The sequence below is a fragment of the Streptomyces sp. WAC03905 genome (assembly GCF_057371075.1).
In genome coordinates this window covers 2,224,945-2,282,615 of record NZ_JBXYDZ010000003.1, presented here as the reverse complement: position 1 = coordinate 2,282,615, position 57,671 = coordinate 2,224,945, and the positions used below count along the sequence as shown (strand labels likewise).

Here is a 57,671-nt window from a genome sequence, read left to right as displayed (position 1 = left end):
TAGCCGGCGGGGCCGAGGTTCGCGTCCACGGCCTTCTGCCAGGAGCCGTCCTCAACCATCTTCTTGAGCGCGGCGTTGACCTTGGTCTGGAGCTCCTTGTCGCCCTTCTTCAGACCGATGCCGTAGGGCTCGTCGCTGAGCTTCAGGCCGGCGAGCTTGAACTTGCCCTTGTTCTTCTCCTGCGCGGCGTAGCCGGCCAGGATGGAACCGTCCGTGGTCACGGCGTCGACGGCCTTGTTCTCCAGGCCCGTCAGGCACTCGGAGTAGCCCGGGTACTCCTGCAGGTCGGCGTCGGGGGCCAGCTTGGTCTTGACGTTCTGCGCGGAGGTGGAACCGGTGACCGAGCAGAGCTTCTTCTTGTTGAGGTCCTCGGCCTTGGTGATCGAGGTGTCGTCGGCGCGGACCAGCAGGTCCTGGTGCGCCAGGAAGTACGGGCCGGCGAAGTCGACCCGCGCCTTGCGCTTGTCATTGATCGTGTAGGTGGCGACGACCAGCTTGACGTCACCGTTCGAGATCAGGTTCTCGCGCTCAGCGCTGACGGCCTGCTTGAACTCGATCTGGTCGGGCTGGTAGCCGAGCTCCTTGGCGACGTAGGTCGCCACGTCGACGTCGAAGCCCGTGAACTTGCCGTCCGGAGTCTTCAGGCCCAGACCGGGCTGGTCGTACTTGATGCCGATGACGATCTTGTCCTTCTTGGCGCCACCGGACGCGCCGCCATCACTCGCCTTGTCGGCGCCGCCGCCACACGCGGTCGCGGTCAGGGACAGGGCGACGGCGACGGCCGCGGCCGCAGCAGCCTTGGAGATCTTCATGGTGAACTTCCCTCGGATGAGACGTTGTTGGACGACGAGCGACGACGCGTGCGCCGGGCCGCCAGGGGATCACTACCAGACGGCAGCCGTCAGTGGTGCAGGATCTTCGACAGGAAGTCCTTCGCCCGATCACTGCGCGGGTTGCTGAAGAACTGCTCGGGGGTGGCCTCTTCGACGATCTTTCCGTCGGCCATGAAGACGACCCGGTTCGCCGCGGAGCGGGCGAAGCCCATCTCGTGCGTGACGACGACCATGGTCATGCCCTCGGCGGCGAGCTGCTGCATGACCTCCAGCACCTCGTTGATCATCTCCGGGTCGAGCGCCGAGGTGGGCTCGTCGAAGAGCATCACCTTCGGCTCCATCGCCAGCGCCCGGGCGATCGCCACGCGCTGCTGCTGGCCGCCGGAGAGCTGGGCCGGGTACTTGTCGGCCTGCGACGCGACGCCGACCCGCTCCAGCAGCGACAGCGCCTTCGCGTGGGCCGCCGCCTGGTCGGTCTTGCGGACCTTGAGCTGGCCCAGCATGACGTTCTGCAGCACCGTCTTGTGCGCGAAGAGGTTGAACGACTGGAACACCATGCCGACGTCGGCGCGCAGACGGGCGAGCTCCTTGCCCTCGGAGGGCAGCTCCTTGCCGTCGAGCGTGATGGTGCCCGAGTCGATGGTCTCCAGGCGGTTGATGGTCCGGCACAGCGTGGACTTGCCCGATCCCGAAGGACCGATCACCACGACTACCTCACCGCGGGCAATGCTCAGATCGATGTCCTGAAGCACGTGCAGCGCGCCGAAGTGCTTGTTGACGTTGCTCAGCACGACCAGGTCGTCCGCGGCACCGGCCGCGTCCTGAACGTCCTTGGTCACTGATACTCCGCTCATCGGCTTCTAGCTCCGTCCTCCTCGGTTGGGAGGACAGTAGTGACGTCCCGCGCACAACGTCATCACATCTGAGGGAGAATTGAGCATAACGATCCGGCCTCTTCCGGATACGCTCCGTGCGCGGCACCGGCGTGGTCGATCATGTACGCGTACCGGGTGCATAACGGTAGGCGCGCCGCGGCGGAACCCCTCTTGACGTGGGACTCCGCATGGGCGTGGATGCAGGGTGGCCTTTTCCGCGGCCGCACGCGCGGCACCGACCGACCGCGCGCGAGCCGTACGGACCGCACGAGCCGTGACAGCGGCCCGGGCGCGGGCCGCACGCGGAACCCGAGAGAGACGAAGGAGAGGGGGACGACATGAGACTGCTGCTCGTCGAGGACGACGATCACGTCGCCGCCGCCCTGTCCGCGATCCTCGCCCGCCACGGCTTCCAGGTCACCCACGCCCGCAACGGCGAAGAGGCCCTCCAGGCCCTCCTGCCCGCCGGCGCCCCGCCCTTCGGCGTGGTCCTGCTCGACCTCGGCCTGCCCGACCAGGACGGCTACGAGGTGTGCGGCCGGATCCGCAAGCGCACCGCCACGCCCGTCATCATGGTCACCGCGCGGGCCGACGTGCGCTCCCGCATCCACGGCCTGAACATGGGCGCCGACGACTACGTCGTCAAGCCCTACGACACCGGCGAGCTCCTCGCCCGCATCCACGCCGTCGCCCGGCGCACCGGAGCCTCCGAGGAGACCGTGACCACCGGTACCGGCACCGGCGCGCCCGCCACCGTCCGGCTCGGCCCCGTCAGCATCGAGCTGCCCACCCGCCGGGTCAGCGTGGACGGCACCGACGTACCCCTCACCCGCAAGGAGTTCGACCTGCTGGCCCTGCTCGCGCAGCGGCCCGGCGTCGTCTTCCGGCGTGAACAGATCATCAGCGAGGTGTGGCGCACCAGCTGGGAGGGGACCGGCCGCACCCTGGAGGTCCACGTCGCCTCGCTGCGCTCCAAGCTGCGCATGCCCGCGCTCATCGAGACCGTCCGCGGGGTGGGCTACCGGCTCGTCACCCCGGCCGCCCCCTAGGGACCTCCTGCCGTGCGCGCCCGCCTGCTCCCCCTGCTCGTCATCCTGATGGCCGGCACCCTGCTCGCCCTCGGCTTCCCGCTCGCCGTGAGCCTGGCCGCCGGACAGCAGCAGCGGGTGGTCGTCGACCGCATCGACGACAGCGCCCGCTTCGCGGCACTCGCCCAGTTCGTCATCGACGCCCGGGGCTCGGGCTCCACCGGAGCCGACGAGCGCGAGCAGACCCTCCAGCACGAACTCGGCCGCTACCACGAGCTGTACGGCATCCGCGTCGGGATCTTCAACCGCGACGACAACGCCATGGTCCGCTCCCCGGGCTGGTGGCGGCTCCCGGAATCCGGTGAGGGCCGCAAGGCCTTCAGCGAGGCGCTCGCCGGACGCCGCAGCCACGACCCGCCCCAGGTGTGGCCCTGGCAGACCAACGGCAAGCTGCTCGTCGTCTCCCCGGTCGTCCTCGACGGCGACGTGGTCGCCGTCGTCGCCACCGAATCGCCGACCGACCTCATGCGGGGCCGCATCCTGAAGGGCTGGCTGCTCATCGCCGGCGGTCTCACCGCCGCCATGCTGGTCGCCTTCGGCGCCGCCCTGCGGCTCACCAGCTGGGTGCTGAAGCCCGTACGGACCCTGGACACCGCCGCCCACGGCATCGCCACCGGCCGGATGAACTCCCGCGTCGCGGCCGCCAGCGGCCCGCCGGAACTCCAGCGCCTGGCGCACTCGTTCAACGAGATGGCCGACAACGTCGAAGAGGCACTGGAGCAGCAGCGGGCCTTCGTCGCCGACGCCTCGCACCAACTGCGCAACCCGCTCGCGGCCCTCCTGCTGCGCATCGAGCTGCTGGCCCTCGAACTGCCCGAGGGCAACGAGGAGATCGCCTCCGTGCGCACCGAGGGCAAGCGCCTGACGCAGGTGCTCGACGACCTCCTGGACCTGGCGCTGGCCGAGCACGCCTCCGCCGAGATCAGCCTCACCGACATCGGCGCCCTGGCCGCGGAACGGGTCGCCGCATGGCGGCCGTACGCCGACGAGAAGGGCGTACGGCTCACCGGGACGGGCCGGACCGCCGTCACCGGCTGGGCAGACCCCATCGCCCTGTCCAGCGCACTCGACGCCGTGATCGACAACGCCCTCAAGTTCACTCCCGCGGGTGAGGAGGTCGAGGTGACGGTCTCGGCCGAGGGCCGCTCGGTCCGCGTGGTCGTCGCCGACCGCGGCCCCGGCCTCACCGAGGAGGAGCTGCTGCGCGTCGGCGACCGCTTCTGGCGCAGCGGCCGCCACCAGAACGTCAAGGGATCCGGCCTCGGTCTGTCGATCTCCCGCACCCTGCTCGCCGGGGGCGGCGGCACCCTCTCCTACGCGACGAACACGCCGCACGGACTGAGGGTGACGGTGACCGTCCCGCGCACGAGCCCCGAGGGTCCCTGACGCAGGCCCGGCCGGAGTGTTCCTACGGCTCCCAGCACAGGGTCGTGCGCGCGGGCGCGGACGCGGCGTACAGCTCGTCCACGGCCCGCACCTCGAAGACCGCCGACCGCTCCCGGCCCGCCCGCGGGACCTCCGGCAGGTAGAGGGCGGTGCCGCAGGTGCCGCCGAGGAAGCGCCGGTCGCCGCCGGGCAGCACCCGGTGCACCTCGTAGTGGCGCGGCCGCCCACCCGGTCCGGCCGCCGCCGCCCGCCACGACAGGCGGAGCCGTGCGCGGGCGTCCTCGCGGGCCGCGGCGTCCACGGTCGGCGCGGTGGGCGGGGCGGGGCGGCGAGGGCGGGCGCCGTCGTGCACCGACAGCGCGCCGAGCCGCCACGCCGTCGGGGTGCCCCCGGGTGCGGTGAGCCGTACGGCGAGGCCGTACGCGGTCCTGCCCGCCAGCGGCGCCAGCGCGACCCGCGCCGTGCGCCAGCCGGCGGCTCCGCCCCTCGCGTCGCCCGTCCCGTCGGCGGCCCCGTCGGCGGTCGGCAGCCAGGCGTACGGGACCGGCTCCCCCGGGGCGGAGGGCTCCCCGGTGGCCACGCCGACCTCGACCGTCACCGCACCCGGACCGGTGGCGTGCACCAGCTCCACGACGCTCCCGCGGGTCAGCGGCAGCCGCGTGGCGTGCAGCCCGACGGCGACCGGGGCCGTCAGGACGCCCGAGACCAGCAGGCTGGAACCGCCGCGCCAGGCGTCCGCGAAGTCCAGGGTGACGGACGGGCGCGTTCCGGTGGTGTCCACCACCCAGCGCCGGCCCGGCAGCCGGTCCTGGAGCCCGAGGTGGTTCCACGGAGCGTCCGAGACGACCTCGCCGTTCTCGTACCAGCGCAGCCCGTGTCCGGTGTTGAAGGAGCAGCCGAAGGGCAGTCCGGAGACGGTCGACCGGTCGGCGACGACCGTGGCGGGCGCCCGCCACGTCCCCTCGGGCGCGGGCCGGGCCGGGTCCAGGGACTCGCCCGTCCAGAACCGGTCGTCGGCGTGGTGGAAGGCCCCGGGTGAGCGGTCGGTGAGGTGGTTGCGGGTCCAATCGGGCCGGTAGAAGCCGTAGCTGACGACGTGGCCGCCGGTCCGCGGGACGATCGCGTCCCAGCGGACGTCCGCGTCCCAGCCCCGGGACTCCGTGTCCACGGCCGCCCACAGCTCGTGGCGGGAGCGGCCCAGCCGGTCGGCGAGCGCGCCCGAGGCGGCCAGCGTCTGCGGGGTCCAGCGGAAGTCGACGAACACCGTGTCGGCGACCTTCCCGGCCCGGTCCTCGTAGAACTCCTGGTTGAGGGGGTTCAGCGCGCCCTGCCAGCCGACCCGGCCGGTGCTGTTCATGGCGTCGTACCAGGTGATCCGCAGCCCGTGCGGCTCGCCCGCCGCCCGCAGGGCGCGAAGGAATTCCCGCATGCGGGTGGCGAGGGCGCTGTCGCCGCCGTCGGTCTCGGCGTTGACGAACCAGCCGTCGAAGCCGTACGTCCGGGCCACCCGCACGAGTTGCCGGGCGATCGGGAAGCGGCCGAGGGCGTCGCGCCGCACCAGGTCGCGCGTCCACTGCAGGTCGCCGCCGTACGCCACGGGGGGCAGGAACACGTTGCCGAGGACCCGCACCCCGTTGCGGTGGGCGGCGTCGACCACGGGCGCGTTGGGGGCCAGGACGATCCCCTCGCCGGCGGAGCCGCCCCAGAAGACCAGTTCGTCGAGGTACGCCCAGTGCGTGAGGGCGTAGTAGTCGGCGGTGGGGGAGCCCTGAGAAGGGTTCCCCGCGGTCGGGGCGAAGGAGACGAGGGAGGCGACACGGGCCTCGCCGGCGCGGGCCGTCCTGTTGACCGGGACGGGGGTGAACCGCTCCGCGAGCGGCACGGTCGCGGTGTTGTGGGCCAGGTCGGGCTCGTCCTCGGGCCTCCACCGGCTGAGCGAACGCCACACGATCCCGGGGCCGGGGGTGCCCGCCGGGAGGGAGTCCGGGAACCAGTACGAGGCGTACGGGGCCGGGTCGGCCGGGGCCGCCGCGGGAACCGCCGGCTCCGCTGCGGCCGCGGCCCGCGCGCGCCCCGCCACGCCCAGCAGCGCGGCGGCGCCGGCCCCGGCGGCCAGCACTCTGCGCCGGGTCGGGCGCGGCGGAGCCGGCCGTAACGGGGCGGGCGGCGTGCGGCGCTCGACGCCGTGGTCGGTCTCGGACATGCGGGGCTCCTCATGAGTGGTCGGACCGCGTGGGCGGGGTCGGATGCGGGGCCGGATGCGGGCGCGGTGTCGGTGCGGCGGGCCGGGACGGGCCGGGACCGGGTCGGATCACAGGACGTCGCGGACGTGCAGCACCTCGGTGATGCCGCGCGCCGCCAGATGGGCCCGGTCCTCGGCGTGCTCCGCCCGCACCACCGCGGGGCGCACCCCCCGGGCCGTCAGCACCGTCCAGGCGTCGAAGAACGTGCCGCCGGGGGCGCACACGGAACGGCGAGGGGCCCGCTCCGCCCCGCCCGCGGCCACGAGGAGCGCGGTGGAGCGCGGAGCGGGACGGTGCTCGCGGCCGCGCCACTGCGCGGCGATCCGGGCGAGGGCGGCGCCGGCCGGCTTGGTCCGGCCGTCGTTGGTGAGCAGGCCGAGGCCGTACTCCAGCTCCGGGAAGTCGGCGAGGCCCCGGGACACGTCGTGCGAGCACCACCAGGTCACGCCCCACAGGTCCGGGCAGTCCAGCGCGTTGACGACGGTGGCCTCGGTGAACCGGGCGGCCTGGTCCGGTCCGATCAGCGGCGCCGGGGCACCCGCCTCCTGGAGCCACACCGGCCGGTGCGGGTCCAGGGCCCAGGCCTTGGAGAGCTCGATCAGGTACGCGGCGTGGTGCTCGGTCGCCGTACCGCACGCCCCGTGGCGCTGCGCGGTGCCGTCGAACACCCAGGAGTGCACGGCGGTGACCGCGCCCAGCCGGGCGGCCTGGGCGGGCGTGAAGGGGTGGTCGTCCCGGTACCAGACGGCGTCGTACTCGGCGTGCAGGTGGAGCCGGCCGGGCGCCCCCCGCTCGCAGGCGGCGAGCATCCGCTCCAGCCAGCGGGCCGCCTGGGCCGGGGTGATGCGGTCGGGATCGGGGTGCGGGGCGCCGGAGAACTGGTTGATCTCGTTGCCGACGGTCATGCCGAGGAAGTTCGGCCGGTCGGCGAGGGCCGTGGCCAGCGTGCGCAGGTACTCCTCCTGGCCGGCGACCACGTCGGGGTCGGTGAAGAGGTTGCGGCGGTGCCAGGTCCGGATCCACGCGGGCAGGAAGTCGAAACTCGACACGTGTCCCTGCAGTCCGTCCACGTGGACGTCGAGCCCCCGCTCGGCGGCCGCGTCCGCGAGCGCGACGAGCTGCTCGACGGCGCGCGGCCGGATCAGCGCGCGGTTCGGCTGGAAGACCGGCCACAGCGGGAAGACGCGGACGTGGTCCAGCCCGAGCGCGGCGATCGCGTCGAGATCGGTCCGGACCTCGTCGAGGTCGAAGTCCAGCCAGTGGTGGAACCAGCCCTGGGCCGGCGTGTAGTTGGCACCGAAGCGGAGCGCGTCATTCTGCACGTGGCGTCCTGGGGTTCTGGAGTCCGCACGAATTCACCGGGCGCGCCACAAAATGCCGTTGTCGGTGCGCAAAGTCAACAGGGCCTCGTAGTGGTCCACTTATGCGCTTCAGCCCGGTCGCGCCAAGGGCTCTGTCGTGAAACGCCCTTACGACTAATGCGGTTTAGTGATGGCGTGGCGCCGGTGGCCGTGCGGACGGGGACGGGGAATTCCCGGTCCGTGCCCGGCGGGCGGCGGCGGTTGACGGGTCGTCCGCGGCAGCCGGGTCGCGTACGGTCCGGCACGTGCCGTCGTCGTCGTCCGCACGCGGTCGTCCGCAGCCGTCCGCGGTCGTCCGCACGCGTCCGCACGTAGTCCTTCCGCACCCGTAGCCGAATGAGGCAGCATGGCCCGCAGACCCACGATCAAGGACATCGCCCGCCGGGCAGGGGTGTCGGCGAGCGCCGTGTCCTTCGCCCTGAACGACCGGCCGGGCGTCTCGCAGGACACCCGGGCCCGGATCCGCCGCGTCGCGGAGGAACTCGGCTGGCAGGCCAACAGCGCCGCCCGCGCCCTCTCCGGCGAACGGTCCGGAGCCGTCGGGCTGGTCCTGGCCCGGCCCGCGCACACCCTCGGCGTCGAGTCCTTCTTCCTGCAACTCGTCTCCGGCATCCAGGAGGTCCTCTCGGCCGCCCGGACCGCGCTGCTGTTCCAGGTCGTCGAGGACGTGGACGCCGAATGCGCGGTCTACCGCCGCTGGTGGGCGGAGCGGCGGGTCGACGGCGTGCTCGTCGTCGACCCGCGCAACGGGGACCCGCGCCCGGCGCTCCTCGCGGAGCTGGGCCTGCCCGCGGTCACCGTCGGCGAGCCCGGCCCCCCGGCCGGTCCGGCGCCTTCGGCCGGCCGCGCGCCTTCGGCCGGCCGCGCGCCTTCGGCCGGTCCCGTGTCGCCGGGCGGTTCCGGAGCCCCGCCCGTGTCCTCGGTCCGGGCCGACGACGCCGGTGCGATGGCGCAGGTCCTGGAACACCTCCACGGGCTGGGCCACCGCCGGATCGTCCACATCGCGGGGCTGCCCGGCCTCGCCCACACCGTCCGCCGGATGGAGTCCCTGCGGGCCGAGGCCGAGCGGCGCGGCCTCGGCCCGGACGACGTGCGCTCGGTGGTCACCGACTACTCGGACGCGGAGGGCGCCGCCGCCACCCGCCGGGTCCTCGCCGAGCCGCGGCCCCCGACCGCGCTCGTCTACGACAACGACGTGATGGCCGTCGCCGGCCGTGCGGTCGCCGCAGAGCTGGGCATCCCCGTGCCGCACAGGCTGTCGATCGTGGCCTGGGACGACTCCGCGCTGTGCCGGGTCACCCACCCGCGGCTCACCGCCCTCGTCCGCGACACGGCGGGCTTCGGGCGACTGGCCGCCGAGGAACTGCTGTCCGTGCTCGCCGGCGGGCCGGCCGGGGTACGGGAGAGCGAGCGGCCGCGGCTGGAGCCTCGCGAGAGCACGGCCCCGGCCCCCGCGCATACTGATTCCTGAACCCTCCCTGGAGCCGCCACCGTGATCACCCCCACCAGCCCGTCGCCCACACCGCGCGCAGCCGCAGCGGCCACCGGACCGACGGTGGCGATCGACATCGGCGGCACGAAGATCGCCGGGGCGCTGGTGCACCCCGACGGCACGATGTCGGCCACCACCCGCCGGGCGACCCCGCGCGCGGCGGACGCCGAGGGCGTCATGGCGGCGGTCGCCGAGGTCGTGGCCGAGCTGGCCGCGTCACCGCTGTGGGCCTCCGCGGTCCGCTGCGGCATCGGCAGTGCCGGTCCCGTGGACACCTCCCGGGGCACGGTGAGCCCGGTCAACATCGGGGCGTGGCGGGAGTTCCCCGTCCAGGAGCGGGTCGCGGCGGAACTCGCGGCGCGCGGAGCCGCAGTGCCGACGGTCCTGGCCGGCGACGGCGTGGCGATGACCGCGGCCGAGCACTGGCTCGGCGCGGCCCGCGGGCACGCCAACGCCCTGTGCATGGTGGTCTCCACGGGCGTCGGCGGGGGCCTGATCCTCAACAACCGGCTGCACCCCGGGCCCACCGGCAACGCGGGCCACATCGGCCATATCAGCGTGGCCTTCGACGGCGAGCCGTGCGCCTGCGGCAGCCGCGGCTGCGTCGAATCGATCGCCTCCGGCACGGCGATCGCCCGCTGGGCCCGCGACCAGGGCTGGAAGCCGTCGGCCGGCACCGACGGGGGCGCCGCGCCCGATGCCTCGGCGGCGGGCGTGGCCGCGGCCGCCGCCGAGGGCGATCCCATCGCCCTGGCCGCCTTCGACCGCGCCGGGCGGGCCCTCGCCGCCGCCATCGCCGCCTGCGCCACGCTCGTGGAAACGGACATCGCGGTCATCGGGGGTGGCGTTGCCGCAGCGGGAGACACCCTCTTCGGCCCGATCCGCTCCCACCTCGCCCAGTACGCCGCGCTCTCCTTCGTCCAGGGGCTGCGCGTGGTGCCGGCGACGCTGGGCACCCACGCGGGCCTGATCGGCGCGGCCGCGGCGGCGACCATGCTGCTGCCGCCCTCCGCCCCCTCGCCCGCGGGATGAGCGTCAGGGAGGCATGGGCGGTCGGGGCCCGGGCGGTAGGGCGTGGGCGTCAGGGCTTGACGGACCGGTAGTAGCGGCCGGCACCCTCGTGGAGCTCCAGCGGGTCGGTGTAAATGGCCGTCCGCAGGTCCACCAGCTGCGCCGCGTGCACCGCGCGCCCGACCCGGTCGCGGCTCCCGATCACGGTCCGGGTCAGCCGCTCGGTCAGCTCGGGGTCGGTCTTGGCCGTGGTCACCAGCAGGTTCGGCACGGCCAGGGTGGTGACCGCACTGGTGTTGCGCGCCCGGCTGTAGGCGTCCTGGGGCATGACGGCCGTCCGGTAGTACCGCGCGGGGCTGCCGCTGCCCTGGAGCTGTTCCACCAGGTCGCCGAGCTGCACGAGCCGGATGTCGAAACGCTCCGACAGCTCCTTCACCGCGTTCGTCGGAAGGCCGCCCGACCAGAAGAACGCGTCGATCCGGCCCGCCTCCAGCTCCGTCGGCATGGTGTCGATGCCGATGGACACCGGCGTGATGTCCAGGACGGGGTCGATGCCCGCCGCGGTGAGCAGCCGCTCCGTGACGAGCCGCACCCCGGAGCCGGGCTGGCCGATCGCCACCCGCTTGCCCCGCAGGTCCCGCGCCGACTGCACGGGGGAACCGGCGGGCACCACCAGCTGCACGTAGTCGTCGTAGAGGCGCGCGCACCCGCGCAGGAGGTCCGCGCCGGGCTTCCCGTCGAGCTGGTACTTGGCGACGGCGTCCGCCGTCGCCACGGTGAAGTCCGCCTCGCCGGTGGCCAGCCGCTTCAGGTTCTCCTGCGAGCCCTCGCTGGTCACCAGCGTGACGTCCACCCCGGGCATGTCCTGCCCGAGCGCCTGCTGCAGGAGCTGTCCGTACCGGTGGTAGACACCGGTCCGCGCCCCCGTGCTGAAGGTCAGCTCGCCCTCCGGCTCCGACGGCCCGAAGGGCTTCAGCCACCACGTGAGGACGCCGAGGACGGCGAGTACGGCCACCAGGACCCGCAGGGCATGGCGCCTGCTGATCCGGGGCGGTACGAGAGGCATGGGCGCGATCCTGCCACCCGGCCGCCGTCCTGTCACGGCGCGGGCCCGCCCCCACCCCGCACGAGCGTCCCCTCCGCGTCCCTGACCTGCTGCTCGACCGGTTCGTCCGGCTCCCGCCCCGGGCCCGGCCGCACAGCGACCGGAGGGCTCTCGTCCACCGCCTACCCTTGTTGCATGACCAGCAGCGACCGGAGCCAGGCAGTGGACGAGAAGCGAAGCTACGAGGTGCGCACCTACGGGTGCCAGATGAACGTGCACGACTCGGAGCGGCTCTCCGGTCTGCTGGAGGACGCCGGATACGTCCGGGCGCCCGAGGGCTCCGACGGCGACGCCGACGTCGTGGTCTTCAACACCTGCGCGGTCCGTGAGAACGCCGACAACAAGCTCTACGGCAACCTCGGCCGGCTCGCCCCGATGAAGACGAAGCGCCCCGGCATGCAGATCGCCGTCGGTGGCTGCCTCGCCCAGAAGGACCGCGACACGATCGTCACGAAGGCGCCGTGGGTCGACGTCGTCTTCGGCACGCACAACATCGGCAAGCTCCCCGTGCTGCTGGAGCGCGCCCGCATCCAGAACGAGGCGCAGGTCGAGATCGCCGAGTCGCTGGAGGCCTTCCCCTCCACGCTCCCGACCCGCCGCGAGTCCGCCTACGCCGCCTGGGTCTCGATCTCCGTCGGCTGCAACAACACCTGCACCTTCTGCATCGTGCCCGCGCTGCGCGGCAAGGAGGAGGACCGCCGGCCCGGCGACATCCTCGCCGAGGTGGAGGCCCTGGTCGCCGAGGGCGTCTCGGAGATCACCCTGCTCGGCCAGAACGTGAACGCCTACGGTTCCGACCTCGGCGACCGCGAGGCCTTCAGCAAGCTGCTGCGCGCCTGCGGCGGGATCGAGGGCCTGGAGCGGGTCCGCTTCACCTCCCCGCACCCGCGCGACTTCACCGACGACGTGATCGCGGCCATGGCCGAGACCCCGAACGTGATGCCGCAGCTGCACATGCCGCTGCAGTCCGGCTCGGACCCGATCCTGAAGGCGATGCGCCGCTCGTACCGCCAGGAGCGCTTCCTCGGCATCATCGAGAAGGTGCGCGCGGCGATCCCGCACGCCGCGATCTCCACCGACATCATCGTGGGCTTCCCCGGCGAGACGGAGGAGGACTTCCAGCAGACGATGCACGTGGTGCGCGAGGCGCGCTTCGCGAACGCCTTCACCTTCCAGTACTCCAAGCGGCCCGGCACGCCCGCCGCCGACATGGAGGGGCAGGTCCCCAAGGAGGTCGTGCAGGAACGCTACATGCGCCTGGTCGCCCTCCAGGAGGAGATCTCCTGGGAGGAGAACAAGAAGCAGGTCGGCCGCACGCTGGAGGTCATGGTCGCCGAGGGCGAGGGCCGCAAGGACGGCGCCACGCACCGCCTGTCCGGCCGCGCCCCCGACAACCGCCTGGTCCACTTCACCAAGCCGGAGCAGGACGTGCGCCCCGGTGACGTGGTCACCGTGGACATCACCTACGCCGCCCCGCACCACCTGCTGGCCGAGGGCCCGACCGTGACCGTGCGCCGCACCCGCGCCGGCGACGCCTGGGAGAAGCGCAACGCCGCCCCGGCCCAGCCCGCGGGCGTCATGCTCGGCATCCCGACGCTGGGCGTCCCGGCGCCCCTGCCGGCCGCCGCCTCCGGCTGCTCGGTGCCCGCCTCCTCCTGAGGCTCCGGCGGGACGGTCCGGCTAGGCTGCGGATCATGCTCGTAGCCGCTGCCGTCTGTCCCGCCCCGCCGCTGCTCGTGCCGGAGGTCGCCGCGGGCGCCGCCGCCGAACTCGGCGACGCCCGCACCGCCTGCTCCGACGCCCTCGCGGTGCTCGCCGCCTCTAGGCCCGACCTGCTGGTCGTGGTCGGGTCCGCGGAGGAGGGCGGCGGGTACGACCAGGGCACCCCTGGCGGCTTCGCCGGGTTCGGCGTGGACCTGACCGTCACCCTCGGCCCGGACCCGGGCGAACCGCCGAGCGGCCAGGCCACCGGGGTCACCCTCCCGGCTTCCCTCGCGGTCGGGGGCTGGCTGCTCGGCCGGGCCCGCTGGGCGGTCGCCCCGGTCGCCGGCGTGGCCGTCGCGGTGGACCTCCCGCCCAGCGGCTGCGGACTCCTCGGGGCGGACCTGGGCCGTTCCGCCGACCGGGTGGCCATGCTGGTCCTCGGCGACGGCAGCGCCTGCCGCACCCTCAAGGCCCCCGGGTACCTGGACGAGCGGGCGGCGGGCTTCGACGAGGCCGCCGCCCGCGCCCTGGGCGCCGCCGACGTGGCCGCGCTCGCCGCGATCGACGCTGGGCTCGCCGCCCAGCTCCAGGCCGCCGGGCGGGCCCCCTGGCAGGTGCTCGCCGGCGCCGCCGAGGGTGCGGGCCTCGAAGGTCGGCTGCTGTACGAGGACGCCCCGTACGGCGTGGGGTACTTCGTCGCCACCTGGTCGTAGCGAACGGGCGCGCGGGCGGGACCGGCGACGCCGAAGGGGCGCGGAACCAGGATCAGCCGGGTCCGCGCCCCTTCGGCGTTCCCGTACCGCGTCAGGAGGCGGCCGGCGGCGTCTGCCCGCCGGGGGTGTCCTTGTGCGCGATCTTTCCCAGGGCGTCCTTCGCCTTGCCCGTTCCGCTCGTGATCTGGCCGCTGTACTTGCCCTTGGTCTTGGAGTCCACGGCCTTGGCGACCTTGTCCAGACCCTCGCCGATCCGGCTCTCGTGCTGCTGCGCGAGGTCGCCGACCTTGTCCTTCGCCGGAGCGAGCTTGGCCTTCAGATTGTCCAGCAGGCCCATGGGTCACCTTCCGTTGGCGTGCGCTACGTGCGGGCGCCCTCGCCGGCCTCGCTGTCCGCGGCCACCTCGGCCGACTGCTGCTTGGGGATCTCCACGGCCTCCGCCGGCTCGCTCTCCACGACAGCAGGCGCGGCCTCGTCCTCCGCACCGGACTCCGCCGCCGGAGCCGCGGCCGCGACCTGCTCGGTCACGGCCTCGTCCTTACGACGAAAAAACCGATCAAAAACGCCCATGTCTACTCCCGTAACGTTACGCGTGTGAGTGAAGTTCCGCGTCGAACGAACCGGCCTGCGCCGGGGCCCGCGCCGGTCGTACGCACGGCGTACGACCGGCCGGAACCTCGCCAGGGCAACGACATCGCCCCCACCCCGTCACGTCGCTCGATCGGGTACATGAGCACGTCTTGACCAGGGGCTGCGAGACTGGGCCCGTGAGGAATGCAGCCCCCGCCCCGCGGGTCATCGCCGTCGTCGGTCCCACCGCGGCAGGAAAGTCCGACCTGGGCGTCGCCCTGGCCCGCCGGTTCGACGGCGAAGTCGTCAACGCCGACTCCATGCAGCTGTACCGGGGGATGGACATCGGCACCGCCAAGCTGACGACCGAGGAGCGCGGCGGCGTCCCGCACCACCTCCTCGACATCTGGGACGTCACCGACACCGCCAACGTCGCCGAGTACCAGCGGCTGGCCCGCCTGGAGATCGACAGACTGCTCGCCGAGGGCCGCACCCCCGTCCTGGTCGGCGGCTCCGGCCTGTACGTCCGCGGCGCCCTGGACGTGATGGAGTTCCCCGGGACCGACCCCGAGGTCCGCGCCCGGCTGGAGGCAGAGGTCACGCTGCGCGGCCCCGGCGCCCTGCACGCCCGCCTCGCCGCCGCCGACCCCGAGGCGGCCCGGGCGATCCTGCCCAGCAACGGCCGCCGCATCGTCCGCGCGCTGGAGGTCATCGAGATCACCGGCAAGCCCTTCACCGCGAACCTGCCCGGCCACGAGTCCGTCTACGACACCGTCCAGATCGGCGTCGACGTCGCCCGGCCCGAGCTCGACGAGCGGATCGCACTGCGCGTCGACCGGATGTGGGAGGACGGCCTCGTGGACGAGGTCCGCGAGCTGGAGGCACGCGGGCTGCGCGACGGCATCACCGCCTCCCGGGCGCTGGGCTACCAACAGGTGCTCGCCGCGCTCGCCGGCGAGTGCACCGAGGACGAGGCCCGGGCGGAGACCGTGCGCGCGACCAAGCGGTTCGCCCGGCGCCAGGACTCCTGGTTCCGCCGCGATCCGCGGGTCCACTGGCTCAGCGGGGCCGCCGCCGACCGGGCGGAACTCCCCGGACTCGCGCAGTCGTTGGTCGAACGAGCGGTCACAGCCTGATCACGTGATGGCATCGGGACGCCCCGGGCGCCCGTAGCGGGGCCGGGGGCGTGCCATCATCAAACTCCAGCGGGTGCGATCACCTGCGATGCATGGCGGCGTACTGAGTCCGAGTGGGGAGGGCGCGTGGCGATGGAGGCCGGCCCTCGTGACACTGGGCGGGACGACACCCGGCGGGAAGCGGATCCGATGCTTCTCGGCGGGACCGACGGATCCGCGGGCCTCGGGCTGCCCGCCGACCCGGCACGGCTGACCCCCGACGGTCCGGACGCCCCGGACACCGCCGAGGCCGAGGCGGCCGCCGGACCCGAGTTCGAGGTCGAACTGCGACCGCAGCGCCGCCTGCGCGTCTGGCAGATCGCCCCCATCGTGATGCTCGCCGCCGCCGGCTCGCTGATGTTCGCCTTCCCCCTCGCCTTCGAGTTCGGTGACGGCGGAGCCGTCGTCGCCATGCTCGGCTTCCTCATCAGCTGCTGCGCCGGCGGCTGGGGCATGATGGCCGCGCGACGGGTCGGCTACACCTGGCCCGGGCTCCCGGTCCGCGGGAGCGGCCGCCGCCCGGACTGGCGCATGGCCGCGCTGTACGCCGTGGTCGCGCTGGTCGTCGTAGGCCTCGCCGTGTACCGGGTGGCCCGGCTCCGCTGACCGCCCCTCGGACGGTCCGGCCCCTCTGAGCTGCGGCTGGGTACGATGGCCGGGTGACGCAGACCACCCTCTCCTTCCTCAAGGGCCACGGCACCGAGAACGACTTCGTGATCGTCCCGGACCCGGACAACGCCGTCGAGCTGCCCGCCTCCGCCGTCGCGAAGCTCTGCGACCGGCGCGCCGGCCTCGGCGCGGACGGTGTGCTGCACGTCGTCCGGTCCGCGGCGCACCCGGAGGCGGCGCACCTGGCCGACGAGGCGGAGTGGTTCATGGACTACCGCAACAGCGACGGCTCCGTCGCGGAGATGTGCGGAAACGGCGTGCGCGTCTTCGCCCGCTACCTGCAGTACGCCGGCCACGTCGAACCGGGCGACCTCGCCGTCGCCACGCGCGGCGGCGTCAAGCACGTCCACCTCGACAAGGCGGGCGACGTCACCGTCTCCATGGGACGCGCGGTGCTCCCCGAGGGCGACGTCACCGTCAGCGTCGGATCGCGCAGCTGGCCCGCCCGCAACGTGAACATGGGCAACCCGCACGCGGTCGCGTTCGTCGAGAGCCTCGACGACGCCGGAGACCTCTTCACCGCCCCGCCGTTCAGCCCGGCGTCCGCCTACCCGACCGGTGTCAACGTCGAGTTCGTCGTCGACCGCGGCCCCCGGCACGTCGCCATGCGCGTCCACGAGCGCGGCTCCGGCGAGACCCGCTCCTGCGGCACCGGCGCCTGCGCCGTCGCCGTGGCCGCCATCCGCCGTGACGGTGCGGACCCCGCCACCACCGGCGAACCGGCGACGTACACCGTCGACCTCCCCGGCGGAACGCTCGTCATCACCGAACACCCCGACGGACGGATCGACATGACCGGCCCGGCCGTGATCGTGGCCGCCGGTGAGTTCGACGCGACCTGGCTCACCGAAACGGCTTTCTCCTGAAGCTTCCCTCTAATGGGTGATCCGTTTCACGCTGTGCGAGAGGTGGACTGCGCCACGTGGTGGGGTCGGTAACATCAGGCACCGGCCCTGAGGGCGCACCCATGCCCGCCACCGCCGGTCGAAGCCGCCGGAGGTGCCCATGAGTGCAGAGGCCACGAACCCCGAAGCACACCCCGAAGCGCGCCCTGAGCTCCGCAGACGGGGCCGGAGCAGGATCGATCTGCGTCGGCTCGGGCGCGCGGCGCTCCTCGGCCCGACGTCCCGGGACCGCCTCCCGGACGCGATCGGCCACGTCGCGGAGGCGCACCGCGCCCACCATCCGGACGCCGACATGTCCATTCTCCGGCGCGCTTATCTCCTCGCGGAGAGCTCCCACCGCGGCCAGATGCGGAAAAGTGGTGAGCCGTACATCACACATCCGCTCGCCGTCACCCTGATCCTCGCCGAACTGGGCGCCGAGACCACCACCTTGACGGCCTCGCTGCTCCACGACACCGTCGAGGACACCGACGTGACCCTCGATCAGGTCCGGGCGGAGTTCGGCGACGAGGTCTGCTTCATCGTCGACGGCGTCACCAAGGTCGAGAAGATCGACTACGGCGCCGCCGCCGAACCGGAGACCTTCCGCAAGATGCTCGTCGCCACCGGCAACGACGTCCGCGTGATGTCCATCAAACTGGCCGACCGACTGCACAACATGCGCACCCTGGGCGTGATGCGCCCCGAGAAACAGGCCCGCATCGCCAAGGTCACGCGCGACGTCCTCATCCCGCTCGCCGAGCGGCTGGGCGTGCAGGCCCTCAAGACCGAACTGGAAGACCTCGTCTTCGCGATCCTGCACCCCGAGGAGTACGAGAGCACCCGCGCCCTCATCGCCGCCCACGCCGGCGAACGCGATCCGCTGCCCGGCATCGCCGACTCCGTACGGAGCGTCCTGCGCGAGGCGGGCATCGGGGCCGAAGTGCAGGTCCGGCCGCGCCACTTCGTCTCGGTGCACCGCATCGCCCGCACACGCGGGGAACTGCGCGGCTCCGACTTCGGCCGCATCCTCGTCCTCGTCGGCGAGAACGCCGACTGCTATGGCGTCCTCGGCGAGCTGCACACCTGCTTCACCCCCGTCGTCTCGGAGTTCAAGGACTTCATCGCCACCCCGAAGTTCAACCTGTACCAGTCCCTCCACACCGCCGTCGCCACGCCCGAGGGATACGTCGCCGAGGTCATCGTGCGCACCCGCCAGATGCACCGCGTCGCCGAGGCCGGCGTGGTGGCGCTCGGCAACCCGTACGCCACCGCGACACCGGACGCCGCGGCCGACCCGGACGAGGAGCGGGTGGACCCGACCCGGCCCGGCTGGTTGTCCCGGCTGCTCGACTGGCAGCAGTCCGCCCCCGACCCCGACACCTTCTGGACCGTGCTCCGCGCCGAGCTGGCACAGGACCGCGAGATCACCGTGTTCCGGGCCGACGGCGGCACCCTGGGCCTCCCGGCCGGAGCCAGCTGCATCGACGCGGCCTACGCGCAGCACGGCGAGGCCGCCCACGGCTGTATCGGCGCCCGCGTCAATGGGCGCCTCGCCTCCCTGTCCTCGCCGCTGTCCGACGGGGACACCGTCCAGCTGCTCCTCGCCCAGGACGCCTCCTCCGGACCGGCGGTCGAGTGGCTGGACCACGCCCGCACGCCCGCCGCCCGCATCGCCATCAGCAGCTGGCTGGAGGCCCACCCCGACCGCGCCATGGCCACCGACACGGCCGCCCGGGCGCCCCTGTCGGTGGTCGGGGCCCGCGGCGGCGGGGCCAACGCCGTCGCCGACCTGCCGGACGCCACCGTACGGCTCGCCGGGTGCTGCACCCCGGTGCCGCCGGACGCGGTCGCCGGCTTCCTCGTCCGCGGCGGCGCCGTCACCGTGCACCGCGTCCACTGCGCGGCCGTGGCCCAGATGCGGGCCGTGGGGCGGACCTCCGTCGCCGTGCACTGGCGGGCGACCGCGGACTGCCGGGTCACCCTGCTCGCTGAATCGTTCGGCCGCCCCCATCTGCTGGCGGACCTGACCGAGGCCATCGCCCACGAGGGCGTCGAGGTCGTCTCCGCCACCGTGGAGCCCCCCGTCGAGGGCCGGGTCCGGCACACCTACACCCTCCAGCTCCCCGACGCGGCCGGGCTCCCCGCCCTGATGCGCGCGATGCGGGACGTCCCGGGCGTCTACGACGTCAGCCGGGCGTAGCAGGCACAGGAGGCGCAGCGGGCGCGCGGGCTGCGGGCGCGCGGGCCGCGGGCGGGCGGGCCGGAAGGCGGGCTCGCGTGCCGGCGCGGACCCGGGGTCTGCGGACGGTCCCCCGGGGGCCTCGCCCGTACGGCGCCGGAAGGTCCCGTTCGGGTGGACGTGGCGCGCGTCGTGCACGGCCCCGCGGCGGGCGCTGGTAAGCGGTGGTGGATGCAGCTCTCCTCCCCCCGCCTGCGCGCCGCCCTGCTCGCCGCGGCCTCCCTCACCCTCGTCGCCGCGGTCCTGCCCCCGCCGAAGCCCCTGGGCATCGGCGACCGGCTCTTCCCCGAGCTGGGGAACCCCGGCTACGACGTCCTCTCGTACGACCTGTCCTTCACGTACAAGGACAACAAGAGCCCCCTCGACGCGGTCACCGTGATCGACGCCCGCGCGACGGCGCCGCTGGAGCGGATCAACCTCGACTTCACGCACGGGACCGTGGCGTCCGCCGAGGTCAACGGGGAGCCCGCCCGGTTCGAGAGCGTGGGGGAGGACCTCGTACTGACCCCCCGGCGCGCGGTGGCGGACGGCGGCCCGCTGCGCATCACGGTCCGGCACACCAGCGACCCGCGCGGCCGCGCCGACGGCGGCTGGGTGCCCACCGAGGACGGCCTGGCCATGGCCAACCAGGCGGACGCCGCCCACCGCGTCTTCCCCTGCAACGACCACCCCGCCGACAAGGCCCTCTTCACCTTCCGGATCAGCGCGCCCACCGGGCTCACCGCCGTCGCCAACGGCTACCAGGTCGCCCCGGCCCGGCGCACGGGCGCCGCCACGACGTGGACGTACCGCACCCGGCACCCCATGGCCACCGAGCTGGCCCAGGTCTCCGTGGGCCGCTCCGCCGTCGTGCACGGGACCGGACCGCACGGGCTGCCCCTGCGCGACGTGGTGCCCGCCGCCGACCGGCAGCGGCTGGACCCGTGGCTGAAGAAGACCGCCGGCCACATCGCGTGGATGGAGGAGCGGGTCGGCCGCTACCCCTTCGAGAACTACGGGGTGCTGATCGCCCGGGCGACGACCGGCTTCGAGCTGGAGACGCAGACCCTGTCGCTCTTCGAGAGCAGCCTGTTCTCGGGTGACGGCTACCCCGAGTGGTACGTCGAGTCGGTCATGGTCCACGAGCTCGCCCACCAGTGGTTCGGCGACAGCGTCAGCCCCCGCACCTGGTCCGACCTGTGGCTCAACGAGGGACACGCCACCTGGTACGAGGCCCTGTACGCGGACGGGCTCGGCAAGTACTCCCTGGAGCGGCGCATGCGCGAGGCGTACCAGCGCTCCGACCAGTGGCGGGCGGCGGGCGGCCCCCCGGCCGCACCGAAGGCCGCCGCGCCCGGCGAGAAGATCGGGCTGTTCCGGCCGGTGGTGTACGACGGCTCCGCGCTGATCCTGTACGCCCTGCGGCAGGAGGTCGGCACCGAGGCCTTCGACCGGATCGAACGGCGCTGGGTGGCCCAGTACCGGGACGGGATCGCGGGCACCGCCGACTTCGTACGCCTGGTCTCGCAGGAGGCGGGCCGCGACCTCGGGGCCTTCCTGGAGCCGTGGCTGTACGGGGCGAAGACCCCGCCCATGCCGGGCCACCCCGAGTGGAGCGCCCCGGCGCCGGACGGGGCGCCGGGCAAGGCCGCGACGGGCAGGGCGGCCGTGCCCGGCGGGAAAAGGGTGTGACCGCCGAGGAACGGGCATGTCACCATCGACGGGTCCGTTCGGGGAATCCCCGGGCGGTGTGACACGTTGGACGAGACAGCCACCGTGTCCCCGCCAGGCGCGACACCGCTATTCGAATCGACGTAAGGATCCAATGACCTCCTCTTCTTCCCCTTCCCAGGACGCGCGGGACGCACAGGACGTGCGTGACTCGCAGAGCTTCACCGAGAGCCTTCGGGCCGATGCCCTGATGGAAGAGGACGTCGCCTGGAGCCACGAGATCGACGGAGACCGGGACGGCGACCAGTTCGACCGTTCCGAGCGCGCGGCCCTGCGCCGTGTCGCCGGCCTCTCCACCGAGCTCGAAGACGTCACCGAGGTCGAGTACCGACAGCTCCGCCTGGAGCGCGTCGTCCTCGTCGGTGTCTGGACCTCCGGAACGGTGCAGGACGCGGAGAACTCCCTCGCGGAGCTCGCCGCCCTCGCCGAGACCGCGGGCGCTCTCGTACTGGACGGCGTGATCCAGCGCCGTGACAAGCCGGACCCGGCCACCTTCATCGGTTCGGGCAAGGCCCGCGAGCTGCGTGACATCGTCATGGAGAGCGGCGCCGACACCGTCGTCTGCGACGGTGAGCTCAGCCCCGGCCAGCTCATCGCCCTCGAAGACGTCGTCAAGGTCAAGGTGGTCGACCGGACCGCCCTGATCCTCGACATCTTCGCCCAGCACGCCAAGTCCCGAGAGGGCAAGGCGCAGGTCGCCCTCGCGCAGATGCAGTACATGCTGCCGCGCCTGCGCGGCTGGGGTCAGTCGCTGTCCCGGCAGATGGGTGGCGGCGGCGGTGGCGGCATGGCCACCCGAGGCCCCGGTGAGACCAAGATCGAGACCGACCGGCGACGGATCCGCGAGAAGATGGCGAAGATGCGCCGGGAGATCGCGGAGATGAAGACCGGCCGCGACATCAAGCGGCAGGAACGGCGCCGCAACAAGGTGCCCTCGGTCGCCATCGCCGGCTACACCAACGCGGGCAAGTCCTCGCTGCTCAACCGCCTCACGGGCGCGGGCGTGCTGGTGGAGAACGCCCTGTTCGCCACCCTCGACCCGACCGTGCGCCGGGCCGAGACGCCGAGCGGCCGGATCTACACCCTGGCCGACACGGTCGGATTCGTCCGGCACCTGCCCCACCACCTCGTCGAGGCGTTCCGCTCCACGATGGAGGAGGTCGGCGACTCCGACCTGATCCTGCACATCGTGGACGGTTCGCACCCGGCGCCGGAGGAGCAGCTGGCGGCGGTCCGCGAGGTCATCCGCGAGGTCGGCGCGGTCAACGTGCCCGAGATCGTGGTGATCAACAAAGCCGACGCCGCGGACCCGCTCGTCCTGCAGCGGCTGCTGCGCATCGAGCGGCACTCCATCGCCGTCTCGGCGCGGACGGGCACGGGCATCGAGGAACTCCTCGCGCTCATCGACTCCGAGCTGCCGCGCCCCGAGGTCGAGGTGGAGGCCCTCGTGCCGTACACCCGCGGCTCGCTGGTCGCCAAGGCGCATGCCGAGGGCGAGGTGATCTCCGAGGAGCACACCCCGGAGGGCACCCTCCTCAAGGCGCGCGTCCACCAGGAACTGGCGGCCGACCTGGCGCCCTACGCGCTGGCGAAGCAGTGACTCGGGCCGAGCCCTGACGACCGGCCGGCAGTAACACGGGCCGAGCCCTGACGACCGAGGGCCCCCTGCGATGCGCAGGGGGCCCTCGGTCGTCGGCGACCGGCTACTTGAACTTGTTGCTGACCGCGGTGAAGATGCCCTTCGCCTCCGGTCCCAGCCGCGGGCCGGCCAGCCAGCCCGCCTTGGCCGGGCCGATCGAGGTGTTGGACACCAGGGCCGGCCTGCCGTCGGCGCCCGCGGCGACCCAGCCGCCGCCGGAGGCGCCACCGGTCATCGTGCAGCCGATGCGGTACATGACCGGCTCGTTCGCCCTCAGGGTCAGCCGTCCCGGCCGGTCCGTGCACTGGAAGGCCTTCTGGCCGTCGAACGGCGCGGCGGCCGGGTAGCCCGTTGCCGTCAGGCTCGCGACCTTCGGCACGGCGGGCGCGGCGAACTCCACCGGGAGCGCCGAACCGACGGTCTCCTCAAGGGACTTGCCCTTGCCCTTCTCGGGCGTCACGTGCAGCACGGCGAAGTCGTACGGGGCGCCCGCGCCGCCGGTCGGACCACCCGTCGCGATCCACTGGTCGGACGTCTGCGCCCAGTCGCTCCACCACACGCCGAACGGGGCCACCTGGTCGCGGGGCGCGCCCTTCAGCTGCGCCGACGGCTTGCCCGCGTTGTTGTAGGAGGGCACGAAGGCGATGTTGCGGTACCAGCCGCCCGCCTTGCCCGCGTGCACGCAGTGGCCCGCTGTCCAGACCATGTTCGACTTGCCCGGGTGCGCGGGGTCCTTGACCACGGTCGCCGAGCAGACCATCGAGCCCTCGGGGCCGTCGAAGAAGACCTTCCCGGACTCCGGAACGCTCTGGTGGTACGGCGCGGCGGCCGGCTTGGCCGCCACCGGAGCCGGGGTCGGGTCGGTGACGCCCTGGTCCTTGCCCGCGTCCGGGTCGACGGACGGGCGCTGCGGCTGCTCGGCGTCACGCATGCGGTCCGGGTCCCACAGGTCCTCGATGATCGGGTTTATGTAGTCGCCCGCTTCGCGCAGCCAGTCCTCCTGCTTCCAGTTCTTCCACTCACCGCCCTTCCACTTCTCCAGGTCGATGCCGCGTTCCTTGAGCTTTTGCTTGAGCTGGTCCGGGATCTTGATCCCGTCCGTGTTCGGCAGGCTCGCCGCCACGGTCGGCTTGGCGTCGGCGCCGGCCTCCCCGTCGCCGGGGCCGCAGGCGGCGGCGGTCAGCACGAGGGCGGCCGCGCACAGCGTCGCGGTGACCGGTCGGTTCGGTCGCATGTCGTTCGTCCCCCTGGAGGTTCGAGGCGTTGGAGTGGAGCCCCCCACTATGCCGCTGCCGCCGAGGACGACACAGCCCGGGTCAGCGGTTCCTTTTGCTCATTCTTTGAGTACAAGGATCTTGGCCCCACCCGTGATCCGTCGCCGTCACCGTCGTTGGTACGTACGGGGGATGGGGGGAGCGTCCGTGTTCGAAACGCAATCCGTCAGTGAAATCAGTGCGGGAGGAGCGACACTCGTGGCATTCACCGAGCCGGCCGGGGCGGCCGCCGCGACACAGTCCCCGCCGCCCGACATGCCGCCGGCGGAACCCCAAGTGCCGCCGCAGACCGGCCGAACGGCGCGCCACGACGGCATCCTGCGCCGGCAGGCGCAGCGGGAGTCCGCGGCCCGGACGTACGCCCGCTCCCTGCCCATCGTCCCGGTGCGGGCGCGCGGGCTGACCATCGAGGGCGCCGACGGCCGGCGTTACCTCGACTGCCTCTCCGGCGCCGGTACCCTCGCGCTCGGACACAACCACCCGGTGGTCCTGGAAGCCGTCCGCGGCGTCCTCGACTCGGGTGCGCCGCTGCACGTCCTGGACCTCGCCACACCGGTCAAGGACGCCTTCACGACCGAGCTGTTCGCCAACCTCCCGCCGGCACTGGCCGCCGACGCGCGCATCCAGTTCTGCGGTCCCGCCGGCACGGACGCAGTGGAGGCGGCCCTCAAACTGGTCCGCACCGCGACCGGCCGCTCCGGACTGCTCGCCTTCACCGGGGCCTACCACGGCATGACCGCCGGTGCCCTGGAAGCGTCGGGGGGCGCCGCCGACGGCCGGGTGACCCGGCTTCCCTACCCGCAGGACTTCCGCTGCCCGTTCGGCGTCGGCGGCGCCGAGGGAGCCGAACTCGCCGCACGCTGGACGGAGAACCTGCTCGACGACCCCAAGGGCGGCATCCCCCTCCCCGCCGGCCTGATCGTCGAACCCGTGCAGGGCGAGGGCGGGGTCCATCCCGCCCCGGACGGCTGGCTGCGCCGCATCCGCGAGATCACCGCGTCGAGGGGGATCCCCCTCGTCGCCGACGAGGTCCAGACGGGCGTCGGCCGGACCGGGGCCTTCTGGGGCGTCGACCACGCCGGTGTCGTGCCCGACGTGATGGTCCTGTCCAAGGCGATCGGCGGCAGCCTTCCCCTCGCGGTGATCGTGTACCGGTCGGAGCTGGACGTCTGGGCACCCGGCGCCCACGCGGGAACCTTCCGCGGCAACCAGCTCGCCATGGCCGCAGGCACCGCCACGCTGGCCTTCGTCCGCGAGAACCGGCTCGCGGAGCGCGCCGCCGTCCTCGGCGACCGGATGACAGCGGCCCTGCGCGGCCTGGCAGCGGACGAGCCCTGCATCGGCGACGTCCGGGGGCGCGGCCTGATGATCGGCCTCGAACTCGTCGACCCCGACACCGGGGCCGCCGCACCGGCCCTCGCCTCCGCCGTCCGCCAGGAGTGCCTCGAACGCGGCCTGATCGTCGAACTCGGCGGCCGCCACAGCGCCGTGGTCCGGCTGCTCCCACCGCTGACCCTGACCGACGAACAGGCCGCGGCGGTCCTCGACCGCCTGTCCGACGCCATCCCGGCAGCCGCCCGCCGGACCCGCTGACCCGCACCGGAGGCCCCGCGATGCCCGAGCCGCACCCGTCCACCCCGAGCACCCCCACCGCCCCGAGCACCCCCACCGCCCCGAGCACCCCCACAGCCCCGGGCACCCCCCTCCCGCCCTCCGCTTCCTTCGGCACCACCCCTCCCGCCACGCCTACCGCGCCCTTCACCCAGGCCCCAACGGTCCAGCCCAACCCCTCCCCGGAGAGCGCGGCTTCCCCCACCGCTCTGCCCGCGACCACCCCGGAGGGGCCGGCTCACCCGCAGCCACGGCCCGCCGAGGCCCGGACGGCGTCCCCGCGCCCCGAGCCCTCGGCCACCGCCCCGGGACGGCCGGCACCGGCGTCCGCCGCCGACCCGGTACGCGACACCGCCCCGGCGCAGCCGCCCGCCGGTACCGCACCGGCAGCCACCCCGCCCCGCGGCGCGGAGCCCGTTCGGGCCACCGGCCCGCACACCCCCGAGGCCGCTCCGGCCGCCGGGCATCACGCCGACGCCGACGCCCGCACCGACGCCCGCACCGACGCCGGCCTTGACGCGGCCGAGGCCGCGCGCCCGCCAGCCCCGGAGGCCACCGCCGGCGGGCCGTCCCCGCAGGCCGCAGCGGCCGACGCCGGGGCGACCGCCACCGTGCCGCGGCAGAAGGACGGTACGGCCCGAGCCCGCACCGGCCGGACCGCTTTCGTCCGACCGGAGCCCGCCGCCGGACCCGACCCCCTGGACCACCCCGACCCGGCCCTCGCCGCCGAAGCCGCGGCGGTGGAGAACCTCCTCCGGTGCTGGATCCGCGAGTCCGGACTCCACCGCCCCCTCGGCCCCACCGGCAGTCCGCTGCGCATCCCCCTTCCCGCCTCCGGCACCGCCGTGCTGGTCGGTGTCCGCCACTGGTCCCCTGCGGGCTGGCACCGCTTCGGCCCCGCCCGCCTCGAAGGCACCGCCGCCACCGCGCCCTGCCTGGACGCCGTCACCCTCGCCGCGCTCATCGCCCGCGAGGGCGCGGGCGACGGCCGCGGCAGCTCCGACCTCGTCGGCCGGGTCGCCGACTCGGTGCGCCGTACCACCGAGTTCATCGCCGACCGGAGAGAACGTCCCACCGCCCCGGCCCCCGCCTGCCTGGACCGCTTCCTCACCGCCGAACAGTCACTCCTCCTCGGCCACCCCCTCCAGCCGGACCCGAAGAGCCGCGAAGGACTCTCCGAGACCGAGGCCCGTCACTACTCGCCCGAACTCCACGGCTCCTTCCCCCTGCACTGGTTCGCGGTCGCCCCCACCGCACTGGCCACCGAGTCCGCCTGGACCGAACGCGGCCGCCCCGTCTCCGCGCCGCAACTCCTCGGCCGCCTCGCCCCCGGACTTCCGCTGCCCAACGGCACCACCCCCCTTCCCCTGCACCCCTGGCAGGCCCGCGAACTCCTCCAGCGCCCCGCCGTCACCGCACTGCGCGACGCGGGACTCCTGCACGACCTGGGCCCGCACGGGGAGGCCTGGTACCCGACCTCCTCCGTCCGCACCGTCCACCGGCCGGGCGCCCCCGCGATGCTGAAGCTCTCCCTGGGCCTGCGGATCACCAACTCCCGCCGCGAGAACCTCCGCAAGGAACTCCACCGGGGCGTGGAGGTCCACCGGCTGCTCCGCACCGGCCTCGCCGAACAGTGGCAGGCGGCCCACCCGGGCTTCGACATCGTCCGCGACCCGGCCTGGGTGGCCGTGGACGCCCCGGACGGTACCCCCGTCCCCGGCCTCGACGCCCTGCTCCGTCACAACCCCTTCCGCTCGGGCGACGACGCCGTCTGCATCGCCGCGCTCACCTCCCCGCGCCCCTGGCCCGGCCGGACCACCATGAGCTCCCGGCTCGCCGAGATCGTCACCGGTCTCGCCGCCGCCACGGGGCACACCACCTCGGCCGTGGCCGCCGAGTGGTTCCTGCGCTACCTCGACCACGTGGTCCTGCCGGTCCTCGCCTTCGACGCCCTCGCAGGCATCGCCCTCGAAGCGCACCAGCAGAACACGCTGGTCCTCCTCGACCCGGCCGGCTGGCCGACCGGCGGTCGCTACCGCGACAACCAGGGCTACTACTTCCGCGAATCCCGCCGCGCCGAACTGGACCGACGGCTCCCCGGCATCGGCGGCCGCAGCGACACCTTCGTCTCCGACGCCGTCACCGACGAACGCTTCGCCTACTACCTCGGCATCAACAACGTCCTCGGCCTCATCGGCGCCTTCGGCTCCCAGCGACTCGCCGACGAACGCGTCCTCCTCGCCGCCTTCCGCCGCTTCCTCGCCAAGGCCGCGGGCCTCGGCCCGCTCCCCGCCCGGCTGCTCGACTCGCCCACCCTGCGCTGCAAGGCGAACCTCCTGACCCGCCTGGGCGGTCTCGACGAGCTCGTCGGCCCCGTCGACACCCAGTCCGTCTACGTCACCATCACCAACCCCCTTCACGATTGACGCGTCGGCGCCCGACGCGGAGAAGAGCCCCGATGCGCCTCACGGACCCCGCCGCCGACCTCGCCGGACCCCGCCACGACGCCCTGGACCCGGTCGAGGTCCCCGGCGCGCGCCGGCACGCCCCCGCACCACGTCTCAACGCCGACCTGCTGCCCCTGCTCGCCGAGGCCGACCTCCTCGATTCACCGGCCACCTGGGGCAGCGTCGCCACACGGGCCGGAGCCTTCCGCCTCGAACCCGTACGGCCGGGCCGGGACCTGGAGCTCCTCACCGCGTGGATGAACGACCCCGACGTGGACGCCTACTGGGAACTCGCCGGCTCCGCCGCCGTCACCGAGGCCCACCTGCGGTCCCAGCTCGACGGCGACGGCCGGAGCATTCCCTGCCTCGGCCTCCTCGACGGCACGCCGATCAGCTACTGGGAGATCTACCGGGCCGACCTCGACCCGCTCTCCCGGCACTACCCGGCGCGCCCCCACGACACGGGTATCCACCTGCTCATCGGAGACGGCACGAACCGGGGACGCGGGCTGGGCACCGCCCTGCTCCGCGCCGTCACCGAACTCGTCCTCGGCAACCGCCCCCGCTGCACACGCGTCGTCGCGGAACCGGACATCCGCAACACCCCCTCCGTATCGGCCTTCCTCAGCTCAGGCTTCCGCTGCCATGCGGAAATCGACCTCCCCGAGAAGCGCGCCGCCCTGATGGTCCGGGAGCGGGTGCTGCGCAATCTCCTCTGATCGCCGCCCCGCACGTCCCGACCGTCGTCGTCGCTCCGCACCTCTCCCTTGGAAAACTCTGCGCCGCGCAGCAAAGTTCCCGATCTTCGAGGAGTTCCGTGCCGAATCTTCCCGCAGCCCCCGGCCCGACGGATCCGGTCCTGCCGCCGTCACCGCAAGCCCTCTGCACTCCGCCCGAACTCACACGTCCGACCTGGGACTTCGCCGCCCGTCGGCTCCTCGCCAAGATGCTCGCCGAATTCGCCTACGAGGAGATCGTCCGCCCCGAGCCCGCGCCGGCCGCCGCCGGTGACGCATGGACCCTGACCCTCGACGACGGCAGCGGCCTCGGCTTCCGCGCCCGCCGTCGTGCGTACGGCAGCTGGCACGTCGCACCGGACACCATCACCCTCACACCGGCCCCGCCCGCGCCGCCCGCCCCGGTCGCCTTCGGGGACCCGTACGACTTCCTCGTCCGCGCCCGCAGCCTCCTGGGCCTCGACGGAGCCACCCTCGGCCACCTCGTCCGCGAGCTGAGCGCCACCCTGGCCGCCGACGCCCGGATCGACCACACCGCCCTCACCGCCGACGTCCTCGCCGACCTCGACTACGCCGCCCTCGAAGGCCATCAGACCGGGCACCCCTGGCTCGTCCTCAACAAGGGCCGCATCGGACTGTCCTCCTCCGACACCGCCGCCTGGGCCCCCGAGGCCCGCAACCGCCAGCGCCTGCCCTGGCTCGCCGCGCGCACCACCCTCGCCGCCTACCGGGGCACCGCCGGGCTGGAGGACCCCGCCCGGCTCTACGCCGCGGAACTCGACCCCGCCACCCGCGCGGCCTTCGACCAGAGCCTGCGCGACCGCGGCCTGGACCCGCTGCGCTACCTCTACTTCCCCGTGCACCCCTGGCAGTGGGACGAGGTCGTCGTCCCCCTCTTCGCCCCGGCGCTCGCCTCCGGCGACCTCGTCCCGCTCCCCGCCGACCCGGACGTCCGCCTGCCACAGCAGTCGATCCGCACCTTCCTCAACCTCAGCCGTCCCGACCGGCACAGCGTCAAACTCCCGCTGTCCGTCTTCAACACGATGGTCTGGCGCGGACTGCCCTCCGACCTCGCCCTCGCCGCCCCAGCCGTCACCGCCTGGATCCACTCCCTCCGCGAGGCCGACCCCTTCCTGCGCGACGAGTGCCGGGTCGTCCTGCTCGGCGAGGTCGCCTCCGTCACCGTCCGCCACCCCGTCTACGACCGGCTGCCCGAGGTCCCGTACCAGTACAAGGAGCTCCTCGGCGCGATCTGGCGCGAGCCGCTCACCGGCCTGCTCGCCGCGGGGGAGCGCGCCCGCACGCTCGCCTCGCTGCTCCACACCGACCCGCGCGGCCGGTCCTTCACCGCCGAGCTCGTCGCCCGCTCCGGCCTGACCCCCACCGTCTGGCTCCGGCGCCTCTTCGCCGCAGTCCTGCCACCGCTGCTCCACTTCCTCTACCGCTACGGCACCGTCTTCTCCCCGCACGGCGAGAACACCGTCGTGATCTTCGACGAGCACGACGTGCCGGTCCGGCTCGCCGTCAAGGACTTCGTGGACGACGTCAACATCACCGACGAGCCGCTGCCCGAGCTGGCCTCCGTGCCCGCCGAGGTCCGGGCCGTCCTGCTCACCGAGCCCGCCGACTTCCTGCCGCAGTTCATCCATTCCGGTCTGTTCGTCGGAGTCTTCCGCTACCTGTCCGCGCTCTGCGAGGACCGCCTCGGCGTCCCGGAGGGCGATTTCTGGTCGCTCGTCCGGGCCGAGATCATGCGCCACCAGGCGCGCTTCCCGGAGCTGAAGGACCGCTACGAGCTCTTCGACCTGCTCGGCGAGCGCATCGTACGGCTGTGTCTGAACAGGAACCGGCTCTACGAGGACGGCTACCGCGACCGCCCCGACCGCCCGCACGCCGTGCGGTACGGCACCGTGTCCAACCCCCTCCACCGGCCATGAATCCCCGCCGGTGTGCGCCCGGTGTCAGCGGGGCCCCGTAGGGTTGGCAGTGCTATGACGAAGCCCTCCCTCCCCGACCTGCTGCACGCCGCCGTCTCCGCCGTCGGCGGCACGGAGCGCCCCGGCCAGGTGGCCATGGCCGAAGCCGTCGCCGAAGCGATCGACGAGAACTCCCACCGGCTCATCCAGGCGGGTACCGGCACCGGTAAGTCCCTCGGCTACCTCGTGCCGGCCCTCGCCCACGGCGAGCGGGTGGTCGTGGCCACCGCCACCCTCGCCCTCCAGCGGCAGCTCGTCGAGCGTGACCTGCCCCGGACGGTGGACGCACTGCATCCGCAGCTGCGCCGCCGGCCGCAGTTCGCCATGCTCAAGGGCCGGTCGAACTACCTGTGCCTGCACCGTCTGCACGAGGGCGCCCCGCAGGACGAGGAGGAGGGCCTCTTCGACCAGTTCGAGGCGGCCGCCCCGACGAGCAAGCTTGGCCAGGACCTGCTGCGCCTGCGCGACTGGGCAGACGAGACCGAGACCGGCGACCGCGACGACCTGACACCGGGTGTGTCGGACAAGGCCTGGTCGCAGATCTCCGTCTCCTCCCGGGAGTGCCTGGGCGCGACGAAGTGCGCGTACGGTGCGGAGTGCTTCGCCGAGGCCGCGCGTGAGCGGGCCAAGCTCGCGGACGTGGTCGTCACCAACCACGCCCTGCTGGCCATCGACGCCATCGAGGGCGCGCCGGTGCTCCCGCAGCACGAGGTGCTCATCGTGGACGAGGCCCACGAGCTGGTCTCCCGGGTGACGGGCGTCGCCACCGGTGAACTCACCCCCGGGCAGGTCAACCGGGCGGTCAAGCGTGCCGCCAAGCTGGTCGACGAGAAGACCGCGGACGCCCTGCAGACCGCGTCCGAGTCCTTCGAGCGCGTCATGGAGCTGGCGCTCCCGGGCCGCCTGGAGCAGGTGCCCGAGGACCTGGGCTACGCCCTGATGTCCCTGCGGGACGCCGCGCGCAACGTGATCTCGGCGATCGGCGCGACCCGCGACAAGTCCGTCCACGACGAGGACGCGGTCCGCAAGCAGGCCCTGGCGGCGGTGGAGAGCATCCACGGGGTGGCGGAGCGGATCACGAACGGCTCCGAGTACGACGTCGTCTGGTACGAGCGCCACGACCGCTTCGGCGCCACCCTCCGGGTCGCGCCGCTGTCGGTGTCCGGGCTGCTGCGCGAGAAGCTCTTCGAGGACCGTTCGGTGGTCCTTACCTCGGCCACCCTGAAGATCGGCGGCGACTTCAACGGCGTCGCCGCGTCCATGGGACTCTCCCCGGAGGGCGTCGAGGGGGACGACGTGCCCCAGTGGAAGGGCCTGGACGTCGGTTCGCCCTTCGACTACCCGAAGCAGGGCATCCTCTACGTCGCCAAGCACCTGGCCACGCCGGGCCGTGAGGGCACCCGCGGCGACATGATGGACGAGCTCGCCGAACTGATCGAGGCGGCGGGCGGCCGTACCCTCGGGCTGTTCTCCTCCATGCGCGGCGCCAAGGCGGCCGCCGAGGAGCTGCGCGGCCGGATCGACCACCCGGTCCTGCTCCAGGGCGAGGAGACGCTCGGCGAACTGATCAAGGCCTTCGCCGCCGACCCGAAGACCTGCCTGTTCGGGACGCTGTCCCTCTGGCAGGGCGTGGACGTGCCCGGCCCCAGCTGCCAGCTGGTCGTCATGGACCGGATCCCCTTCCCGCGCCCGGACGACCCGCTGATGAGCGCGCGCCAGAAGTCGGTGGAGGAGCACGGCGGGAACGGCTTCATGGCCGTCGCCGCCACGCACGCCGCTCTGCTGATGGCGCAGGGCGCGGGCCGGCTCGTACGGGCCACGGGTGACCGGGGTGTCGTGGCGGTCCTCGACCCCCGCCTGGCCACGGCCCGGTACGGGAGCTTCCTGCGGGCCACGCTGCCGGACTTCTGGTACACCAACGACCGCAACCAGGTCCGCCGCTCGCTCGCCGCGATCGACGCTGCCGCCCGGGCCGACGACAAGTAGCCCCCGCGACGTGCGCGGGAGCGGCGGCGCAGGGCGCCGCGGGGAACGAAACAACCCCCGGGACCGGCGCAGTGGGTCCCGGGGGCTGGCTAGGGAGGGGCGGGGTCAGACGCGGCGCAGCACGGCGACGACCTTGCCGAGGATGGTCGCCTCGTCGCCGGGGATCGGCTGGTAGGCGGCGTTGTGCGGGAGGAGCCAGACGTGGCCGTCCTCGCGCTTGAAGCGCTTGACGGTGGCTTCGCCGTCGAGCATCGCGGCGACGATGTCGCCGTTCTCGGCGACGGGCTGGCGGCGGACGGTGACCCAGTCGCCGTCGCAGATCGCGGCTTCGATCATCGAGTCGCCGACGACCTTGAGCACGAAGAGCTCACCGTCCCCGACGAGCTGCCGGGGGAGCGGGAACACGTCCTCGACCGACTCCTCGGCGAGGATGGGGCCGCCGGCTGCGATCCGGCCGACCAGGGGGACGTAGGAGGCGGCGGGCTTCCCGGTCGTGTCGGTGGGCTGCGAGCTGGGCTGGTCCGAGCCGCGGACCTCGTAGGCCCTGGGCCGGTGCGGGTCGCGGCGCAGGAAGCCCTTGCGCTCCAGGGCCATCAGCTGGTGTGCCACCGACGACGTGCTGGACAGACCCACGGCCTGGCCGATCTCCCGCATCGACGGCGGGTAACCCCGGCGCTGCACGGAGTCGCGAATGACCTCGATGACCCTCCGCTGCCGGTCCGTGAGCCCGGAGCTGTCGGCGCGGATGCCTGGAGGTCGACCTGGCAGCGAGCGTGCGGGGCGCACTGCGGCCTCCGCGTCCGGGTTCAGGTTTGCGTCGTTCATGGCATGCACCGGATCGAGTCGGCTCTGGGAGCGGTTCTGGGTAGTGATGGCGGCACTGTCTGCGGTGGTGGTCACGTCGGTCGGCCCCTCTCGAAATGTTCTCCCTAGCTGGACAACGGTAGTTGCTTTCGAAAGGTTGCGCCAAACACACGTTCGAGTGAAAAATCGCAGATCGCCCTGCGTGGGTGAATCGCGAGGTGTATGGGCGATCGGATCGACGAACGCGGGTTCGGTCCGTGTCCCGGTGCTTACGGTACCCTTCCCGGTCGTGACGCCGCCGTCGGGCCGTGGCCCAGTGTGGCACCCGAGGCCCTCGTATCCGGGTATCGGACGCCGCGACACGCAGAGGTGTCCAAATCCGCCGCAACCCAAGATCTAGTGGTTGGATGAGCGCGGCCGCCTAGAAGTTGTGGTCCCTGGGTCCGCTGAGGCTCCCGGGATCGCATATGCTGGTGGCTGCTCCGCGAGCCCCCGACAGAGCGCGACTTTGTCGTTCAGGGGCTCCGTGGGGTGATTCAGTCGTGCCGAGAAGGAGGGTGAGGGAACCATGCACTGCCCCTTCTGCAGGCACCCCGACAGCCGCGTCGTCGACAGCCGCACCACGGACGACGGCACGTCGATCCGTCGGCGCCGTCAGTGCCCCGACTGCTCCCGTCGCTTCACGACGGTGGAGACGGCCTCGCTGATGGTGATCAAGCGCAGCGGGGTGACCGAACCCTTCAGCCGTACCAAGGTCATCTCCGGCGTGCGCAAGGCGTGCCAGGGGCGGCCGGTCACCGAGGACGCCCTCGCCAAGCTCGGCCAGCGGGTCGAGGAGGCGGTGCGCGCCACCGGGAGCGCCGAGCTGACCACCCACGACGTGGGTCTGGCCATACTCGGCCCCTTGCAGGAACTCGATCTGGTCGCGTACCTGCGCTTCGCGTCCGTTTACAAAGCGTTCGACACCCTCGAAGACTTCGAGACCGCCATCGCGGAGCTCCGCGTGCCGCGGCCTCACCCCGAAGAGTGCGAGCAGGGCGGGACCGCTCCGGTCCCCGTGCCCGCCTCCGCCGCCGACTGACCGGGCTGCCCGCGGCGCGGTGCTCGGGCACCGGGTCGCGGCCGGTCGGCCGTGCGAAGAGACGTAGATACAGAGACACAGCACTGTGCCGCGGAATATCGCTGGCACTTTAGGGCGTTTTTGCCCGCATATGGGAGGCAGCGGCATGACAGAGACGGCGAGCAGCTCGGCACGTGGTTCCCGCGCCAAGGGGACCAAGGCCGCCAAGGGCGGCCTGCGGATCGAGCGCATCCACACCACCCCCGGCGTGCACCCGTACGACGAGGTGAACTGGGAGCTTCGTGACGTCGTCATGACCAACTGGCGCGACGGCTCGGTCAACTTCGAGCAGCGCGGCGTCGAGTTCCCCGACTTCTGGTCGGTGAACGCGGTCAACATCGTCACCAGCAAGTACTTCCGTGGCGCGGTCGGCACCCCGCAGCGCGAGACCGGTCTGAAGCAGCTGATCGACCGGATCGTGAAGACCTACACGAAGGCCGGCGAGGACCACGACTACTTCTCGTCGCCCGCCGACGCGGAGATCTTCGAGCACGAGCTGACCTACGCCCTCCTGCACCAGATCTTCAGCTTCAACTCCCCGGTGTGGTTCAACGTCGGTACGCCGCAGCCGCAGCAGGTCTCCGCCTGCTTCATCCTGTCCGTCGACGACTCCATGGAGTCCATCCTCGACTGGTACAAGGAAGAGGGCATGATCTTCAAGGGCGGCTCCGGCGCCGGCCTGAACCTCTCCCGCATCCGCTCCTCCAAGGAACTCCTCTCCTCCGGCGGCAACGCCTCCGGCCCGGTCTCCTTCATGCGCGGCGCCGACGCGTCCGCCGGAACGATCAAGTCGGGCGGCGCCACCCGCCGCGCGGCCAAGATGGTCGTCCTGGACGTGGACCACCCGGACGTCGAGGCCTTCATCGAGACCAAGGTGAAGGAGGAGGAGAAGATCCGCGCCCTGCGCGACGCGGGCTTCGACATGGACCTGGGCGGCGACGACATCACCTCCGTCCAGTACCAGAACGCCAACAACTCCGTCCGCGTGAACGACGAGTTCATGACGGCCGTCGAGAACGGCACCGAATTCGGCCTGCGGGCCCGCATGACCGGCGAGGTCATCGAGAAGGTCGACGCCAAGGCGCTCTTCCGCAAGCTCGCCGAGGCCGCGTGGGCCTGTGCCGACCCGGGCATCCAGTACGACGGTGTGATCAACAACTGGCACACCTGCCCCGAGTCCGGCCGCATCACCGCGTCCAACCCCTGCAGCGAGTACATGCACCTGGACAACACGTCCTGCAACCTCGCCTCGCTGAACCTGATGAAGTTCCTGAACGACGACGGCAAGGGCGACCAGTCCTTCGACGCCGAGCGCTTCGCCAAGGTCGTCGAGCTCGTCATCACCGCGATGGACATCTCGATCTGCTTCGCGGACTTCCCGACGCAGAAGATCGGCGAGAACACCCGGGCCTTCCGCCAGCTGGGCATCGGCTACGCCAACCTCGGCGCCCTGCTCATGGCCACCGGCCACGCGTACGACTCGGACGGCGGCCGCACCCTCGCCGCCTCGATCACCTCGCTGATGACCGGTACCGCCTACAAGCGCTCCGCCGAGCTGGCCGCCATCGTCGGCCCGTACGACGGCTACGCCCGCAACGCCGAGGCGCACAAGCGCGTCATGAAGCAGCACGCCGACGCCAACGCCGTCGCGCCGCGCACCGACGACCTGGACAACTCGATCTGGGCCGCGGCCACCGAGGCCTGGCAGGACGTCCTGCGCCTCGGCGAGAAGAACGGCTTCCGCAACTCCCAGGCCTCCGTCCTCGCGCCCACCGGCACCATCGGCCTCGCGATGTCCTGCGACACCACCGGTGTCGAGCCGGACCTGGCCCTGGTCAAGTTCAAGAAGCTCGTCGGCGGCGGCTCGATGCAGATCGTCAACGGCACCGTCCCGCAGGCCCTGCGCCGCCTGGGCTACCAGGAGGAGCAGGTCGAGGCGATCGTCGCCCACATCGCCGAGCACGGTGTGGTCGTCGACGCCCCGGGCCTGAAGACCGAGCACTACGAGGTCTTCGACTGCGCCATGGGCGAGCGCTCCATCTCCGCGATGGGCCACGTCCGGATGATGGCCGCGATCCAGCCCTGGATCTCCGGCGCGATCTCGAAGACGGTCAACATGCCGGAGTCGGCGACCGTCGAGGAGATCGAGGAGATCTACTTCGAGGCGTGGAAGCTCGGCGTCAAGGCGCTCGCGATCTACCGCGACAACTGCAAGGTCGGCCAGCCCCTCTCCGCCAAGAAGAAGGAGGAGGAGAAGGAGGAGGTCACCGCCAAGACGGAGGAGACCATCCGCGCCGCCGTCGAGAAGGTCATCGAGTACCGCCCCGTCCGCAAGCGCCTCCCGAAGGGCCGCCCGGGCATCACCACCTCCTTCACGGTGGGCGGCGCCGAGGGCTACATGACCGCGAACTCCTACCCGGACGACGGTCTGGGCGAGGTCTTCCTGAAGATGTCCAAGCAGGGCTCGACCCTCGCGGGCATGATGGACGCCTTCTCCATCGCCGTCTCCGTCGGCCTCCAGTACGGCGTTCCGCTGGAGACCTACGTCTCGAAGTTCACGAACATGCGCTTCGAGCCGGCCGGTATGACGGACGACCCGGACGTGCGGATGGCGCAGTCGATCGTCGACTACATCTTCCGCCGCCTGGCGCTGGACTTCCTGCCCTTCGAGACCCGCTCGGCCCTCGGCATCCACACGGCCGAGGAGCGTCAGCGCCACCTGGAGACCGGCTCCTACGAGCCGCTCGAGGAGGAGCTGGACACCGAGACGCTGGCCCAGTCCGCCCCGCTCGCCGCGGTGCCGTCCGCCCCGAAGCCGGCCCCGGTCGCCGTCCCGGCCCCGGAGCGCAAGACGGCCCACAGCAGCGCCGAACTGGTCGAGATGCAGCTCGGCGTCTCCGCCGACGCCCCGCTCTGCTTCTCCTGCGGCACCAAGATGCAGCGCGCCGGCTCCTGCTACATCTGCGAGGGCTGCGGCTCCACCAGCGGCTGCAGCTGATACCCGGCACAGCGGCGCCGACGCGCCGTGACTGACCGTGGTCCACGAAGGGGACCGGCCCGTGGCCGGTCCCCTTCGCGCGTCGGCGGTCGGTGGGGATGCGGCGGGCGGGCGAAAAGCAGGTTGGCCGCAGGGCGGTCATGGCGATCATTGTGCGGGGCGCGCACGTGCCCCGGCCCGGGATTTCCTCGGGCGTGCGACGCCGGACGGCGGCGGGGAACAAGGGGGAACGGGGACCATGTGGAGCGGTGAAGAGCTGGACCTGGACGCGTACCTGACGCGGATCGGGCTCGGAGACGGTTCCGGGATGGGGGAACTCCGGCCCGACCTCCCCACGTTGTACGCAGTGCACCGGGCCCACACCGCCGCCATCACCTTCGAGAGCTTGGACGTCCTGCTCGGCCGCCCCGTCGCGCTGGACGTTCCGTCGATCGAGGCGAAGCTCGTGCACGGCCGCCGCGGCGGCTACTGCTACGAGCAGAACTCGCTGCTGGCCGCCGCCCTGGAGCGGATCGGCTTCGAGGTCACCGGGCGCGGAGCCCGCAACCGCACCCGCGGGGACGCGCTGCTCGCGGTGACCCATGCGGTCCTCGTCGTGACCGTCGACGGTGAGGAATGGCTGTGCGACGCCGGCTTCGGCCACCAGGGGCCGCGCGAGCCGGTTCCACTGGCGTGCCCCGGTGCCGAGGTGGAACAGGGGAAGTGGACGTACCGCATCCGCGAGGAGGCGGCCGGGGTCCTCGCGCTGTGCCTGCGGCGCGGGGAGACCTGGCGGGACCTCTACGCCTTCTCCCCACAGCACTACCACCCCGTCGACTACGTCGTGCTCAACCACTACAGCTCGGGTCACCCCCGCTCCTCCTTCGTCGGGAGGCTGATCGTCCAGCGCCCCGGCGACGACGTCCGCCGGGCGCTCGTCGGGCGGGAGCTGACCACCCTGCACCCCGACGGGAAGACCGGGACGCGCCTCGTCGAACCGGACGAACTGCTCGTCGTGCTCGACCGGGAGTTCGGTCTTCGGCTGCCCGATCGGGACGCGGCGGAACTGGTGGGGATGTACCGCGCCGAGGACTGACCGGGGCCGCGTCCCGGCCCGTACGATGGCGCCGTGCTGGTCAAGTGGATTCGCTGCACGGTGACGGACCGACGCGGGTTCGAGCGCGGGCAGCGAAAATGGGCGGGGCTGCCGGGCGAGCCGGGCTTCCGGGGGCAGGGCGGCGGCTGGAGCAGGGGCCGGCAGGGGGTCGCGCACGTCTTCGCGTTCTGGGAGAGCCGGTCCTTCTACGACTCCTTCATGGCACGCTCCCACGACAGACTGGCCGCCGCCCAGCACGGCACCTACACCGACCTGCGGGTGACCCTCTTCGACCACCGCTTCGACGTGAAGACCGGCTTCGAGCCGCGCTTCACCGACGCCGACGTGGTCCGGGTCGCCCACACCCGGGTGCGCGAGGGCCGGGTCGACCACTTCGCCCTCATGCAGGAGAAGGTGTGGAACCCGGCCATGGCGGGGTCGCCCGGGATGATCCGGGGCCTCTTCGGAGAGGCCCCCGGCCGGGAGTTCCTGGTGCTCTCCATGTGGCACGCCGCCGCCGAGCACGGCAAGTACCGGCAGGAACGGGTCGAGCGGCTGTCCCTGCGCGCCCAGATCCAGGCGGACGTGGAGGCCCTCACCGGGGACGTCGTCGACCTCGAACCGTCCTGGACGGTGTGACCGTATGACGATCGCCAGGCCGACCGGCGTGCCCGGTCGGCCGGCCCGGTCGTGGCCGAATAGGGTCGTGGGATGGTTCGACCACGGCGCATCGTCCTTGTCCGACACGGGGAATCGGAGGGAAACGCCGACGACTCGGTGTACGAGAGGGAACCCGACCACGCCCTGCGGCTGACCCGGAACGGCCGTGAGCAGGCCGCGGCGGCGGGCGTCCGGCTGCGCGAGATCTTCGGCAACGAGACCATCAGCGCCTACGTCTCCCCGTACCGCCGGACCCTCCAGACCTTCCGCGAACTCGGGCTCGATCCCACCCGGGTCCGGATGCGGGAGGAGCCGCGACTGCGCGAGCAGGACTGGGGGAACTGGCAGGACCGGGCGGACGTCAAGCTCCAGAAGGCCTACCGGGACGCCTACGGGCACTTCTTCTACCGCTTCGCGCAGGGCGAGTCCGGGGCCGACGTGTACGACCGGGTCGGATCCTTCCTGGAAAGCCTCTACCGCAGCTTCGAAGCCCCGGACCATCCGCAGAACGTGCTGCTGGTGACGCACGGACTGACGATGCGGCTGTTCTGCATGCGCTGGTTCCACTGGTCGGTGGCCGAATTCGAGGCCCTGTCCAATCCGGGGAACGGTGATTTCCGGATGCTCCTGCTGGGTCCCGACGGCCGGTACCGGATGGACCGCCCGTTTGAGCGGTGGACCACACCGGAGCCTTATGACCTGGACGGCTAGAGTGACCCGCGATGACGCCTGACTCCACTCCCGAACGGCGCTACGCGCGCGCCATGGCCAGCCTCCGCGGGCTGGCGCTGGGTGATGCCCTCGGCTCCCAGTACTTCGTCCCCGTGAACTACCCGCTGCTCAAGCGGCGCGAGGTGCCCACCGGCACCCGGACCTGGCAGTGGACCGACGACACCGAGATGGCCTGCTCGGTGGTGGCCGTGCTCGCCGGACACGGGCGGATCGACCAGGACGCCCTCGCGATGTCCTTCGCCCGGCACCACGATTTCGACCGGGGCTACGGGCCCGCGGTGAACCGGATGCTGCGTCTGGTGCGGGAGGGCGAGGACTGGCGCACGCTGGCGGCCGAACTGTTCAACGGGCAGGGCTCGTGGGGCAACGGCGCCGCCATGCGCATCGCACCACTCGGTGCCTGGTACGCCGACGACCCGGAGCAGGCCACGCACCAGGCGGAGATCTCCGCCTACACGACCCACCAGCACCGCGAGGCCGTGTGCGGGGCGATGGCCGTCGCGGCCGCGGCCGCGTTGGCCGCCGGTACCGACGCCCCGCCGAAGGCGGCCGACCTGCTCGACGGAGTGATCGCGCTCGTGCCCCGCAGCGCGGTCGGGGCCGGGCTGCGGCGGGCCCGGGACATGCTGGACTACGGCGACGCGACGACCGTCGCGGCGGTGCTCGGCTGCGGGCGCCGCACGAGCGCCCACGACACCGTGCCGTTCGCCCTGTGGTCGGCGGCGCGGGCCCTGGACGACTACGAGCGGGCGTTCTGGACCACCGCACAGGTCGGCGGGGACGTCGACACGACCTGCGCCATCGTGGGCGGGGTCCTGGGCGCGCGGGGGGACGCGGTGCTGCCGGCCGCGTGGCTGGCCCGCACCGAGGCGCTGCCGGCCTGGCTGCCGGAGACGGCTGCCTGACTCCCGGTGGTCCGCGGGCGCGACGATCCGCGGGCGCGACGGTCCGCGTCCGATTGTCACGGTCCTGCCACAGCACGCTTTTGATCCTGTTCAAAACACTGTGATCGCTGCCTACCCTGTCCCCCTCGCCGCCCCGATCTGAACGCCGGGGCGGCCGACAGGGGAGGGGACCCGATGTCAGAGAACACCGGCGGGGCGAACGAAGCCCGGCCCGAGGCGGCGGCGAACGCGGAGGCCGCGACGGGGGATTCGCCCTCGGGCCCGGCCCCGGCCCCGTCGTCGGCTCCGGTCCCGTCTTCGGCTGCGGCCGACAGCCCGCCCGCCGACGCGAGCCCGCCCGCCGACGCGACCCGGCCCCGGCCCGGCGCACACGCCGGCAGCCCGGGCTGGCAGCCGCACCACCACCCGATGCAACCGCGTCCCTGGGGACCGCCGTCCCCGAGGCCACCCGCGAAGCCCTCCTGGGCCACGCTGGTGCGCCCCGCCGAAGCCGCCCCCGTGCGGACCGCGGCCCTCGTCGCCGTGCTCGCCTCCGGCCTCGCCGCCGCGCTGCTCCTCGCCGACGGGATGGGCCCCGGCCTGCTGCTCGCCGTGGTGCCCGCCGCCGTCGCCGCGTACGTCGCCGCCCGCGCGGCCGGACGTACCGCCCGGCCGTGGACCCTCGTCTGGGTGCTCGGCTGCCTCGCGCTCCTCGTCGTACCCGCCCTGCGCGACTCCGCGTGGCCGGCCACCCTCGCGATCCTGGCCGCCGTACTGCTGGGCGCGCTCGCCCTGCACGGCAGCCGCAGCTGGCCCGGGGTCTTCCTCAGCCCGCTAGGCTTCGCCGATTCCGCGGTGTCCGGCACGGCCTGGATGCTCAAGGGGCTGCGCTCGCGCGGCGGGATCGGCAAGGACCGCTGGCTGCCCGTCGCCAAGGCGGCCGCCGTGGCCGTGGGCCTGCTGGTGCTCTTCGGCGCGCTGTTCGCCTCCGCCGATGCGGCGTTCGCCGATCTCCTGGGCGGCCTGATACCCGACGTGTCGGTCGAGGACGGCCCCGTCCGCTTCATGCTCTTCGTCCTCGGCGCGGCCGTCGCGATCGCGGTGGCCCGCACCGCCGCCGCCCCGCTGCGCTGGGACCGGATCGAGATCACTCCGGGCACGCCGCGCTCCCGGGTCGAATGGGCCCTTCCGCTCGTCGTGCTCAACCTGCTCTTCGCCGGGTTCAACGCCGTTCAGCTGGCCGTCCTGTTCGGCGGCTACGACAAGGTCCTGGAGAGCACCGGCCTCACCTACGCGGAGTACGCGCGGCAGGGGTTCTGGCAACTGCTCTGGGCCACCCTGCTCACCCTCGTGGTGATCGCGCTCGCCCTGCGCTGGGCGCCGCGCTCCGGGGCCGGGGACCGCCGCATGGTCCGGGTGGTCCTCGGCATCCTGTGCGCGCTGACGCTCGTCGTGGTCGCGGCCGCGCTGCGCCGCATGGACCTCTACGTGGACGCGTACGGTTTGACCAGGCTGCGTGTCTCGGTGGCCGCGATGGAGCTCTGGCTCGGGCTGGTCATCGTTCTGATCATGGCGGCCGGGGTGTTCGGCGCGCGCTGGCTGCCCCGCGCGGTCGCCGGCAGCGCGGCGGCCGCGGTCCTGGCCTTCGGGCTGCTGTCCCCGGACGGGATGGTCGCCGAGCGGAACGTGGCCCGCTTCGAGAAGGACCAGAAGATCGACCTGGCCTACTTCCAGTCCCTGTCGGCGGACGCCGTCCCCGCGCTGGACCGGCTGCCGGAGCCCCAGCGCTCCTGCGCCCTGCGCGGGATCAACGACGACATGGCCGAGGCCGGCGACGTCCCCTGGTACGCGATGAGCCTGGGCGAACGCCGGGCCCGGGAGATCCTGCGCGAGCGACCGGTGACGGCGTCGTACGAGGTCTGCTCCCGCATGGGCGCCTTCGGCAGCCGTACCGAGTACTAGGGGATGTGACACCGGAAGCCGACGGGGCCGGGTGCGGGGATCTCCCCGCGCCCGGCCCGCGCGTCCGCGGGGCGGCCGGTCAGGCGGCCGGGCCGGCCTTCGCGGCGGCGCCGGCCAGGGCGTCCAGGTCGCTCCGGCGCACCCGGATCACCAGCAGGGCGGTGGCCAGGGCCAGACCGGCCATCGCCACGGCGGCCGTGAACGAGGTGGAGATGCCCTGGGCCAGGACCAGGTCCCCCCAGGGGTCGGGAAGCCGGCCGGTCTGCTGGAAGGCGGCGGCCGCCGCGGGATCCGCCTGGGCCAGGAAGGCGGGGACCTGCTGGGTGGCTTCCTCGCGGCTGGCCGTGCCGAAGACGGTGACCAGGATCGACAGGCCGAGCGAGCCGCCCACCTGCTGGCTGGCGTTCAGCAGGCCCGAGGCGGCGCCGGCCTCCTTCGGGTCCACCCCCGAGACGGCCGTCAGGGTCAGCGTCACGAAGTTCAGGCCCATGCCGAAGCCGAACAGCAGCATCGGTCCGAGCACCCCGGAGAGGTAGGTGCTGTCGGTCCGCAGGAGGGTCAGCCAGGCCAGTCCGGCGCCGGTGAGCGCCGAGCCGAGGACCATGAAGGGCTTGGGGCCGAAGCGCGGCAGGAAGCGCTGCGACAGACCGGCGGCGGTGACGATGGCGACCGTGACGGGCAGGAAGCCCAGGCCCGACCGGATCGGGGAGAAGCCCAGCACGTTCTGTACGAACTGGACGATGAAGAAGAACATCCCGAACATCGCCGCGGCGAGGCCCAGCATGATCACGTACGTGCCGGTGCGGTTGCGGTCGGCGAACATGCGCAGCGGGATGATCGGTTCGCGGGCCCGCGACTCGATGATGACGAAGAGCGCCAGCAGGACCAGGGCCGCGGCGAACGAACCGAGGGTGAGCCGGTCGCGCCAGCCCTCCTCGGAGGCGCGGATGAAGCCGTAGACGAGCGAGGCCATGCCGCCGGTGGAGGTGAGGGCTCCGGCGATGTCGAACCGGCCGGGGTGGCGCTCGGACTCGCTGATGTAGAGCGGGGTGAGCACCGCGATCAGCACGCCGATCGGCACGTTGACGAAGAGGACCCAGCGCCAGTCGAGCCATTCGGTCAGCATGCCGCCCGTCAGCAGGCCGATCGCGCCACCACCTGCGGAGACCGCGGCGAACACACCGAACGCCCGGTTCCGCTCGGGCCCTTCGGCGAAGGTCGTCGTGATCAGGGCGAGCGAGGTCGGGGAGGCGATCGCGCCGCCGACGCCCTGGAGCGCACGGGCGGCGAGCAGCTGCCACGGCTCCTGGGCGAAGCCGCCGAGGAGGGAGGCCAGGGTGAAGAGCAGGATGCCGGCGAGGAAGACGCGGCGCCGGCCGAGGATGTCGCCGGCCCGGCCGCCGAGCAGGAGCAGGCCGCCGAAGGTGAGGGTGTAGGCGCTGAGCACCCAGGAGAGGTCGGTGGTGCTGAAGTCGAGTGCGGTCTGGATGTGCGGGAGCGCGATGTTCACGATGGTCGCGTCGAGGACGACCATGAGCTGGCAGGCGGCGATGACGGCGAGCGCCACGCCGGGGCGTCCCTCCCGGCGCGCCGCGCCGGGTATCCGGGGCGCGGCGAGTTGAGAGCTTGTCACTGAGGATCCCCCCCCCAAAGTGAAATAGTGAACGTCGTCGTTCACTACGGGGCCCACGGTAGGAGCCCGGTGTTAGTGAACGCAAGCGTTCACTAAGGCTGGAATTGTGTGCGGCGGTGTCCCGCGCCGGTGGGAGGTGGGGAGATGGTGGAGTCGCGCTGGTCATCGGCGGCGTCGGGGCGCAGGCGGGGTCCCGAACTCGAACGGGCGATTCTGGAAGCGGCGTTGGAGCAACTGGGCACGGTCGGCTGGAACGCACTCACCATGGAGGGCGTCGCCGCCGGCGCGCAGACGGGCAAGGCCGCGCTCTACCGGCGCTGGCCCTCGAAGGCGGACCTCGTGGCCGACGCGTTGCGCTCCGGTCTGCCGCGGATCGGTGAGATTCCCGACTCCGGCTCGATCCGCGAGGACCTCTGCCTGCTGTGCGTGCGCACGCGGGAGGTCATGTACTCGCGCGCCGGCCGGGCCCTGTGGTCGGTGCTTCACGAATGCGATCACGCGACGGCGGAGCGCTTCCACGGGGTGATCTGGTCCGGGCTGCAGGAACCCGCCCAGCGTCTGATCAGGGAGCTTGTGCTGCGCGGAATCGAGCGGGGCGACGTGCGACCGGACGCCACTGGTCCGTTTGTCGTGGATGTCGTCCCGGCGATGCTGATGTACCGCGCCAAGGTGTGCGGGAGCGAATGGGGGGACGCGGACATCGCGGCGTTGATCGACGAGGTGATGGTGCCGCTGCTCAGGGTGTGAGACGGGGAGGGGCGGCCGCGGGCGGCGTCGGAGGGGCTCCGCGGCCGCTCGCCGGCCCGTCGGACCCGGGCGGGGGTGTGCAGTGGGCCCGGGGCGGCGTACCCTTGCTGGCGCCATGCCGTACGAAGCACCCACCCACACCGTCGAGCGCTCCCTCCGTGCAACCACCGGCGCCAAGGTCATCGCCGGGGTCGACGAAGTCGGACGAGGGGCCTGGGCCGGTCCCGTCACCGTGTGCGCGGCGATCACGGGCCTGCGCCGGCCGCCCGCCGGGCTCACCGACTCCAAACTGCTCACCCCCAAGCGACGCGACGCCCTGCTCGACGTCCTGGAGGACTGGGTCACCGCGTACGCGCTGGGGCACTCCACGCCCGAGGAGATCGACGAGCTCGGGATGACGGCCGCCCTGCGGCTCGCGGCGGAGCGCGCCCTGGGCGCCCTGCCGGTGCGGCCCGACGCGGTCATACTCGACGGCAAGCACGACTATCTCGGCCGGCCCTGGCAGGTCCGTACGGTGATCAAGGGCGACCAGTCCTGCATCGCCGTCTCCGCGGCGTCGGTCATCGCGAAGGTCCGCCGCGACCGCATGATGGCCGAACTCGGCGAACGGGGCGGCGGGATCGAGGACTTCGCCTTCGCCGCCAACGCCGGATACCCCTCGCCCGTCCACCGCGCGGCCCTGGAGGAGCGGGGGCCCACCCCCTACCACCGGCTTTCGTGGTCGTACCTCGACGCGCTGCCCCGATGGCGCCACCTGAAGAAGGTGCGCCGCAGCGAAGAGGCGATGGAGATGGAAAACGGAGGCCAACTCGGCTTCGATTTCTGATCGCACCCATGTGCCACCGGCCGGTACGTTTCGTACCGGTGTTTGATAGACATCAACTCATGCCTCTCACCCCCGCCATCGAGGAGCCTCAGATTCACGAGAGTGCCCAGGGTCCCCGCGTCACGCCGGCCGCGAGCCGTACCGCGCAGACCCCCCGCCCCGTACCTGGTCCGCGTCCCGCCGCAGTCCCGCGGCCCGGCCGCCCCGGTCCCGCCCGGCCCGCACCCCCCGCGCAGCGCGCGGCGCAGGCCACCGCCGGACCCGTCCCCGCAGCCCCCGCCCCCACCGCACCGTCCGTCTCGGCGGCGGTGCCGCAGATCCAGCTGATCCCGGCGTCCGCCGAGGGCGCGCTGGACGCGGCCGAAGAGGCCGTGGACCTGCTGCTCGACACCGGGCGCGCGCCCGGCGACATCCTGGTGCTCACCACCGGCGACCCGCACCCCTGGGCCGCCCACGAGCTGTCCTTCGGCGAGGCCGCCTACTGGGCCCTGCACGACGCCGGCGACGACGTCTTCTACGCGGACGCGGCGCAGGTCCAGCGTGCCGCCGGCCGTCCCGTCGTGGTCTTCGCGGCCAACGGCGGACCGGTCGACACCGTCGCGGGCTCCCTGCCGGTCGCGCTCACCCGGGCGGGTGCGCTGCTGATCGTGTGCGGTGACCCGCAGCAGATCAACTCCGTGCTGGGTGCGGGCGTCTGACGCCCTGTACCCCGGCGCGGGCGAAGGGGCGGGGCGGGCGCTGAGCCGGCCCCGCTGAAGCCCGGGCCGTGGGCCGAGCCGTCGTCCGAGCCCGACGCCCACGCCCGAGCCGACGCCCGCCAGGGAGCCCGACGCCTGATCCGCCGTACGCCCGGTCCCGGGTGTACGGCCGTGAGGCCTGCCCGCGAGCCGGCCGCGCGCCGCGTGCGGCCGTCAGCGGGCGGCGGTCCGGCGCAGGGCCTCGACGGAGCCGCCGCCGGTGTGCAGGGCGACCGGTGCGAATTCGGCCACGGTGTCCCCGAGGCGCTGGGGCCGCGAGTCCGAGCTGGGCCGCCGGCCACCACGGTCCTCGCCCAGCACCTGCCATCCGTCACGGGTCAGGGTGATGTACGCGCCGCAGCGCAGCCCGTGCAGGGTGCAGGCGTCCCGCAGGCCCCACATCCAGGCGCCGTCCTCCGGGGTCCAGCGCTCGTCGCCCTCGCGGCAGTACAGCAGCACGGCCGTCCGTACGGGGGTGCGTCGCCGCAGGTCGTGCGGGAGCACCCGGCGCAGCCGGGACAGCAGGGCGTTGCGGTACTCCCAGCCGTCGGCCGACGCCGAGCGCTGCACGAAGGAGGCGCTCGCCACCAGCTGCTCCTCCGGGCCGAGGACGGCGATCACCGCGGTCGAGGGCACCGGGCCGTGCCGGGAGTGCAGGCCGCTGACCACCTCGCGCGGATTGCGCAGCAGGGGGATGCCCGCGGACGTCCACTCGGACGGTTCCAGCAGTCGGCCGTGCCGGCTCGCGCCGCCGGTGGCCGTGGAGAGGGACGATGTCGAAGGCGGCGTGAATCCGAAGGTCACGTTCCTCCCTTCGGGTACACGCCCGCGGACGGGCACGGCTGGAGTCGGGGCGCGCCGCAGCGCGGCCCAGGAGGGTGCCGAGGAGCCGAGCGGGAGCACTCCGATTCTCGCGTGGCTTCCGAGCATGCGGCAACGAGCAATTGACGCCGCCGACCGGAATTCGCCGGTATGCCGTTCATATCCTTGCCCCGCCACGCCGAGAATGACGCATCCGGTCTCCCGCGGACCGTCGGCACCAGCGAGAACGCCGTCTCCGCGGGGTGAAGTGGCCGAGTGTCGTAGCCATCGGGTTGCATGGGGGCATGGACAACCAGGAGCTGCGCACCGAAGCCGACACGATCCTCGCCGAGCTGGTCGGCGACCCCGGGGGCTCGGCGCGGCTGCGCGAGGACCAGTGGCAGGCGGTGGCGGCCCTGGTCCGAGACCGCCGCCGGGCACTGGTGGTGCAGCGCACCGGCTGGGGGAAGTCGGCCGTGTACTTCGTCGCCACCGCCCTGCTGCGCCGCCGGGGCTCCGGCCCCACGGTGATCATCTCCCCGCTGCTGGCGCTGATGCGCAACCAGGTCGAGTCGGCTGCACGGGCCGGGATCCGGGCGCGCACCATCAACTCCGCCAACCCGGAGGAGTGGGACACCATTTACCGGGAGGTGGAGCACGGCGAGACCGACGTGCTCCTCGTCAGCCCGGAACGGCTCAACTCCGTGGACTTCCGCGAACAGGTGCTGCCCAAGCTGGCGGCCACGACCGGTCTCCTGGTGGTCGACGAGGCCCACTGCATCTCCGACTGGGGGCACGACTTCCGCCCCGACTACCGCCGGCTGCGGGCCATGCTGGCCGAGCTCGCCCCCGGTGTGCCCGTGCTGGCCACCACGGCGACCGCCAACGCGCGGGTCACGGCGGACGTGGCCGAGCAGCTGGGCACCGGCGCCGGGGAGGCCCTGGTGCTGCGCGGACCGCTGGAGCGCGAGAGCCTGCGGCTGGGCGTGGTCCGGCTGCCGGACGCCGCCCACCGGCTGGCCTGGCTCGCCGAGCACCTCGACGACCTGCCGGGCTCCGGGATCGTCTACGCCCTCACGGTCGCCGCGGCCGAGGAGGCCACCGCCTTCCTGCGCCAGCGCGGTTTCAAGGTGGCCCCGTACACGGGCCGTACGGAGAACGCCGACCGGCTGCAGGCGGAGACCGACCTGCAGGAGAACCGGGTCAAGGCCCTGGTGGCGACGTCCGCGCTGGGCATGGGCTTCGACAAGCCGGACCTCGGTTTCGTGGTCCACCTCGGCTCGCCGTCCTCGCCGATCGCCTACTACCAGCAGGTGGGCCGCGCCGGCCGCGGCGTCGAGCACGCCGACGTACTGCTGCTGCCCGGCAAGGAGGACGAGGCCATCTGGCGTTACTTCGCCGACACCGCCTTCCCCCCGGAGGCGCAGGTCCGCCAGACCCTCGCGGCCCTCGACGACGCCGGACGGCCCCTGTCCGTACCCGCGCTGGAAGCGGCGGTGGACCTGCGCCGCACCCGGCTGGAGACCATGCTGAAGGTCCTCGACGTGGACGGCGCGGTCAAGCGCGTCAAGGGCGGCTGGTCCTCCACCGGCCGGCAATGGACCTACGACTCCGAGCGGTACGCGTGGGTCGCCCGGCAGCGCGCCGCCGAACAGCAGGCCATGCGCGACTACGTCAGCACGACGGGGTGCCGCATGGAGTTCCTGCGCCGGCAGCTCGACGACGAGGGGGCCGCCCCGTGCGGCCGCTGCGACAACTGCGCGGGTCCGTGGGCGGACTCCGCCGTCTCGGCGGAGATGCTGACCGGGGCGGCGAAGGAGCTGGACCGCCCGGGCGTGGAGGTCGAACCGCGCCGCATGTGGCCCACCGGGATGCCGGCCCTCGGGGTCGACCTCAAGGGGCGGATCCCCGCCGGCGAGCAGTGTTCCACCGGCCGTGCCCTCGGGCGGCTCTCGGACATCGGCTGGGGCAACCGGCTGCGCCCCCTCCTGGCGGACAACGCGCCCGACGTGCAGGTCCCCGAGGACGTCCTGAACGCCGCGGTGGCCGTCCTCGCCGACTGGGCCCGTTCGCCCGGCGGTTGGGCGCCGAACGTCGCCGACGCCTCCGCCCGGCCGGTCGGAGTCGTCGCCGTCCCCTCCCTGACCCGCCCGCAGCTGGTCGAATCCCTGGCCCAGGGGATCGCGGCCATCGGGCGGCTGCCGTTCCTCGGCACCCTGTCCTACACCGGGCCGGGCGGAGCGCACGCCGCACGCCGCAGCAACTCCGCCCAGCGGCTGCGGGCGCTGTCCGACGCGTTCGCCGTGCCCGAGGACCTGGCAGGGGCGCTCGCCGGCGCTTCCGGCCCGGTCCTGCTCGTGGACGACCGCACCGACTCCGGCTGGACCCTCGCGGTCGCCGCCCGTCTGCTCCGGCGGGCGGGCGCCGACCAGGTCCTCCCCCTGGTCCTCGCCTCGGCGGGCTGACCGCCGTCGGGAGCGCGGCCCCAGCCGTCCCGCCCCTTCCTCCCCTTCCGCGCCTCCCGCCGCGTCCTCCACGCCCTTCCCGTCCGCCGCTCGAGCAGGGCCCGAGCGGCGGTTCGTAGAGAGACGGCAGTCGGCCGTCAGGAAGGAGGGCCGCTCTCCCGGTGCGAAGGACGGAACACAGTGCACGAGTACCCCCAGGCAGGGCTGGCCGCGGACGCGTTCGGCGAGGTGGCGCGGGTCTTCGAGGAGAACTTCGCGGCGGGCGAGGAGGTGGGGGCCGCCGTCGGCGTCTACCACCGGGGCCGCCCGGTGGTGGACCTCCGGGGCGGCTGGGCCGATCCCGAGCGCACCGATCCGTGGCGTTCGGACACGCTCGCGGTGCTCGCCTCCCCGACCAAGGCACTGGTCACCGCTGCCTACCTGCACCTCGCCGACCGGCAACGGCTGGACCTGGACGAGCCGGTCGCCGCGCAGTGGCCGGAGTTCGCCGCCCACGGCAAGGCGGCCGTCACCCCCCGCATGATCCTCACGCAGCGCTCCGGCATCGTCTGCCTGGACCACGCACCGCTCACCCCCTCCGCCCTGCGCGCCCACACGCCGGTGGCCGAGGCATTGGCCGCCGCCCGCCCGGAGTGGGAGCCGGACACCGCGCACGGCTACCACGCCACCACCTACGGGCACCTGCTCAGTGAGCTGATCCGCCGCCGCACCGGCCTCACCGCGGGCCGCTACTTCGCCCGCCACCTGGCGGGGCCCCTCGGCCTCGACGCGTACATCGGACTCCCCGCCGGCACGGACGCCCACCTCGCCACCATGCTGGAGTCGAAGGCGGAGGCGCTGATGGACGGCGCCGACCCGGGAACGGAGCTGGACATGCTCCGGGCGCTCGGCGAACCCGGCTCGCTCACCCACCGGGCCATGATCGGCAGCATGCGGCTGCACGACCCACTGGACCCCTCCGTCGAGGACCCCTCCTACGGAGGTCTCGCCGCGGCAGGCTCGCTGTCCCGGCTGTTCGCCGCCCTGGTCGGCGAGGTCGACGGCACCCGCGTCATCAGCCCCGAACGCACCCGCGAACTGGCCCGCCCCCACTCCCGCGGCACCTGCGAGGTGGTACTGCTGCCCAGCACCTGGGGCCTCGGCTTCATGCTGCCCGACAGCCCGGTCTTCCCCGCCTCCGCCGGACTCGGGCCCCGGGCCTTCGGCTTCGACGGCGCCAACGGCACCTTCGTCTTCGCCGACCCGGACCACGAACTGGCCTTCGCCTACGTCCAGAACGCGGGCTCGCGCACCATCGGCCGCATGAACGACCGGGCCCACCGTCTGGTCGCCGCCGTGTACCGGTCGCTCGGGGAGCGGACCCGCGACGCCTGAGGACGGGCCGTCGCGTCCGCGCTCTAGCGGTTTTCCAGGGACCGTGAAGGACGCTTTGAGCGGCCGCTGCGAGCGTGGCGCCTCCCAGCCGACCCCTACGCGGAGGAAACATGGCCAACGCCAACGCCAACGCCAATGCCCCTGCCCACGCAGACGCGCGCACCGCCCTCGTCACCGGAGCCACCAGCGGCATCGGCCTGGAGATCGCCACCCGGTTGGCCCGCGCCGGCCACCGCGTCTTCCTGGGCGCCCGGACCGCGGAGCGGGTGGAGCACACCGTCGCCGCACTGCGCTCCGATGGGCTGGACGTGGACGGCCGGGCCCTGGACGTGACCGACCGCGAGGACATCACCGCCTTCGTGCGGGCCGCGACCGAGCGCTTCGGCCCGGTGGGGATCCTCGTCAACAACGCGGGCCGTTCCGGCGGCGGCGTGACCCGCGAGGTGCCCGACGAGCTCTGGCTCGACGTCATCAACACCAACCTCAACAGCGTCTTCCTGATGACGAAGGACGTCCTCAACCACGGCGGCATGCTGGAGCAGGGCTGGGGCCGCATCATCAACATCGCCTCCACCGGCGGCAAGCAGGGCGTCCTGCACGGCGCCCCGTACTCGGCCTCCAAGCACGGGGTCGTCGGCTTCTCCAAGTCCCTCGGCCTGGAGCTGGCCCGGACCGGGGTCACCGTCAACGCCGTCTGCCCCGGCTTCGTGGAGACGCCGATGGCCGCCCGGGTCCGTGAGACGTACGCCGGTCTGTGGGACGTCACCGTCGACGAGGCCCATGCCCGCGTCAGCGCCCGCGTGCCGGTCGGCCGGTACGTCCTGCCCGAGGAGGTCGGGGCGATGGTCGACTACCTCGTCGGCCCGGGCGCCGCCTCCGTCACCGCGCAGGCCCTCAACGTCTGCGGCGGCCTGGGCAACTACTGACCGGCCTCCGGCCCACCGCATCCGCCCGCGCCCACGCGCCGCCCGAAGACCCGAAAGGACACCCCCTCCTCATGGAGAACACGGCCGAGCTCTACCTGGACCTGCTGGAAAAGGTCGTCACCAACCTCGTCTACGAGGACGCCCCGATCCCCAACGAGTGGTTCCCCGAGCACGAGTTCCGCCCCGAGAACCGCGAGACCGGCACCGACTGGCCGAGCGTCGCGCACACCATGGTGGGCCTCAAGCGCATCCGCAACATCCGCACCCTCCTCGACCGGGTCGTCGCCGACGGCGTACCCGGTGACTTCATCGAGACCGGCGTCTGGCGCGGCGGCGTCTGCATCTTCGCCCGCGGATACTTCAAGGCCCACGGGATCACCGACCGGACCGTCTGGCTCGCCGACTCCTTCGAGGGCATTCCGGACACCGGCGAGGACGGCCACCCCCTGGACCGGGAGATGGCGCTGCACCGCTGCAACGGCGTCCTCGGAGTCACCGCGGACGCGGTGCGCGAGAACTTCGGCCGCTACGGACTCCTTGACGAGCAGGTCCGCTTCCTCCCGGGCTGGTTCAAGGACACGCTGCCGACCGCTCCCGTCGAGCGCCTCGCGGTGCTGCGCCTCGACGGCGACCTGTACGAGTCCACGCTCGACGCGCTCGACAACCTCTACCCCAAGCTCTCCACCGGCGGTTTCGTCGTGATCGACGACTACTTCATTCCGGCCTGCCGCAAGGCCGTGGACGAATTCCGCGAGAAGCACGGCATCACGGACGCGGTCGAGGCCATCGACGAGTACAGCGTCTTCTGGCGCCGCTCCGCCTGAGCCGACCGGCCCCGCCGGCCGTCGGACCCCGCGCACGCCTTCGGCCTCCAGGATCTCCCAGGATCCTGGAGGCCGAAAGCGTGCTCCGGGGGGCGTGCCGCCGAGGTCAGGCGGCAGCGGTGCGGTCCGCCAGCTCCAGCGTCCTACGGCTGTTCCGGCCGAGTACGTCGCGCAGGTGGCGGCGGGCATCGGCCACCGTGGCCCCCGCACCGAGGACCTCCTCCACGGCGGCGGGGTCGATCACCACCGTGTGCCGGGCCGTGACCCGGGCACCCGTCCCCGCCCCGGCGTCCGTGAACTCCCAGACACCGCTGTGCCCGAGCAGCAGCCGCGGTGGCACCAGCTGCTTGTAGGCGATCCGTTCCCCGGGCCGGCAGACGCGCACCGAGCGGGTGGTGTGCGCCGCTCCGTCCGCGGTGACGGTGTCCATCTCCATCTCCTGCACTCCGGCCGCGTCCTCGGTGAGCTCCACCCGGCCCACGTGGGGGAGCCGCTCGGGCCACAGGTCCGCGCGGTGCACGAACGCATAGGCCTCCTGCGCGGTGCAGTCCAGGCCGACCGTGTCGGAGAAGGACAGGACCAGATCGCCCGCGTCCGCGCCGAGCTCGGCGATGCGGGCCAGAGCCGCCAGCTCCGACGGGCTGTTGCGGTCCAGCGCGGCGTTGATCCATTCCACGGTGTCCGGGTCGTCGCCGACCGCCGTGAAGTCGTGCAGCAGGACGATGTCCGTACCGCCGTCCTCACGCACCTCGAAGATCCATTCGCCGCCCATCGAGGCGATGGGCGCGGCGCTCTCCTCCTGATCGAACCGGATCCGCAGATTCAGCGGGTCCAGGGTGCGGCGCGACACCCAGGTCTTGATCTCGCCCCCCACCGTGGCCCACAGCCGGAACCGCTCCGAGAGCTCGCCGCGCTCCAGGTAGTGCGCGGCGACGCTCGGCTCGAACACGGCCGGCCACCGGCTGACATCGGCGGCGAGGTCGTACAGCGCCTGCGGCGGCGCGGTGGAGGTCAGGGCGTGCCGGGTGTGCCGACGCATGCCTCAGCCCGCCGCGGGGAGGGAGCCGTTGACGGCGTCCAGCAGCTCGCGCGGGGTGGCGACCTTGTCCGGGATCTCCACGCCGTACTCGCGCTGGACCACGGCCGAGGTCTCCAGCAGCGCCAGCGAGTCGTAGCCCAGCTCCGTGAAGGCGGTGTCGAGGATGTCCCCGTCGAGCTGGCCGCCCTCGCTGCCGGCGGATTCCGACAGGATCCGGCGCAGGTCGTCCAGGGTCATCGTGGTGGTGGTCGGGTCGCTCATCGTTCCATCTCCTTGATCGTCACTGTTCGTTCCATCAGAGGTCGTACGCCCGGACGACAGCGGCCGAGTTGAAGCCGCCCGTACCCCGGGCGAGGACGAGTGCCGTCGACAGCCGTGCCTCCCGGGGGGCCTTGCGGACCAGGTCGATGCCGTACTCCTCCGGCACGTCGTCGGTGTTCGCGGTCGGCGGGATCACCCCGTCGCGCAGCGACAGCAGCGCCGCCACCACGTCCAGCGGCCCGCCCGCGGAGTGCAGCCGCCCGGTCAGTGCCTTGGGCGCGGTCACCGGGACGCCGTGCGGGCCGAACACCTCGCGCAGGGCCTCGGCCTCACCCCGGTCGAGGGCGGGCAGGCCCGCCGAGTCCGCGAAGACCACGTCCACGTCGGCCGGGGCGGTCCCGGCCTCGGCCAGGGCGAGTTCGACGGCGCGGCGCAGGGCCGGAGGCCTCGGCGATCCGGGCGGAGGGTCGAAGGTGGACGCCTGCCCGGCGAGTTCGCCGTACACGCGGGACACACCGCGCCCGCGAGCCGCCTCCGCGTCCTCCAGGACGAGGATCGCGGCGCCCTCCCCGGGCACGTGCCCGCTCGCCGTCCGGTCGAAGGGCCGGTACTCCCCGGAAGCGGCCACCCGGCCGCCCGACCACTGCGCGGCCCAGCCCCACGGGTCCAGCGCCGAGTCCGCACCGCCGGTGACGACCAGCTTCGCCTCGCCGCGGCGCAGCGCCCGCCGGGCGTGCCCGAGCGCGTCCAGCCCGCCGGCCTGCTCGGCCACGAGCGCCTTGCCCGGGCCGCGCAGCTGGTGGCGGATGGAGATCTGGCCGGTGTTGACGGCGTAGAACCAGGCGAAGGACTCGTACACGCTGACGAACTGGGGCCCCTTGGACCACAGCTTCGCGAACTCGCGGTGGGTGAACTCGAAGCCGCCGAACGCATTGGCCGTGATGACCCCCATGTCGTAGTCGACGAGGGCCCCCGGGTCCACGCCGCCGTCGGACAGGGCCCGTTCCGCGGCGGCCAGCGCGAACCGGGTGGACCGGTCGGTCTGCGGCAGCAGCCGGTTCGGCAGGTGCGCCGACGGGTCGAAGTCCCGCACCTCGCCGGCCTGCCGGGCCGGGTAGCCGGAGGCGTCGAACGCGGTGACACCGGCGATGCCGCTGCGGCCCTCCAGAGTGGCGGACCAGAACTCCTCCACGTCCGGCCCGTTGGGGGCGACGACTCCCAGCCCCGTGAACACCGTGGTCGTCATGACACTCCTTCCGGCCGCCGCAGCAGCATCGCGCTCTGGAAACCGCCGAACCCGCTGCCCACGGTCAGCACGGTGTCCACGCGCTGCTCGCGGGCGGTCAGCGGTACGTAGTCGAGGTCGCACTCGGGGTCGGCCCGGTACAGGTTGGCGGTGGGCGGCACCACGTGGTGCTTCATGGCCAGGGCGCACGCCGCGATCTCCACGGAGCCGATGGCCCCCAGCGAGTGCCCCACCATGGACTTGATCGAGCTGATCGGGGTGCGGTAGGCGTGGTCCCCCAGCGCGCGCTTGAACGCCGCCGTCTCGTGCCGGTCGTTCTGCACGGTTCCCGAGCCGTGGGCGTTGACGTAGTCGATCGCGTCGGCGTTCAGCCGCGACTGGTCGAGCGCGACCCTGATGGCCTCGGCCATCTCCCGGCCGTCCGTCTTCAGGCCGGTCATGTGGTAGGCGTTCAGGCGCGTGGCGTACCCGCTGACCTCGGCGTAGATCGTCGCGCCGCGCGCCCGTGCCCGCTCCAGCTCCTCCAGGACGAAAACGGCCGCGCCCTCGGCCAGGACGAAGCCGTTGCGGGAGGCGTCGAAGGGGCGCGAGGCGTGCGCGGGATCGTCGTTGCGGTTGGTGGTGGCCTTGATCGCGTCGAAGCTGGCCACCACGACCGGGGTCACCGGAGTGTCTGCCGCTCCGGCGAGCATCACGTCGGCGGTGCCGTCCACGATCAGCTGGACGGCGTTGCCGACCGCGTCCAGCCCGGAGGTGCACCCGTTGGACACCAGGGTCACCGGGCCCTCCGCACCCACCGTCCACGCGACCTCCGCGGGCATCTTCCCGGGGGTCAGGTAGTCGTACATGTGCGGCGACAGGTAGCCGGGATCGACTTCCCACTGCCGTCCGGCATCGGAGAGCACCAGGTACTCGCGCTCCAGGCTGGTCGCGGCGGCGACGGCGCTGCCCAGGCTCACGCCGACCCGGGAGGGATCGAGCGCCCCGAAGTCGAGGCGGCTGTCCGACACCGCGTCACGGGCACAGACCACGGCGAACTGCGTCGCCCGGTCCATCCTGCGGACCTCCCGCGGGGTGAGCCCTTCGGCCCCCGCGTCGAAGTCGCACTCGCCCGCGAGCTGGGAGCGGAAGGGGGTGGGGTCGAAGAAGCTGATCCGGCGGGTCGCGGTACGACCCGCGGCCAGCAGGGACCAGAACTCCTCCGTGCCGCTTCCTCCCGGTGCGCGCACCCCCATACCGGTTATCACGACACGACGGGACATCGAATCGGTTTCCTTCTCGAAGAGGTACTCGGTAGGACCGGGAGAGACCCGGCCGGATCCCTTGATAGGCGCGGGCGGTCAACCTCGGCTCAAGAGGCGCTCGACGTGCGCTCAGGACGGACGGGGGTCCAGCGGTTCTCGAGTGCCGCGGTGCACCGTCCGTGCGATGAAGATCCTCTTTATCACCGGGGGGAGCCCGGCGACCGTCTTCGCCCTCGCCCCGCTCGCCTCGGCCGCCCGCCTCGCCGGTCATGACGTCCTCGTCGCGTCCCCGCAGGACATGGCCCCGTACGTCACGGGCATCGGGCTGCCCGTCCTGTCCGTCACCGACGGAACCATGCGCCGGTTCATGTTCGAGGACCGCTCCGGGCGCGCCCGGAGCGTCCCCGCAGACCCGCAGGAGCGGATCCACTTCAACGGGGAGGGATTCGGACGGCTGGCCGCGGCATGCCTGCCCCGGCTGCGCGCCCTGTGCGCCGACTGGAGCCCCGACCTCGTCGTCGGCGGGTCGCTCTGCTACGCGGCGGCGCTGCTCGCCCACGAGCTGCGCGTCCCGTGGGTGCG

The 57,671-nt window shown here is 73.0% G+C and carries 47 protein-coding genes (2 of these 47 only partly in view); 32 read left to right on the top strand and 15 right to left on the bottom strand.

Annotated features, from left to right (window positions below; all coding sequences use genetic code 11):
* Both AC2RP6_RS12600 and AC2RP6_RS12595 read right to left on the bottom strand, forming a co-directional pair.
* A protein-coding gene (locus AC2RP6_RS12600) for a glutamate ABC transporter substrate-binding protein (protein WP_030650263.1) crosses the window boundary here: on the bottom strand, positions 1–812 show its 5' portion. The gene continues 40 nt to the left of window position 1, outside the view; 812 of the gene's 852 nt are visible here — the first part of the coding sequence; its start codon is at positions 810–812; its stop codon lies off the left edge, out of view.
* 89 nt (positions 813–901) lie between these two features.
* Positions 902–1,687: an amino acid ABC transporter ATP-binding protein gene (locus tag AC2RP6_RS12595; protein ID WP_366681940.1), complete on the bottom strand. Its 786-nt coding sequence runs from the start codon at positions 1,685–1,687 to the stop codon at positions 902–904.
* Positions 1,688–2,046: 359 nt separating this feature from the next.
* Here AC2RP6_RS12595 and AC2RP6_RS12590 point away from each other — a divergent pair, with 359 nt between their 5' ends.
* Together AC2RP6_RS12590 and AC2RP6_RS12585 are read left to right on the top strand one after the other, a co-directional pair.
* Positions 2,047–2,757: a response regulator transcription factor gene (locus tag AC2RP6_RS12590; RefSeq protein WP_486446324.1), complete on the top strand. Its 711-nt coding sequence runs from the start codon at positions 2,047–2,049 to the stop codon at positions 2,755–2,757.
* Positions 2,758–2,769: 12 nt separating this feature from the next.
* Positions 2,770–4,182: a sensor histidine kinase gene (locus AC2RP6_RS12585; RefSeq protein WP_486446323.1), complete on the top strand. Its 1,413-nt coding sequence runs from the start codon at positions 2,770–2,772 to the stop codon at positions 4,180–4,182.
* Between the two features lie 22 nt (positions 4,183–4,204).
* Here the strand turns inward: AC2RP6_RS12585 and AC2RP6_RS12580 are convergent, their stop codons facing one another.
* Complete coding sequence (locus tag AC2RP6_RS12580; RefSeq protein ID WP_486446322.1) at positions 4,205–6,385, bottom strand: endo-beta-N-acetylglucosaminidase; 2,181 nt, start codon at positions 6,383–6,385, stop codon at positions 4,205–4,207.
* 108 nt (positions 6,386–6,493) lie between these two features.
* Positions 6,494–7,747, bottom strand: a complete 1,254-nt coding sequence (locus tag AC2RP6_RS12575; RefSeq protein ID WP_486446321.1) for a glycoside hydrolase 5 family protein — start codon at positions 7,745–7,747, stop codon at positions 6,494–6,496.
* A 385-nt stretch (positions 7,748–8,132) separates the two neighbouring features.
* Here AC2RP6_RS12575 and AC2RP6_RS12570 point away from each other — a divergent pair, with 385 nt between their 5' ends.
* Together AC2RP6_RS12570 and AC2RP6_RS12565 are read left to right on the top strand one after the other, a co-directional pair.
* Positions 8,133–9,257 (top strand): LacI family DNA-binding transcriptional regulator, encoded by a 1,125-nt coding sequence (locus AC2RP6_RS12570; protein WP_486446320.1) that lies wholly within the window; start codon positions 8,133–8,135, stop codon positions 9,255–9,257.
* 21 nt (positions 9,258–9,278) lie between these two features.
* A complete protein-coding gene (locus AC2RP6_RS12565) occupies positions 9,279–10,310 on the top strand; it encodes an ROK family protein (protein ID WP_486446319.1) in 1,032 nt (343 codons plus the stop codon).
* 49 nt (positions 10,311–10,359) lie between these two features.
* Here the strand turns inward: AC2RP6_RS12565 and AC2RP6_RS12560 are convergent, their stop codons facing one another.
* Positions 10,360–11,355 (bottom strand): TAXI family TRAP transporter solute-binding subunit, encoded by a 996-nt coding sequence (locus AC2RP6_RS12560; RefSeq protein WP_486446318.1) that lies wholly within the window; start codon positions 11,353–11,355, stop codon positions 10,360–10,362.
* 174 nt (positions 11,356–11,529) lie between these two features.
* Between AC2RP6_RS12560 and miaB the strand changes: the two genes are divergently transcribed.
* Both miaB and AC2RP6_RS12550 read left to right on the top strand, forming a co-directional pair.
* Entirely contained in the window at positions 11,530–13,053 is a 1,524-nt protein-coding gene (gene miaB, locus AC2RP6_RS12555) for a tRNA (N6-isopentenyl adenosine(37)-C2)-methylthiotransferase MiaB (protein WP_486446317.1), read from the top strand.
* Between the two features lie 35 nt (positions 13,054–13,088).
* Entirely contained in the window at positions 13,089–13,811 is a 723-nt protein-coding gene (locus AC2RP6_RS12550; RefSeq protein WP_486446316.1) for a class III extradiol ring-cleavage dioxygenase family protein, read from the top strand.
* Positions 13,812–13,902: 91 nt separating this feature from the next.
* Here the strand turns inward: AC2RP6_RS12550 and AC2RP6_RS12545 are convergent, their stop codons facing one another.
* Both AC2RP6_RS12545 and AC2RP6_RS12540 read right to left on the bottom strand, forming a co-directional pair.
* Positions 13,903–14,148 (bottom strand): antitoxin, encoded by a 246-nt coding sequence (locus tag AC2RP6_RS12545; RefSeq protein WP_486446315.1) that lies wholly within the window; start codon positions 14,146–14,148, stop codon positions 13,903–13,905.
* Positions 14,149–14,171: 23 nt separating this feature from the next.
* Complete coding sequence (locus AC2RP6_RS12540) at positions 14,172–14,339, bottom strand: gliding motility protein (protein WP_486446314.1); 168 nt, start codon at positions 14,337–14,339, stop codon at positions 14,172–14,174.
* Positions 14,340–14,578: 239 nt separating this feature from the next.
* On the opposite strand from AC2RP6_RS12540, the gene miaA reads away from it, so the two are divergent.
* The 6 genes from miaA to hflX all read left to right on the top strand — a co-directional run bounded on the left by miaA (position 14,579) and on the right by hflX (position 22,661).
* Complete coding sequence (gene miaA, locus AC2RP6_RS12535; RefSeq protein WP_486446313.1) at positions 14,579–15,517, top strand: tRNA (adenosine(37)-N6)-dimethylallyltransferase MiaA; 939 nt, start codon at positions 14,579–14,581, stop codon at positions 15,515–15,517.
* Positions 15,518–15,649: 132 nt separating this feature from the next.
* Positions 15,650–16,162, top strand: coding sequence for a hypothetical protein (locus AC2RP6_RS12530; RefSeq protein ID WP_486450312.1), 513 nt, complete (start codon positions 15,650–15,652; stop codon positions 16,160–16,162).
* Between the two features lie 53 nt (positions 16,163–16,215).
* Positions 16,216–17,091 carry a diaminopimelate epimerase gene (dapF, locus tag AC2RP6_RS12525; RefSeq protein WP_486446312.1) on the top strand — a complete coding sequence of 292 codons (876 nt, stop codon included), beginning with the start codon at positions 16,216–16,218 and terminating at the stop codon, positions 17,089–17,091.
* 139 nt (positions 17,092–17,230) lie between these two features.
* A complete protein-coding gene (locus tag AC2RP6_RS12520) occupies positions 17,231–19,312 on the top strand; it encodes a RelA/SpoT family protein (RefSeq protein WP_486446311.1) in 2,082 nt (693 codons plus the stop codon).
* A gap of 210 nt (positions 19,313–19,522) precedes the next feature.
* Positions 19,523–21,022: a M1 family metallopeptidase gene (locus tag AC2RP6_RS12515; protein WP_486450311.1), complete on the top strand. Its 1,500-nt coding sequence runs from the start codon at positions 19,523–19,525 to the stop codon at positions 21,020–21,022.
* A 133-nt stretch (positions 21,023–21,155) separates the two neighbouring features.
* Entirely contained in the window at positions 21,156–22,661 is a 1,506-nt protein-coding gene (gene hflX / locus AC2RP6_RS12510) for a GTPase HflX (protein ID WP_486446310.1), read from the top strand.
* A gap of 103 nt (positions 22,662–22,764) precedes the next feature.
* Here hflX and AC2RP6_RS12505 read toward each other — a convergent pair whose 3' ends face one another.
* Positions 22,765–23,934 (bottom strand): trypsin-like serine peptidase, encoded by a 1,170-nt coding sequence (locus tag AC2RP6_RS12505; protein ID WP_486446309.1) that lies wholly within the window; start codon positions 23,932–23,934, stop codon positions 22,765–22,767.
* A gap of 295 nt (positions 23,935–24,229) precedes the next feature.
* On the opposite strand from AC2RP6_RS12505, the gene AC2RP6_RS12500 reads away from it, so the two are divergent.
* From AC2RP6_RS12500 to AC2RP6_RS12480, 5 genes are all read left to right on the top strand, one after another.
* Entirely contained in the window at positions 24,230–25,567 is a 1,338-nt protein-coding gene (locus AC2RP6_RS12500) for a diaminobutyrate--2-oxoglutarate transaminase family protein (RefSeq protein ID WP_486450310.1), read from the top strand.
* Positions 25,568–25,794: 227 nt separating this feature from the next.
* Entirely contained in the window at positions 25,795–28,011 is a 2,217-nt protein-coding gene (locus tag AC2RP6_RS12495) for an IucA/IucC family protein (RefSeq protein WP_486450309.1), read from the top strand.
* Between the two features lie 32 nt (positions 28,012–28,043).
* Complete coding sequence (locus tag AC2RP6_RS12490; protein WP_486446308.1) at positions 28,044–28,751, top strand: GNAT family N-acetyltransferase; 708 nt, start codon at positions 28,044–28,046, stop codon at positions 28,749–28,751.
* Positions 28,752–28,849: 98 nt separating this feature from the next.
* A complete protein-coding gene (locus tag AC2RP6_RS12485; protein ID WP_486446307.1) occupies positions 28,850–30,706 on the top strand; it encodes an IucA/IucC family protein in 1,857 nt (618 codons plus the stop codon).
* Between the two features lie 54 nt (positions 30,707–30,760).
* Positions 30,761–32,731, top strand: coding sequence for an ATP-dependent DNA helicase (locus AC2RP6_RS12480; RefSeq protein WP_486446306.1), 1,971 nt, complete (start codon positions 30,761–30,763; stop codon positions 32,729–32,731).
* Positions 32,732–32,836: 105 nt separating this feature from the next.
* On the opposite strand, the gene lexA is transcribed toward AC2RP6_RS12480, so the two are convergent.
* The gene (lexA, locus tag AC2RP6_RS12475) at positions 32,837–33,631 is read right to left on the bottom strand and encodes a transcriptional repressor LexA (RefSeq protein ID WP_486446305.1); all 795 of its coding nucleotides are present in this window, start codon (positions 33,629–33,631) and stop codon (positions 32,837–32,839) included.
* Positions 33,632–34,103: 472 nt separating this feature from the next.
* Here lexA and nrdR point away from each other — a divergent pair, with 472 nt between their 5' ends.
* The 7 genes from nrdR (at position 34,104) to AC2RP6_RS12440 (ending at position 42,966) form a co-directional block, all read left to right on the top strand.
* Positions 34,104–34,616 carry a transcriptional regulator NrdR gene (gene nrdR, locus AC2RP6_RS12470; RefSeq protein ID WP_486446304.1) on the top strand — a complete coding sequence of 171 codons (513 nt, stop codon included), beginning with the start codon at positions 34,104–34,106 and terminating at the stop codon, positions 34,614–34,616.
* Between the two features lie 145 nt (positions 34,617–34,761).
* A complete protein-coding gene (locus AC2RP6_RS12465; protein WP_486446303.1) occupies positions 34,762–37,653 on the top strand; it encodes a vitamin B12-dependent ribonucleotide reductase in 2,892 nt (963 codons plus the stop codon).
* A 238-nt stretch (positions 37,654–37,891) separates the two neighbouring features.
* Positions 37,892–38,728 (top strand): arylamine N-acetyltransferase family protein, encoded by an 837-nt coding sequence (locus tag AC2RP6_RS12460; RefSeq protein ID WP_486446302.1) that lies wholly within the window; start codon positions 37,892–37,894, stop codon positions 38,726–38,728.
* A gap of 33 nt (positions 38,729–38,761) precedes the next feature.
* Positions 38,762–39,367: a YdbC family protein gene (locus AC2RP6_RS12455; protein WP_030650343.1), complete on the top strand. Its 606-nt coding sequence runs from the start codon at positions 38,762–38,764 to the stop codon at positions 39,365–39,367.
* Between the two features lie 72 nt (positions 39,368–39,439).
* On the top strand, positions 39,440–40,099 hold the full coding sequence (locus AC2RP6_RS12450) for a histidine phosphatase family protein (protein WP_486446301.1): 660 nt from the start codon (positions 39,440–39,442) through the stop codon (positions 40,097–40,099).
* Between the two features lie 11 nt (positions 40,100–40,110).
* Positions 40,111–41,025, top strand: coding sequence for an ADP-ribosylglycohydrolase family protein (locus tag AC2RP6_RS12445; protein WP_486446300.1), 915 nt, complete (start codon positions 40,111–40,113; stop codon positions 41,023–41,025).
* A gap of 174 nt (positions 41,026–41,199) precedes the next feature.
* Positions 41,200–42,966: a DUF4153 domain-containing protein gene (locus AC2RP6_RS12440; protein ID WP_486446299.1), complete on the top strand. Its 1,767-nt coding sequence runs from the start codon at positions 41,200–41,202 to the stop codon at positions 42,964–42,966.
* A gap of 79 nt (positions 42,967–43,045) precedes the next feature.
* Here the strand turns inward: AC2RP6_RS12440 and AC2RP6_RS12435 are convergent, their stop codons facing one another.
* Entirely contained in the window at positions 43,046–44,599 is a 1,554-nt protein-coding gene (locus AC2RP6_RS12435; RefSeq protein ID WP_486446298.1) for an MFS transporter, read from the bottom strand.
* A 144-nt stretch (positions 44,600–44,743) separates the two neighbouring features.
* On the opposite strand from AC2RP6_RS12435, the gene AC2RP6_RS12430 reads away from it, so the two are divergent.
* From AC2RP6_RS12430 to AC2RP6_RS12420, 3 genes are all read left to right on the top strand, one after another.
* Positions 44,744–45,346, top strand: coding sequence for a TetR/AcrR family transcriptional regulator (locus AC2RP6_RS12430; protein WP_486446297.1), 603 nt, complete (start codon positions 44,744–44,746; stop codon positions 45,344–45,346).
* A 115-nt stretch (positions 45,347–45,461) separates the two neighbouring features.
* Entirely contained in the window at positions 45,462–46,172 is a 711-nt protein-coding gene (locus tag AC2RP6_RS12425) for a ribonuclease HII (RefSeq protein WP_486446296.1), read from the top strand.
* Between the two features lie 59 nt (positions 46,173–46,231).
* Complete coding sequence (locus tag AC2RP6_RS12420) at positions 46,232–46,870, top strand: hypothetical protein (RefSeq protein WP_486446295.1); 639 nt, start codon at positions 46,232–46,234, stop codon at positions 46,868–46,870.
* 213 nt (positions 46,871–47,083) lie between these two features.
* Here AC2RP6_RS12420 and AC2RP6_RS12415 read toward each other — a convergent pair whose 3' ends face one another.
* A complete protein-coding gene (locus AC2RP6_RS12415) occupies positions 47,084–47,713 on the bottom strand; it encodes a hypothetical protein (RefSeq protein ID WP_486446294.1) in 630 nt (209 codons plus the stop codon).
* Positions 47,714–48,015: 302 nt separating this feature from the next.
* On the opposite strand from AC2RP6_RS12415, the gene AC2RP6_RS12410 reads away from it, so the two are divergent.
* The 4 genes from AC2RP6_RS12410 to AC2RP6_RS12395 all read left to right on the top strand — a co-directional run bounded on the left by AC2RP6_RS12410 (position 48,016) and on the right by AC2RP6_RS12395 (position 53,299).
* Entirely contained in the window at positions 48,016–50,175 is a 2,160-nt protein-coding gene (locus AC2RP6_RS12410; protein ID WP_486446293.1) for a RecQ family ATP-dependent DNA helicase, read from the top strand.
* Positions 50,176–50,355: 180 nt separating this feature from the next.
* Positions 50,356–51,549 (top strand): serine hydrolase domain-containing protein, encoded by a 1,194-nt coding sequence (locus AC2RP6_RS12405; protein WP_486446292.1) that lies wholly within the window; start codon positions 50,356–50,358, stop codon positions 51,547–51,549.
* 110 nt (positions 51,550–51,659) lie between these two features.
* Positions 51,660–52,475, top strand: a complete 816-nt coding sequence (locus AC2RP6_RS12400) for an SDR family NAD(P)-dependent oxidoreductase (protein WP_486446291.1) — start codon at positions 51,660–51,662, stop codon at positions 52,473–52,475.
* Between the two features lie 71 nt (positions 52,476–52,546).
* Entirely contained in the window at positions 52,547–53,299 is a 753-nt protein-coding gene (locus AC2RP6_RS12395; protein ID WP_486446290.1) for a TylF/MycF family methyltransferase, read from the top strand.
* A gap of 106 nt (positions 53,300–53,405) precedes the next feature.
* Here the strand turns inward: AC2RP6_RS12395 and AC2RP6_RS12390 are convergent, their stop codons facing one another.
* From AC2RP6_RS12390 to AC2RP6_RS12375, 4 genes are read right to left on the bottom strand one after another with little or no spacing between them, the layout of a single operon-like run.
* On the bottom strand, positions 53,406–54,338 hold the full coding sequence (locus tag AC2RP6_RS12390) for an aromatase/cyclase (RefSeq protein WP_486446289.1): 933 nt from the start codon (positions 54,336–54,338) through the stop codon (positions 53,406–53,408).
* 3 nt (positions 54,339–54,341) lie between these two features.
* Positions 54,342–54,599 carry an acyl carrier protein gene (locus tag AC2RP6_RS12385; protein WP_486446288.1) on the bottom strand — a complete coding sequence of 86 codons (258 nt, stop codon included), beginning with the start codon at positions 54,597–54,599 and terminating at the stop codon, positions 54,342–54,344.
* A gap of 34 nt (positions 54,600–54,633) precedes the next feature.
* Entirely contained in the window at positions 54,634–55,845 is a 1,212-nt protein-coding gene (locus AC2RP6_RS12380; RefSeq protein ID WP_486446287.1) for a ketosynthase chain-length factor, read from the bottom strand.
* Positions 55,842–57,107, bottom strand: a complete 1,266-nt coding sequence (locus AC2RP6_RS12375) for a beta-ketoacyl-[acyl-carrier-protein] synthase family protein (RefSeq protein WP_486446286.1) — start codon at positions 57,105–57,107, stop codon at positions 55,842–55,844. The genes AC2RP6_RS12380 and AC2RP6_RS12375 overlap by 4 nt, the downstream gene beginning before the upstream one ends.
* Before the next feature lie 166 nt (positions 57,108–57,273).
* Between AC2RP6_RS12375 and AC2RP6_RS12370 the strand changes: the two genes are divergently transcribed.
* Positions 57,274–57,671, top strand: partial view of a nucleotide disphospho-sugar-binding domain-containing protein gene (locus AC2RP6_RS12370; protein ID WP_486446285.1) — the 5' end (the start) only. The gene runs 739 nt beyond the window's last position; the window shows 398 of its 1,137 coding nt (coding positions 1–398); it begins with the start codon at positions 57,274–57,276; its stop codon lies off the right edge, out of view.

Coding starts and splice junctions, on each gene's coding strand:
- AC2RP6_RS12450 (WP_486446301.1), top strand. CDS start 39,440: ATGGTTCGACCACGGCGCATCGTCCTTGTCCGACACGGGGAATCGGAG.
- AC2RP6_RS12380 (WP_486446287.1), bottom strand. CDS start 55,845: ATGACGACCACGGTGTTCACGGGGCTGGGAGTCGTCGCCCCCAACGGG.
- AC2RP6_RS12530 (WP_486450312.1), top strand. CDS start 15,650: ATGGAGGCCGGCCCTCGTGACACTGGGCGGGACGACACCCGGCGGGAA.
- AC2RP6_RS12515 (WP_486450311.1), top strand. CDS start 19,523: ATGCAGCTCTCCTCCCCCCGCCTGCGCGCCGCCCTGCTCGCCGCGGCC.
- AC2RP6_RS12385 (WP_486446288.1), bottom strand. CDS start 54,599: ATGAGCGACCCGACCACCACCACGATGACCCTGGACGACCTGCGCCGG.
- hflX (WP_486446310.1), top strand. CDS start 21,156: ATGACCTCCTCTTCTTCCCCTTCCCAGGACGCGCGGGACGCACAGGAC.
- miaB (WP_486446317.1), top strand. CDS start 11,530: ATGACCAGCAGCGACCGGAGCCAGGCAGTGGACGAGAAGCGAAGCTAC.
- AC2RP6_RS12440 (WP_486446299.1), top strand. CDS start 41,200: ATGTCAGAGAACACCGGCGGGGCGAACGAAGCCCGGCCCGAGGCGGCG.
- AC2RP6_RS12560 (WP_486446318.1), bottom strand. CDS start 11,355: ATGCCTCTCGTACCGCCCCGGATCAGCAGGCGCCATGCCCTGCGGGTC.
- AC2RP6_RS12395 (WP_486446290.1), top strand. CDS start 52,547: ATGGAGAACACGGCCGAGCTCTACCTGGACCTGCTGGAAAAGGTCGTC.
- AC2RP6_RS12595 (WP_366681940.1), bottom strand. CDS start 1,687: ATGAGCGGAGTATCAGTGACCAAGGACGTTCAGGACGCGGCCGGTGCC.
- AC2RP6_RS12505 (WP_486446309.1), bottom strand. CDS start 23,934: ATGCGACCGAACCGACCGGTCACCGCGACGCTGTGCGCGGCCGCCCTC.
- AC2RP6_RS12425 (WP_486446296.1), top strand. CDS start 45,462: ATGCCGTACGAAGCACCCACCCACACCGTCGAGCGCTCCCTCCGTGCA.
- AC2RP6_RS12570 (WP_486446320.1), top strand. CDS start 8,133: ATGGCCCGCAGACCCACGATCAAGGACATCGCCCGCCGGGCAGGGGTG.
- AC2RP6_RS12460 (WP_486446302.1), top strand. CDS start 37,892: ATGTGGAGCGGTGAAGAGCTGGACCTGGACGCGTACCTGACGCGGATC.
- AC2RP6_RS12550 (WP_486446316.1), top strand. CDS start 13,089: ATGCTCGTAGCCGCTGCCGTCTGTCCCGCCCCGCCGCTGCTCGTGCCG.
- AC2RP6_RS12465 (WP_486446303.1), top strand. CDS start 34,762: ATGACAGAGACGGCGAGCAGCTCGGCACGTGGTTCCCGCGCCAAGGGG.
- AC2RP6_RS12420 (WP_486446295.1), top strand. CDS start 46,232: ATGCCTCTCACCCCCGCCATCGAGGAGCCTCAGATTCACGAGAGTGCC.
- AC2RP6_RS12490 (WP_486446308.1), top strand. CDS start 28,044: ATGCGCCTCACGGACCCCGCCGCCGACCTCGCCGGACCCCGCCACGAC.
- AC2RP6_RS12580 (WP_486446322.1), bottom strand. CDS start 6,385: ATGTCCGAGACCGACCACGGCGTCGAGCGCCGCACGCCGCCCGCCCCG.
- AC2RP6_RS12410 (WP_486446293.1), top strand. CDS start 48,016: ATGGACAACCAGGAGCTGCGCACCGAAGCCGACACGATCCTCGCCGAG.
- AC2RP6_RS12390 (WP_486446289.1), bottom strand. CDS start 54,338: ATGCGTCGGCACACCCGGCACGCCCTGACCTCCACCGCGCCGCCGCAG.
- nrdR (WP_486446304.1), top strand. CDS start 34,104: ATGCACTGCCCCTTCTGCAGGCACCCCGACAGCCGCGTCGTCGACAGC.
- AC2RP6_RS12375 (WP_486446286.1), bottom strand. CDS start 57,107: ATGTCCCGTCGTGTCGTGATAACCGGTATGGGGGTGCGCGCACCGGGA.
- AC2RP6_RS12520 (WP_486446311.1), top strand. CDS start 17,231: ATGAGTGCAGAGGCCACGAACCCCGAAGCACACCCCGAAGCGCGCCCT.
- AC2RP6_RS12500 (WP_486450310.1), top strand. CDS start 24,230: ATGCCGCCGGCGGAACCCCAAGTGCCGCCGCAGACCGGCCGAACGGCG.
- AC2RP6_RS12430 (WP_486446297.1), top strand. CDS start 44,744: ATGGTGGAGTCGCGCTGGTCATCGGCGGCGTCGGGGCGCAGGCGGGGT.
- AC2RP6_RS12590 (WP_486446324.1), top strand. CDS start 2,047: ATGAGACTGCTGCTCGTCGAGGACGACGATCACGTCGCCGCCGCCCTG.
- AC2RP6_RS12545 (WP_486446315.1), bottom strand. CDS start 14,148: ATGGGCCTGCTGGACAATCTGAAGGCCAAGCTCGCTCCGGCGAAGGAC.
- AC2RP6_RS12480 (WP_486446306.1), top strand. CDS start 30,761: ATGACGAAGCCCTCCCTCCCCGACCTGCTGCACGCCGCCGTCTCCGCC.
- AC2RP6_RS12400 (WP_486446291.1), top strand. CDS start 51,660: ATGGCCAACGCCAACGCCAACGCCAATGCCCCTGCCCACGCAGACGCG.
- AC2RP6_RS12445 (WP_486446300.1), top strand. CDS start 40,111: ATGACGCCTGACTCCACTCCCGAACGGCGCTACGCGCGCGCCATGGCC.